General features: G+C 57.0%; 50 protein-coding genes (2 of these 50 only partly in view). 37 read left to right on the top strand and 13 right to left on the bottom strand.

Annotated elements, in window-relative coordinates; translation table 11 throughout:
• From rseB to acpS, 9 genes are all read left to right on the top strand, one after another.
• Positions 1 to 459: the final stretch of a sigma-E factor regulatory protein RseB gene (gene rseB, locus N5C09_RS10795; RefSeq protein ID WP_003860717.1), read on the top strand. Its footprint begins 495 nt before the window's first position; only the last 459 of its 954 coding nucleotides appear in the window; its start codon lies beyond the left edge, outside the window; its stop codon occupies positions 457 to 459.
• Complete coding sequence (gene rseC / locus N5C09_RS10790) at positions 456 to 932, top strand: SoxR-reducing system protein RseC (RefSeq protein ID WP_279749017.1); 477 nt, start codon at positions 456 to 458, stop codon at positions 930 to 932. Before rseB ends, rseC begins: the two co-directional genes overlap by 4 nt.
• 185 nt (positions 933 to 1,117) lie before the next feature.
• Positions 1,118 to 2,923 (top strand): translation elongation factor 4, encoded by a 1,806-nt coding sequence (gene lepA / locus N5C09_RS10785; protein ID WP_003860714.1) that lies wholly within the window; start codon positions 1,118 to 1,120, stop codon positions 2,921 to 2,923.
• A 15-nt stretch (positions 2,924 to 2,938) separates the two neighbouring features.
• The gene (gene lepB, locus N5C09_RS10780; RefSeq protein WP_063867958.1) at positions 2,939 to 3,913 is read left to right on the top strand and encodes a signal peptidase I; all 975 of its coding nucleotides are present in this window, start codon (positions 2,939 to 2,941) and stop codon (positions 3,911 to 3,913) included.
• A gap of 223 nt (positions 3,914 to 4,136) precedes the next feature.
• A complete protein-coding gene (rnc, locus tag N5C09_RS10775) occupies positions 4,137 to 4,817 on the top strand; it encodes a ribonuclease III (RefSeq protein ID WP_003860711.1) in 681 nt (226 codons plus the stop codon).
• A complete protein-coding gene (gene era, locus N5C09_RS10770; RefSeq protein ID WP_003860709.1) occupies positions 4,814 to 5,719 on the top strand; it encodes a GTPase Era in 906 nt (301 codons plus the stop codon). Before rnc ends, era begins: the two co-directional genes overlap by 4 nt.
• A 17-nt stretch (positions 5,720 to 5,736) precedes the next feature.
• A complete protein-coding gene (gene recO / locus N5C09_RS10765) occupies positions 5,737 to 6,444 on the top strand; it encodes a DNA repair protein RecO (protein ID WP_279749016.1) in 708 nt (235 codons plus the stop codon).
• Positions 6,445 to 6,477: 33 nt separating this feature from the next.
• Positions 6,478 to 7,209 (top strand): pyridoxine 5'-phosphate synthase, encoded by a 732-nt coding sequence (gene pdxJ, locus N5C09_RS10760; RefSeq protein WP_279749015.1) that lies wholly within the window; start codon positions 6,478 to 6,480, stop codon positions 7,207 to 7,209.
• Positions 7,209 to 7,589, top strand: a complete 381-nt coding sequence (gene acpS / locus N5C09_RS10755; RefSeq protein WP_063867967.1) for a holo-ACP synthase — start codon at positions 7,209 to 7,211, stop codon at positions 7,587 to 7,589. Before pdxJ ends, acpS begins: the two co-directional genes overlap by 1 nt.
• On the opposite strand, the gene N5C09_RS10750 is transcribed toward acpS, so the two are convergent.
• Positions 7,586 to 7,846, bottom strand: coding sequence for a YfhL family 4Fe-4S dicluster ferredoxin (locus N5C09_RS10750; protein ID WP_023300734.1), 261 nt, complete (start codon positions 7,844 to 7,846; stop codon positions 7,586 to 7,588). The two genes, acpS and N5C09_RS10750, sit on opposite strands and share 4 nt — an antisense overlap.
• Before the next feature lie 56 nt (positions 7,847 to 7,902).
• Positions 7,903 to 8,751, bottom strand: a complete 849-nt coding sequence (locus N5C09_RS10745; RefSeq protein WP_063450540.1) for a MurR/RpiR family transcriptional regulator — start codon at positions 8,749 to 8,751, stop codon at positions 7,903 to 7,905.
• Between the two features lie 118 nt (positions 8,752 to 8,869).
• On the opposite strand from N5C09_RS10745, the gene murQ reads away from it, so the two are divergent.
• The 4 genes from murQ to tadA are packed head-to-tail and all read left to right on the top strand — an operon-like array spanning position 8,870 to position 12,343.
• Positions 8,870 to 9,766, top strand: coding sequence for an N-acetylmuramic acid 6-phosphate etherase (gene murQ, locus N5C09_RS10740; RefSeq protein ID WP_279749014.1), 897 nt, complete (start codon positions 8,870 to 8,872; stop codon positions 9,764 to 9,766).
• Between the two features lie 9 nt (positions 9,767 to 9,775).
• Complete coding sequence (locus N5C09_RS10735; RefSeq protein ID WP_112791766.1) at positions 9,776 to 11,140, top strand: PTS transporter subunit EIIC; 1,365 nt, start codon at positions 9,776 to 9,778, stop codon at positions 11,138 to 11,140.
• Between the two features lie 3 nt (positions 11,141 to 11,143).
• Positions 11,144 to 11,779: a phosphatidylglycerophosphatase C gene (yfhb, locus tag N5C09_RS10730; RefSeq protein WP_063450537.1), complete on the top strand. Its 636-nt coding sequence runs from the start codon at positions 11,144 to 11,146 to the stop codon at positions 11,777 to 11,779.
• A gap of 24 nt (positions 11,780 to 11,803) precedes the next feature.
• Positions 11,804 to 12,343: a tRNA adenosine(34) deaminase TadA gene (tadA, locus tag N5C09_RS10725; RefSeq protein WP_022651606.1), complete on the top strand. Its 540-nt coding sequence runs from the start codon at positions 11,804 to 11,806 to the stop codon at positions 12,341 to 12,343.
• On the opposite strand, the gene mltF is transcribed toward tadA, so the two are convergent.
• Positions 12,231 to 13,781 carry a membrane-bound lytic murein transglycosylase MltF gene (gene mltF / locus N5C09_RS10720; RefSeq protein WP_279749013.1) on the bottom strand — a complete coding sequence of 517 codons (1,551 nt, stop codon included), beginning with the start codon at positions 13,779 to 13,781 and terminating at the stop codon, positions 12,231 to 12,233. The genes tadA and mltF overlap by 113 nt on opposite strands.
• A gap of 267 nt (positions 13,782 to 14,048) precedes the next feature.
• Here mltF and purL point away from each other — a divergent pair, with 267 nt between their 5' ends.
• The 5 genes from purL to glnB all read left to right on the top strand — a co-directional run bounded on the left by purL (position 14,049) and on the right by glnB (position 22,404).
• Positions 14,049 to 17,936, top strand: coding sequence for a phosphoribosylformylglycinamidine synthase (purL, locus tag N5C09_RS10715; protein WP_063867975.1), 3,888 nt, complete (start codon positions 14,049 to 14,051; stop codon positions 17,934 to 17,936).
• A 532-nt stretch (positions 17,937 to 18,468) separates the two neighbouring features.
• Positions 18,469 to 19,902 (top strand): two component system sensor histidine kinase QseE/GlrK, encoded by a 1,434-nt coding sequence (gene qseE / locus N5C09_RS10710; protein ID WP_279749027.1) that lies wholly within the window; start codon positions 18,469 to 18,471, stop codon positions 19,900 to 19,902.
• The gene (gene qseG / locus N5C09_RS10705; RefSeq protein ID WP_279749012.1) at positions 19,899 to 20,651 is read left to right on the top strand and encodes a two-component system QseEF-associated lipoprotein QseG; all 753 of its coding nucleotides are present in this window, start codon (positions 19,899 to 19,901) and stop codon (positions 20,649 to 20,651) included. The genes qseE and qseG overlap by 4 nt, the downstream gene beginning before the upstream one ends.
• Positions 20,648 to 21,985, top strand: a complete 1,338-nt coding sequence (glrR, locus tag N5C09_RS10700; protein ID WP_063450531.1) for a two-component system response regulator GlrR — start codon at positions 20,648 to 20,650, stop codon at positions 21,983 to 21,985. Before qseG ends, glrR begins: the two co-directional genes overlap by 4 nt.
• A gap of 80 nt (positions 21,986 to 22,065) precedes the next feature.
• The gene (gene glnB, locus N5C09_RS10695) at positions 22,066 to 22,404 is read left to right on the top strand and encodes a nitrogen regulatory protein P-II (protein ID WP_003860685.1); all 339 of its coding nucleotides are present in this window, start codon (positions 22,066 to 22,068) and stop codon (positions 22,402 to 22,404) included.
• A gap of 80 nt (positions 22,405 to 22,484) precedes the next feature.
• Here glnB and hmpA read toward each other — a convergent pair whose 3' ends face one another.
• Positions 22,485 to 23,675 carry an NO-inducible flavohemoprotein gene (gene hmpA / locus N5C09_RS10690; RefSeq protein ID WP_063867981.1) on the bottom strand — a complete coding sequence of 397 codons (1,191 nt, stop codon included), beginning with the start codon at positions 23,673 to 23,675 and terminating at the stop codon, positions 22,485 to 22,487.
• A gap of 304 nt (positions 23,676 to 23,979) precedes the next feature.
• Here hmpA and glyA point away from each other — a divergent pair, with 304 nt between their 5' ends.
• Entirely contained in the window at positions 23,980 to 25,233 is a 1,254-nt protein-coding gene (glyA, locus tag N5C09_RS10685; RefSeq protein ID WP_063867985.1) for a serine hydroxymethyltransferase, read from the top strand.
• A 52-nt stretch (positions 25,234 to 25,285) separates the two neighbouring features.
• Here the strand turns inward: glyA and N5C09_RS10680 are convergent, their stop codons facing one another.
• A complete protein-coding gene (locus N5C09_RS10680; RefSeq protein WP_279749011.1) occupies positions 25,286 to 25,708 on the bottom strand; it encodes a DoxX family protein in 423 nt (140 codons plus the stop codon).
• A 172-nt stretch (positions 25,709 to 25,880) separates the two neighbouring features.
• On the opposite strand from N5C09_RS10680, the gene N5C09_RS10675 reads away from it, so the two are divergent.
• Positions 25,881 to 27,020 (top strand): 3-phenylpropionate MFS transporter, encoded by a 1,140-nt coding sequence (locus N5C09_RS10675; protein ID WP_131636474.1) that lies wholly within the window; start codon positions 25,881 to 25,883, stop codon positions 27,018 to 27,020.
• On the opposite strand, the gene csiE is transcribed toward N5C09_RS10675, so the two are convergent.
• On the bottom strand, positions 27,021 to 28,298 hold the full coding sequence (gene csiE / locus N5C09_RS10670) for a stationary phase inducible protein CsiE (protein WP_063868352.1): 1,278 nt from the start codon (positions 28,296 to 28,298) through the stop codon (positions 27,021 to 27,023). It lies immediately after the preceding gene.
• Between the two features lie 128 nt (positions 28,299 to 28,426).
• Here csiE and N5C09_RS10665 point away from each other — a divergent pair, with 128 nt between their 5' ends.
• Positions 28,427 to 29,065 carry a DUF1007 family protein gene (locus tag N5C09_RS10665; RefSeq protein ID WP_279749010.1) on the top strand — a complete coding sequence of 213 codons (639 nt, stop codon included), beginning with the start codon at positions 28,427 to 28,429 and terminating at the stop codon, positions 29,063 to 29,065.
• Positions 29,056 to 30,036 (top strand): nickel/cobalt transporter, encoded by a 981-nt coding sequence (locus N5C09_RS10660; protein ID WP_279749009.1) that lies wholly within the window; start codon positions 29,056 to 29,058, stop codon positions 30,034 to 30,036. Before N5C09_RS10665 ends, N5C09_RS10660 begins: the two co-directional genes overlap by 10 nt.
• Before the next feature lie 46 nt (positions 30,037 to 30,082).
• Here N5C09_RS10660 and N5C09_RS10655 read toward each other — a convergent pair whose 3' ends face one another.
• The 3 genes from N5C09_RS10655 to suhB all read right to left on the bottom strand — a co-directional run bounded on the left by N5C09_RS10655 (position 30,083) and on the right by suhB (position 33,762).
• Positions 30,083 to 30,766, bottom strand: coding sequence for a DUF2931 family protein (locus N5C09_RS10655; protein ID WP_107533528.1), 684 nt, complete (start codon positions 30,764 to 30,766; stop codon positions 30,083 to 30,085).
• Positions 30,763 to 32,748 carry a type VI secretion system tube protein TssD gene (gene tssD / locus N5C09_RS10650; protein WP_279749008.1) on the bottom strand — a complete coding sequence of 662 codons (1,986 nt, stop codon included), beginning with the start codon at positions 32,746 to 32,748 and terminating at the stop codon, positions 30,763 to 30,765. Before tssD ends, N5C09_RS10655 begins: the two co-directional genes overlap by 4 nt.
• A gap of 210 nt (positions 32,749 to 32,958) precedes the next feature.
• On the bottom strand, positions 32,959 to 33,762 hold the full coding sequence (gene suhB / locus N5C09_RS10645; RefSeq protein ID WP_003860668.1) for an inositol-1-monophosphatase: 804 nt from the start codon (positions 33,760 to 33,762) through the stop codon (positions 32,959 to 32,961).
• Positions 33,763 to 33,894: 132 nt separating this feature from the next.
• Between suhB and trmJ the strand changes: the two genes are divergently transcribed.
• The 11 genes from trmJ (at position 33,895) to sseB (ending at position 42,645) form a co-directional block, all read left to right on the top strand.
• Positions 33,895 to 34,620: a tRNA (cytosine(32)/uridine(32)-2'-O)-methyltransferase TrmJ gene (gene trmJ, locus N5C09_RS10640; RefSeq protein WP_063450562.1), complete on the top strand. Its 726-nt coding sequence runs from the start codon at positions 33,895 to 33,897 to the stop codon at positions 34,618 to 34,620.
• A 236-nt stretch (positions 34,621 to 34,856) separates the two neighbouring features.
• On the top strand, positions 34,857 to 35,348 hold the full coding sequence (iscR, locus tag N5C09_RS10635) for a Fe-S cluster assembly transcriptional regulator IscR (protein ID WP_022649018.1): 492 nt from the start codon (positions 34,857 to 34,859) through the stop codon (positions 35,346 to 35,348).
• Positions 35,349 to 35,465: 117 nt separating this feature from the next.
• A complete protein-coding gene (gene iscS / locus N5C09_RS10630) occupies positions 35,466 to 36,680 on the top strand; it encodes a cysteine desulfurase (RefSeq protein ID WP_003860663.1) in 1,215 nt (404 codons plus the stop codon).
• A 24-nt stretch (positions 36,681 to 36,704) separates the two neighbouring features.
• The gene (gene iscU / locus N5C09_RS10625) at positions 36,705 to 37,091 is read left to right on the top strand and encodes a Fe-S cluster assembly scaffold IscU (RefSeq protein ID WP_015703172.1); all 387 of its coding nucleotides are present in this window, start codon (positions 36,705 to 36,707) and stop codon (positions 37,089 to 37,091) included.
• Between the two features lie 13 nt (positions 37,092 to 37,104).
• Complete coding sequence (gene iscA / locus N5C09_RS10620) at positions 37,105 to 37,428, top strand: iron-sulfur cluster assembly protein IscA (RefSeq protein WP_003860659.1); 324 nt, start codon at positions 37,105 to 37,107, stop codon at positions 37,426 to 37,428.
• Positions 37,429 to 37,504: 76 nt separating this feature from the next.
• Complete coding sequence (gene hscB, locus N5C09_RS10615; protein WP_063867992.1) at positions 37,505 to 38,020, top strand: co-chaperone HscB; 516 nt, start codon at positions 37,505 to 37,507, stop codon at positions 38,018 to 38,020.
• A gap of 14 nt (positions 38,021 to 38,034) precedes the next feature.
• Complete coding sequence (gene hscA, locus N5C09_RS10610) at positions 38,035 to 39,885, top strand: Fe-S protein assembly chaperone HscA (protein WP_279749007.1); 1,851 nt, start codon at positions 38,035 to 38,037, stop codon at positions 39,883 to 39,885.
• Position 39,886: 1 nt separating this feature from the next.
• The gene (fdx, locus tag N5C09_RS10605; RefSeq protein WP_003860652.1) at positions 39,887 to 40,222 is read left to right on the top strand and encodes an ISC system 2Fe-2S type ferredoxin; all 336 of its coding nucleotides are present in this window, start codon (positions 39,887 to 39,889) and stop codon (positions 40,220 to 40,222) included.
• A gap of 1 nt (position 40,223) precedes the next feature.
• On the top strand, positions 40,224 to 40,424 hold the full coding sequence (iscX, locus tag N5C09_RS10600; RefSeq protein ID WP_003860650.1) for a Fe-S cluster assembly protein IscX: 201 nt from the start codon (positions 40,224 to 40,226) through the stop codon (positions 40,422 to 40,424).
• A gap of 60 nt (positions 40,425 to 40,484) precedes the next feature.
• Positions 40,485 to 41,771 carry an aminopeptidase PepB gene (pepB, locus tag N5C09_RS10595; protein WP_279749006.1) on the top strand — a complete coding sequence of 429 codons (1,287 nt, stop codon included), beginning with the start codon at positions 40,485 to 40,487 and terminating at the stop codon, positions 41,769 to 41,771.
• Positions 41,772 to 41,868: 97 nt separating this feature from the next.
• Positions 41,869 to 42,645 (top strand): enhanced serine sensitivity protein SseB, encoded by a 777-nt coding sequence (gene sseB, locus N5C09_RS10590; RefSeq protein ID WP_107533522.1) that lies wholly within the window; start codon positions 41,869 to 41,871, stop codon positions 42,643 to 42,645.
• 17 nt (positions 42,646 to 42,662) lie between these two features.
• On the opposite strand, the gene N5C09_RS10585 is transcribed toward sseB, so the two are convergent.
• The 4 genes from N5C09_RS10585 to N5C09_RS10570 form a co-directional block, all read right to left on the bottom strand.
• Complete coding sequence (locus N5C09_RS10585) at positions 42,663 to 43,433, bottom strand: MurR/RpiR family transcriptional regulator (RefSeq protein WP_279749005.1); 771 nt, start codon at positions 43,431 to 43,433, stop codon at positions 42,663 to 42,665.
• The gene (sseA, locus tag N5C09_RS10580) at positions 43,433 to 44,278 is read right to left on the bottom strand and encodes a 3-mercaptopyruvate sulfurtransferase (protein WP_063868000.1); all 846 of its coding nucleotides are present in this window, start codon (positions 44,276 to 44,278) and stop codon (positions 43,433 to 43,435) included. The genes N5C09_RS10585 and sseA overlap by 1 nt, the downstream gene beginning before the upstream one ends.
• An 89-nt stretch (positions 44,279 to 44,367) precedes the next feature.
• A complete protein-coding gene (locus tag N5C09_RS10575; protein ID WP_279749003.1) occupies positions 44,368 to 45,735 on the bottom strand; it encodes a 6-phospho-alpha-glucosidase in 1,368 nt (455 codons plus the stop codon).
• Positions 45,736 to 45,747: 12 nt separating this feature from the next.
• Entirely contained in the window at positions 45,748 to 47,292 is a 1,545-nt protein-coding gene (locus N5C09_RS10570) for a PTS transporter subunit EIIC (protein WP_279749002.1), read from the bottom strand.
• A 288-nt stretch (positions 47,293 to 47,580) separates the two neighbouring features.
• On the opposite strand from N5C09_RS10570, the gene N5C09_RS10565 reads away from it, so the two are divergent.
• The 4 genes from N5C09_RS10565 to N5C09_RS10550 all read left to right on the top strand — a co-directional run.
• Complete coding sequence (locus N5C09_RS10565) at positions 47,581 to 52,536, top strand: alpha-2-macroglobulin (protein WP_279749001.1); 4,956 nt, start codon at positions 47,581 to 47,583, stop codon at positions 52,534 to 52,536.
• A 1-nt stretch (position 52,537) separates the two neighbouring features.
• Positions 52,538 to 54,865, top strand: a complete 2,328-nt coding sequence (gene pbpC / locus N5C09_RS10560; RefSeq protein ID WP_279749000.1) for a peptidoglycan glycosyltransferase PbpC — start codon at positions 52,538 to 52,540, stop codon at positions 54,863 to 54,865.
• Positions 54,866 to 54,953: 88 nt separating this feature from the next.
• On the top strand, positions 54,954 to 57,332 hold the full coding sequence (locus N5C09_RS10555) for a DMSO/selenate family reductase complex A subunit (protein ID WP_347881070.1): 2,379 nt from the start codon (positions 54,954 to 54,956) through the stop codon (positions 57,330 to 57,332).
• Positions 57,329 to 57,671, top strand: the 5' portion of a protein-coding gene (locus N5C09_RS10550) for a DMSO/selenate family reductase complex B subunit (RefSeq protein WP_022649006.1). The gene runs 287 nt beyond the window's last position; 343 of the gene's 630 nt are visible here — the first part of the coding sequence; the start codon lies at positions 57,329 to 57,331; the stop codon falls past the right edge of the window. Before N5C09_RS10555 ends, N5C09_RS10550 begins: the two co-directional genes overlap by 4 nt.

Raw genomic sequence — 57,671 nt, 5'->3', positions numbered from 1 at the left:
CTGCCGATGCGCGTTGATCTGCTCGATCGCGACGGTGAAACGCTTGAACAGTTCCGCGTGATCTCCTTCGACGTGAACAGCCAGGTTGGCAACAGCATGCAAAATCTGGCCAAAGCCAGTCTGCCGCCTTTGCTTTCCGTTCCTGCCGGCGATTCTGTTAATTTCAACTGGGTACCTTCCTGGATCCCGCAAGGGTTCAGCGAAGTTTCCAGCAGCCGTCGCCAGCTGCCTACTATCGAAACGCCGGTTGAGTCACGACTCTACTCCGATGGTTTGTTTAGCTTCTCGGTGAACATCAATCGCGCTACGGCGAACAGTTCCGAACAGATGCTCCGAACCGGCCGCCGGACGGTTAGTACCACGGTGCGCGATAACGCAGAAATCACCATTGTCGGTGAATTACCGCCGCCAACGGCAAAACGCATTTCAGACAGCATCAAATTCAGGGCGGCACAATGATTAAAGAGTGGGCCACGGTCGTTTCCTGGCAGGATGGCATAGCGCTCGTCAGCTGTGATGTTAAAGCATCATGCAGCAGCTGCGCCTCCCGAGCCGGCTGCGGCAGCCGCGTGTTGAATAAGCTGGGGCCGCAGACGTCGCATACTATTGCGGTGCCAAGTGACCAGCCGCTGGTGGCAGGGCAGAAAGTGGAGCTGGGCATCGCTGAAGGTAGCTTGCTCACCTCGGCCATGCTGGTTTACCTTTCTCCGCTGGCAGGTTTGTTCGTGATGGGCGGGGTTTTCCAGATGCTGTTTGGCACAGATATGGCCGCCATGTGCGGAGCCGCTTTAGGCGGCGTGGGCGGATTCTGGCTTGCTAAAGGCCTCTCCCCGAGACTTACCGCCCGGGAAGCCTGGCAGCCTGTTATCCTCAGCGTTGCGCTGGCACCCGACCAACTTCGTGTTGAGACGCTCTCTTCTGAGGCCCGGTGATCTGCCGGGCTTTATTATTATTTACACCGCAATAAAGAAAACGCCGACTCTTCGCGCTATACCTGGCTCTAAGTGCATTTCCAGCAGACGAGGATGTAGTGTAGAATGCTGCGTTTTCGCACTGAAAAACGTCAGGCTAAGAACAGCGGCCTCCAGGAATTCGTAAGGCATAATTATTTAACTATATGAAGAACATACGTAACTTTTCGATCATAGCTCACATTGACCACGGTAAGTCGACGCTGTCTGACCGTATTATCCAGATTTGCGGTGGCCTGTCTGATCGTGAAATGGCAGCCCAGGTTCTGGACTCCATGGACCTGGAACGCGAACGCGGTATTACCATCAAAGCGCAGAGCGTGACGCTCGACTATAAGGCTTCCGATGGTGAAACCTACCAGCTGAACTTTATCGACACCCCAGGGCACGTTGACTTCTCTTATGAAGTATCACGCTCGCTGGCGGCCTGCGAAGGCGCGCTGCTGGTGGTGGATGCCGGGCAGGGCGTAGAGGCCCAGACGCTGGCAAACTGCTACACCGCCATGGAAATGGATCTCGAAGTGGTGCCGGTACTGAATAAAATCGACCTGCCAGCCGCCGATCCTGAGCGCGTAGCGGAAGAGATTGAAGATATCGTCGGTATTGATGCGACCGATGCCGTACGTTGCTCGGCAAAAACCGGCGTCGGCGTTCCGGACGTACTGGAACGTCTGGTGCGTGACATTCCGCCGCCGGAAGGCGACCCGGATGCGCCGTTACAGGCGCTGATCATCGACTCCTGGTTTGATAACTACCTCGGCGTTGTCTCGCTGGTGCGTATTAAAAACGGCACCATGCGTAAAGGCGATAAAATCAAGGTCATGAGCACCGGGCAGGTCTACAACGCTGACCGTCTGGGCATCTTCACGCCAAAACAGGTTGACCGTACCGAGCTGAAATGCGGCGAAGTGGGTTGGCTGGTCTGTGCCATTAAAGACATCCTCGGCGCGCCGGTGGGGGATACCCTGACCGGTGCACGTAATCCGGCAGATAAAGCGCTGCCCGGCTTCAAGAAAGTGAAACCGCAGGTCTATGCGGGTCTGTTCCCGGTCAGCTCCGATGATTACGAAAACTTCCGCGATGCGCTCGGTAAGCTGAGCCTCAACGATGCCTCCCTGTTCTACGAGCCAGAAAGCTCAACGGCGCTGGGCTTCGGCTTCCGCTGTGGCTTCCTCGGCCTGCTGCACATGGAGATCATTCAGGAACGTCTGGAGCGTGAATACGATCTGGATCTGATCACCACCGCCCCGACGGTTGTTTACGAAGTAGAAACCACGTCGAAAGAGGTGATCTACGTCGATAGCCCGTCCAAGCTTCCGCCGCTGAATAACATTCAGGAACTGCGTGAGCCTATCGCAGAGTGTCACATGCTGCTGCCGCAGGAGTTCCTCGGCAACGTGATCACCCTGTGTATTGAGAAGCGTGGCGTGCAGACCAACATGGTTTACCACGGTAACCAGGTGGCCCTGACCTATGAAATTCCGATGGCGGAAGTGGTGCTCGACTTCTTCGACCGTCTGAAGTCCACCTCCCGCGGCTATGCGTCGCTGGACTACAACTTCAAACGCTTCCAGGCCTCGAACATGGTCCGCGTAGACGTGCTGATCAACGGCGAACGCGTTGATGCCCTGGCGCTCATCACCCACAACGATAACGCACCGTACCGCGGTCGCGAGCTGGTTGAGAAGATGAAAGATCTGATCCCGCGTCAGCAGTTTGACATTGCGATTCAGGCGGCCATCGGTAACCACATCATTGCCCGCTCAACCGTGAAGCAGCTGCGTAAAAACGTTCTGGCGAAATGCTATGGCGGTGACGTCAGCCGTAAGAAAAAGCTGTTGCAGAAGCAGAAAGAAGGTAAGAAGCGTATGAAGCAGGTCGGTAACGTTGAGCTGCCGCAGGAAGCATTCCTTGCCATCCTTCATGTTGGTAAAGACGGTAACGGTAAATAACCTTAAGGAGTTGGCATGGCGAACATGTTTGCCCTGATCCTGGTCATCGCTACCCTGGTGACAGGCCTGCTGTGGTGCCTGGATAAGTTTATCTTCGCCCCAAAACGCCGTGAACGTCAGGCTGCCGCGCAGGCAGCCACTGACGATGCGCTGGACGCGAAGACCCTGAAAAAAGTTGGCCCTAAACCGGGCTGGCTGGAAACAGGGGCATCGGTATTCCCGGTGCTGGCGATTGTGCTGGTGGTACGTTCATTTATCTATGAACCGTTCCAGATCCCGTCAGGATCGATGATGCCAACGCTGCTGATTGGTGATTTTATTCTGGTTGAGAAGTTTGCCTATGGCATTAAAGATCCGATCTACCAGAAAACGCTGATCGAAACGGGTCATCCGAAACGTGGCGATATCGTGGTGTTTAAATATCCCGACGATCCGCGCCTGGACTATATCAAGCGCGCGGTAGGTTTACCGGGCGATAAAGTGACCTACGATCCGGTGGCGAAAGAGGTGACCGTTCAGCCTGGCTGTCGCTCTGGTACTGCATGCGAAAATGCGCTGCCAATCACTTACTCCAACGTCGAGCCAAGTGATTTTGTGCAGACCTTCGCCCGTCGTAACGGCGGTGAAGCGACCAGCGGTTTCTTCCAGGTGCCAAAAGGTGAAACCAAAGAGAACGGCATTCGTCTGGTTGAGCGCAAAGAGACGCTGGGCGATGTTACTCACCGCATTCTGACCGTGCCAATTGCGCAGGACCAGCTGGCAATGTACTACCAGCAGCCGGGCCAGCAGCTGGCGACCTGGATTGTGCCGCCGGGACACTACTTCATGATGGGTGATAACCGCGATAACTCCGCGGACAGCCGTTACTGGGGCTTCGTGCCGGAAGCGAATCTGGTCGGTAAAGCAACCGCTATCTGGATGAGCTTCGAGAAGCAGGAAGGCGAGTGGCCGACCGGCGTTCGCCTGAATCGTATTGGCGGAATCCATTAATTTTCGTGAAAAATAACGCGTAGCGGCTTTTATTAGCCGCTACGTGAATTATTTCAGCGATAAATCTCTTTGAACTAACGACATCCCCTGTCGTTGTGTATAGAATATTCCCCCGAAGTTTAAGGTTGGCCCTGCAAGGGTGCCACGGCACACGAAACCGCGTTGGTTTTCTCAGGTCGGTTTCGTGTGCTGCATTTTTGACGCATTCATTTATTGGTATCGCATGAACCCCATCGTAATTAATCGGCTTCAACGGAAGCTGGGCTACACTTTTCATCATCAGGAGTTGTTGCAACAGGCATTAACCCATCGCAGTGCCAGCAGCAAACATAATGAGCGTCTCGAGTTTTTAGGCGACTCTATTTTAAGCTTCGTGATTGCGAATGCGCTTTATCATCGTTTTCCGCGTGTGGACGAAGGTGATATGAGTCGCATGCGCGCCACGCTGGTGCGCGGCAATACCCTCGCTGAAATCGCACGCGAGTTTGAGCTGGGTGAATGTCTGCGTCTGGGGCCGGGTGAGCTGAAAAGTGGTGGGTTCCGTCGTGAATCCATTCTTGCCGATACGGTCGAGGCCTTAATCGGTGGCGTGTTCCTGGACAGCGATATCCAGACCGTAGAAAAGCTGATCCTGAACTGGTATCAGACCCGTCTGGACGAAATCAGCCCGGGCGATAAGCAAAAAGATCCGAAAACGCGTCTGCAAGAATATTTGCAGGGTCGTCACCTCCCGCTGCCATCCTATCTGGTGGTGCAGGTGCGTGGCGAAGCGCACGATCAGGAATTTACCATCCATTGCCAGGTCAGTGGCCTGAGTGAACCGGTGGTCGGCACGGGTTCAAGCCGTCGTAAGGCTGAACAGGCTGCCGCCGAACAGGCGTTAAAAATGCTGGAGCTGGAATGAGCATCGACAAAACCTATTGCGGATTTATTGCCATCGTCGGACGTCCGAACGTTGGCAAATCCACCCTGCTGAATAATCTGCTTGGGCAGAAGATTTCTATTACCTCGCGTAAGGCGCAGACCACGCGTCACCGCATCGTCGGTATCCATACTGAAGGCGCGTATCAGGCGATTTACGTCGATACCCCGGGCCTGCACATGGAGGAGAAGCGCGCCATCAACCGTCTGATGAACAAGGCGGCGAGCAGCTCCATTGGCGACGTAGAGCTGGTGATTTTCGTTGTGGAAGGCACCCGCTGGACGCCGGACGACGAAATGGTCCTGAACAAGCTGCGCGACGGCAAAACGCCGGTGATCCTCGCGGTCAATAAAGTGGACAACGTGCAGGAAAAAGCCGATCTGCTGCCACACCTACAGTGGCTGGGCAGCCAGATGAACTTCCTGGACATCGTTCCACTGTCTGCGGAAACCGGTCTGAACGTTGATACCATTGCCGGCATCGTACGTAAGCACTTGCCAGAAGCGACTCATCACTTCCCGGAAGATTACATCACCGATCGCTCGCAGCGCTTTATGGCCTCTGAAATCATCCGCGAGAAGCTGATGCGTTTTCTGGGCGCAGAGCTGCCGTACTCGGTCACGGTTGAGATCGAGCGTTTCCAGTCGAACGAGCGCGGCGGTTACGATATCAATGGTCTGATCCTCGTTGAGCGTGAAGGTCAGAAGAAGATGGTGATCGGCAATAAAGGCGCCAAGATCAAAACTATCGGAATCGAAGCCCGTAAAGACATGCAGGACATGTTTGAAGCACCGGTTCACCTGGAACTGTGGGTGAAAGTGAAATCTGGCTGGGCCGATGATGAGCGTGCGCTGCGCAGCCTCGGTTACGGCGAAGACCAGTAAATAAAGACGGCGAGCATATGGATGGATGGCAGCGCGCCTTTGTCCTGCATAGTCGTCCCTGGAGCGAAACCAGCCTGATGCTGGACGTCTTCACGGAAGAGTCCGGTCGCGTGCGCCTTGTTGCCAAAGGCGCACGTTCCAAACGTTCTAATCTCAAAGGTGCCTTACAGCCTTTTACCCCGCTGCTGGTTCGCTTTGGCGGGCGAGGGGAAGTCAAAACCCTGCGCAGTGCTGAAGCCGTTTCCCTCGCGCTTCCTCTTTCTGGCATTACGCTCTACAGCGGTTTGTACGTCAACGAACTCATCTCACGGGTGCTCGAACATGAGACCTGCTTCTCTGAACTTTTCTTTGATTACCTGCACTGTATTCAGTCGCTCGCTGGCGCAACCGGCACCCCTGAGCCTACGCTGCGTCGTTTCGAGCTGGCGCTGCTCGGGCATCTTGGATACGGCGTCGATTTTCTGCACTGTGCGGGGAGTGGGGATGAGGTAGAAGATACCATGACCTATCGCTATCGTGAGGAAAAGGGCTTTATTGCCAGCGTCGTCGTTGATAACAGCACCTTTACCGGACGCCAGCTCAGAGCACTGTATGAACGCGAGTTCCCGGACGCCGACACCCTGCGCGCCGCAAAACGCTTTACCCGAATTGCTCTCAAGCCGTATCTTGGTGGCAAGCCCTTAAAGAGCCGCGAATTATTCAGGCAGTTTATGCCGAAACGTTAGACCACAGCATCAGAAAGAAAACCGAGGATTGTCATGGCTGAATTATTGTTAGGCGTCAACATCGACCACATTGCCACCCTGCGCAACGCGCGCGGCACGGCGTATCCGGATCCGGTTCAGGCGGCATTTATCGCTGAACAGGCTGGCGCCGACGGCATTACCGTCCACCTGCGTGAAGATCGTCGCCACATCACCGATCGCGACGTGCGCATCCTGCGCCAGACGCTGGATACCCGCATGAACCTGGAGATGGCGGTAACGGAAGAGATGCTGACGATTGCCTGCGATACGAAGCCGCACTTTTGCTGTCTGGTGCCGGAAAAGCGTCAGGAAGTGACGACCGAAGGCGGTCTGGACGTGGCGGGGCAGTTCGACAAAATGCGCGACGCCTGCAAACGCCTGGCGGATGCCGGTATCCTGGTTTCCCTGTTTATCGACGCCGATTTCACCCAGATTAAAGCCGCGGCCGACGCGGGCGCGCCGTACATTGAAATTCACACCGGCTGCTATGCTGATGCTGAAAATGACACTGAACAGGCTAAAGAGCTGGAGCGTATTGCCAAAGCGGCAACCTACGCGGCCAGTCTGGGCCTGAAGGTGAACGCCGGACACGGCCTGACCTATCACAACGTGAAGGCCATTGCCGCCCTGCCGGAAATGCACGAGCTGAATATCGGCCACGCGATTATTGGCCGGGCGGTAATGAGCGGCCTGAAAGAGGCGGTTTCAGAGATGAAGCGCCTGATGCTGGAAGCACGTCAGTAATGGCCATTCTGGGCTTAGGTACCGATATCGTTGAAATAGCCCGCATCGAAGCAGTGATCGCCCGCAGCGGCGATCGCCTGGCAAGACGCGTGCTGAGCGATAACGAATGGGCCATCTGGGAGGCGCATCAACAGCCGGTGCGCTTTCTGGCAAAGCGTTTTGCGGTAAAAGAGGCGGCGGCGAAAGCGTTCGGCACGGGCATTCGTAACGGCCTGGCGTTTAACCAGTTTGAAGTCTTTAACGATGAGCTGGGTAAGCCACGTCTGCGCTTATGGGGCGAGGCGCTTAAGCTGGCGGAAACGCTGGGCGTGGCGCACATGCACGTAACGCTGGCAGATGAACGTCACTATGCCTGTGCAACGGTAATTATCGAGAGTTAAATTTTGTCCGCATGGTGCATCAGGACAAACTTATCCCACAGCTGTTCTTCGTTCTCGACGTGTGCCGGATCTTTTAAGATCGTATTGGGGATTGGGCACACCTTCTGGCAGGTCGGCGTTTCATAGTGGCCGATGCACTCGGTGCAGCGGTCGCTGTTAATCTCATAAATGCTGTCGCCCATCGAAATCGCCTGGTTCGGGCATTCGGGTTCGCACATATCGCAGTTGATGCATTTTTTAGTGATTAACAGCGCCATCGGGAAATTCTCAGAAACATCACAAACAGGGCGGGCATTATACGCGCATTTTGTGCTCAGACCAGTTTTTTTACCAGCTCTTCGCTGTGACGAATTCGCTCTGGTGCACGCTCCAGATCCTGCTGAACCAGCGCCATAAACAGCAGATCCGTCAGCATCATTTGCGCACTCGTTGAGGAAATAGCCGCGCTGCGAGTGGCCTGTTCCTCGGCAATGGTATACAGACAGCGCGTTGCCCGTTGCTGGAGCGCATTGGGGCTAAAGCCGGTAATGGCCAAAATTTTCCCCCCCACGCGCAGGGCCTCGTCGGTGGCCATATTTATCTCGCGGCGCTCGCCGGAATAGGAGATGGCCAGCAGCACATCGTCAGGATCCATCGCCTGAACGGTTGCCAGCAGCGCGTGCATATCCTGCTCAACGATGGCGTTATAGCCGATTTTGGTCAGCTTCCAGCCAAAGTTACGCGCCACCAGCCCGGATGCCCCAATCCCGGTCAATACAATGCGCCGCGCGTCGCGAAGCATGGCGACGCTTTCCAGCAGCTTCTCTTCGGTGTTCACGTCCAGCGTGGCATGCATTGCCGCCACGTTCTCTTTGATCAGCTTTTCACCGACCAGACGCATCGGATCGTCGCCGCGGATCTGGTTATGCACCGGCATAGACTGCGGGTTAGGGTTGCTCACCAGCGCTTCGCTGATGGCCAGCTTCAGCGCCGGAAAGCCCTTAAACCCAATCTTCTGGGCAAACTTCACCACGCTTGACTGGCTCACCCCGGCTTCGCCTGCCAGCTGCTGCGAACTAAGGTGCCGCGCGCGATCGGGCTGAGAGAGTAAAAAATCCGCGAGCTTTTTGTCACTCTGGGCAAAGCCTGCGTAGCGCTGACGAATGCGAATTAAACAGTTCATACGATCTCCTGGCGAAAATGTGATTGCCTGCGCAAATACGGATTTTGCTCGCCTGAATGAATTTTATATTCCATTACAGTGCGTTTATTATGAATTAAAAATTCCAGAGGTACATAACATGAATCTAGGCTCTCTTGTTTCTGAAACGCGTAACCCGCAAACCATGGATCTTGACGCGCTCTCCACGCTTGAGCTGGTAAACCGCTTTAATCAACAGGATACCCTCGTCGCGCTGGCAGTCAAAGAGACATTGCCTGAGGTAGCAAAAGCCGTGGACGCCGCTGCCGACGCGCTGAAAGCCGGAGGACGCATTATTTATATGGGGGCGGGAACCAGCGGGCGCCTCGGCGTGCTGGATGCTTCCGAGTGTCCGCCGACCTTTGGCGTTCCGCACGGCCTGGTTGTGGGCCTGATTGCCGGCGGCCCTGGCGCGCTGCTGAAAGCGGTGGAAGGAGCAGAAGATAATCAACAGCTTGGGGAAGATGACCTCAGGACGCTGAACCTGACTGCGCAGGATCTGGTGGTCGGGCTGGCGGCATCCGGGCGTACGCCGTACGTCATTGGCGGGCTGGAATACGCCCGGAAGATCGGGTGCACCACGGTCGCCATCTCCTGCAACCCCGGCTCGCCGATAGCGCAGGTAGCGGACATTGCCATCTCGCCTGTCGTTGGGCCCGAGGCGTTAACCGGCTCGACGCGTCTGAAGTCGGGTACCGCGCAGAAGCTGGTGCTCAATATGATCTCCACCGGCGCGATGGTGAAATTCGGCAAGGTCTACCAAAACCTGATGGTGGACATGCAGGCGACCAACGTCAAGCTGGTGGACAGAGCGTGCCGCATGGTGATGGAAGCGACGGGCGCCGCGCGTGAAGAGGCGGAAAAGGTGCTTCAGCAGACCGATCACGACGTCAAACCGGCCATTCTGATGATATTAACCGGGCTGGATGCAGCCGCGGCCAGAGCCAGACTCGATGCCCATCACGGGTTTTTACGGGCGGCATTAGAACACGAATAAGAGGCGTGTATGGACAAAACAGCAGCGCTCGCCAGCGACATCCTGCTCGGGATCGGTGGGGAAAACAATATTCAGCGTCTGGAAAACTGCATGACGCGCGTGCGCGTCGAGGTGCATAACGACGACAAGCTCGATGTCACGCGCCTGAAGCAGCTTCCCGGCGTGAGCGGGTACGTTAAGCAGGGGCAACAGCATCAGCTGATTGTCGGCCCGGGCAAAGCGGCGCAGGTGGTTGACGCCATGCGCGCTCTGATGACGGGCGGGGAAACGGTTCACGCCGTTGACGACGCGGAACGCACCAAAGCGCAGGCGAAAGCCAGGTATAAAGCCCCTATGAGCGACGCGCTGCGCCAGCTGGCCAACGTCTTTATTCCTCTGATCCCGGCGTTTATCGCGTCGGGGTTGATCACCGGAATTATCAATATCCTTAAGCGTCCGGATATTGTCGGGGATTTTGCCACGCAGTATCCGAACCTGCTGGGCATTCTCGCCATTTTCGGCAGCGCGGTGTTTGCCATCATGAACATTCTGGTGGGGGTGAATACCGCCAAAGTGTTCGGCGGCTCGCTGGCGATGGGCGGCGTGATGGCCGGGATCCTCTCCAGCCCGCAGCTGGCGCAAATTACGCTGTTTGGCGAGGCGCTTCAGCCTGGCCGAGGTGGGGTGATTGCCGTGCTGCTGGTGGTGATCCTGATGTGCTGGATCGAGAAAAAGCTGCGCGCGGTACTGCCCGGCTCGATTGAGCTGATCCTTAACCCATTGCTGACCACGCTGATTACCGGGAGCGTGGCGATTGTGGCTCTGCAACCGCTGGGCGGCTGGATCTCGGAAGCCATCGCCCACGGCGCGTCTCTGGCTATCGATCGCGGCGGGTTGCTGGTAGGCGCCGTACTGTCCGGAACCTTCCTGCCGTTAGTCCTGACCGGTCTGCATCAGGGGATGGTGCCGATCCACGTCGAACTGGTGCAGGCGCACGGCTATAACGCGCTGCTGCCGATCCTGTCGATGGCGGGCGTTGGGCAGGTCGGTGCGGCCATCGCGATACTGATGAAAACCCGCAACGCACGTCTGAAAAAGGTCATTAAAGGGGCGCTGCCGGTCGGGTTACTCGGTATCGGCGAGCCGCTGATTTTCGGCGTTACGCTGCCGCTGGGTAAACCGTTCCTGGCCGCCTGCCTCGGCGGTGCGGTGGGCGGGGCGCTGATCAGCTACTGGAAAGTGGCGACCGTTATCACCTTTGGGATCTCCGGTTTACCGCTGGCATTAACCATCGTGACCGGAAAAGTCATGCTCTATCTGTTAGGCTATCTGGTAGCGGTGATCGCCGGGTTCCTGTTTACCTGGCTGTTAGGATTCAACGACCCAGAGGAGTAAGGTTTGGCCAATCACGAGCGTCGCGTTGTCTTTTTCGATCTGGATGGAACGCTGCACCAGCAGGATATGTTCGGCACGTTTATGCGCTACCTGCTGCGGCGCCAGCCCCTTAACGCGCTGCTGGTATTGCCCCTGTTACCCGTTATTGGCATCGCGCTGCTGGTGAAAGGCCGTGCAGCGCGCTGGCCGATGAGCCTGCTGCTTTGGGGATGTACGTTTGGTCATAGCGAAGCGCGTCTTAAGCAGCTTGAGCAGGATTTTGCCCACTGGTTTCGCGGGCACGTGGCCGCGTTTCCCGTGGTACAGGCGCGCCTCACCAGCTACCTCGACGCCAACGACGCCGATATCTGGCTGATTACCGGCTCCCCGCAGACGCTGGTGGAGCAGGTCTATTTTGATACCCCCTGGCTGCCGCGCGTAAATCTTATCGCCACGCAAATCTCACGCGGCTACGGCGGTTGGGTCCTGACGATGCGCTGCCTGGGGCATGAAAAAGTGGTCCAGCTGGAAAAACGCATCGGCACGCCGCTGCGTCTGTACAGCGGCTACAGCGACAGCAAGCAGGACAACCCGCTGCTCTATTTTTGCCAGCACCGCTGGCGCGTCACGCCTCTGGGTGAACTTCAGCAACTCGAATAGTCTTATCTATAACGGCTGTGTATAATGCCGCCCGCTTTTCGACTGGAGTATCAGCCCTTGTCCAACCCTGAACACAATCATGAATACTGGATGCGCCACGCGCTGGCGCTGGCTCAGCGCGCCTGGGAAGAGGGCGAAGTGCCCGTGGGCGCGGTGCTGGTCCATAACAATCAGGTGATTGGAGAAGGGTGGAACCGTCCTATTGGCCGCCACGATCCTACCGCGCATGCTGAAATCATGGCGCTTCGTCAGGGCGGACTGGTGCTGCAAAACTATCGTCTGCTTGATACCACACTCTACGTCACCCTTGAACCGTGCGTGATGTGCTCCGGGGCAATGGTGCACAGCCGAATCGGCACGCTGGTATTTGGCGCGCGAGATGAAAAGACGGGCGCTGCCGGCTCGCTGATGGACGTGCTTGGGCATCCGGGGATGAACCACCAGGTGAAAACTATCGGTGGGGTACTTGCACCAGAATGTTCTGGTCTGTTAAGTGACTTTTTTCGAATGCGTCGGCAGCAGAAAAAGCAACAAAAGGCAGAATTGAAGCCTCAGGGTGATTAAGCTCGTCCGGTGCAACCACCGGATAGCTTTCAGCCAGCTGTTGTGCCTCGGTTGCCTCTTTTTCTTTCTCCAGCAAATACCCCACCAGGCTTATCTGATATTTACGAATATTCTCCACGTAGGCATACGCTTCATGCCCGCGCGCATAGCCGTACGTCAGCTTTTTATACCACTGTTTCTGGCTAAGCAGCGGGAGGCGCTGTTTTACATCAGACCAGCTGTCCGGATTACCTTTTGTTTTCGCCGTCAGCGCGCGCGCGTCGAGCATATGCGCATAGCCCATGTTATAGGCGGCCAGCGCAAACCAGATCCGCTCCCCTTCCGGGACCGTCTCCGGCACTTTTGCCATCATATCCTGTAAATACTGCGCGCCGCCGCTGATGCTTTGTTCCGCATCGGTCCGATCGCTGATGCCGAGGCTCTGGGCGGTATTTTTGGTCAGCATCATCAACCCGCGCACGCCCGTCGGGGAGGTGGCCTGAGCATCCCAGTGTGATTCCTGGTAGGAAATCGCCGCCAGCAGCTTCCAGTCAATTTCCTGTGCGTATTTCTCAAACAGCGGTTGCAGCTCCGGCAGCACGCTGTCCACGGCGCGCAGGAAGGTGCGGGTGTCCACGTAATCAAAATCGTCACCGTGACCGAGATATTTCTCTTCCAGACGCGCCAGGGTGCCGTCTTCATTGATCGAATTAAAGAAATCGAGCATGGCCGCAGAAACGGTCTGATCGTCGTCTAGCGGGGTAAACCAGGTCACCGGCTGTTCGTCGGTCACATCCAGCGCCACGGCGATTTCAGGATGAACGCGCTGGAAGAGGCTGATCGCTACCGAATCAGCAATGGTATAGGCCAGCTTTTTATCCTTTACCTGCTCCAGCAATGCGTTGGTGCCCAGTTTCGGGTCAACCTTCCAGCTGAGGTTCGGGTATTTTTTCTCTTTTAATTCCCGCAGATCGTCAATCACCACGTGGCCGGGGGCGATGGTTAACTGCTGTTCGGTGATGTCGGCTAGCGAGCGCGGGCGCAGGCTACCCACACGATAAACCACCTGCTGCGACACGGAGTAATAGGTTGGGCCCGGCTGATAGTTTTTGCTCCGCTCGGTGTTGTACACCAGTCCGGCGGCAAGGATATCGGCGCGGTTATGATCCAGGTCGTCAAAGAGCTGGTTAATGTTTTGTCGCACGGTGACCTTCAGCTTTACGCCCAGATAGTCTGCAAATAGCTGTGCGAGTTCGTAATCAAGCCCAATGGTTTTACCGTTGATATCGTCATAAATAAGCGGGGAAGAGAGGGTACTGACGCGCAGCTCCCCCCGCTCCTGAATGGCGGCGATACGGTTCTCGGCTTTGCCGAACCAGGGGATAGAAGGCCAGAGGGCCACTGCCAGCAGCAACGTAACAATGCCGATGAGCAGATAATTAATCTTTAATTTTTTCAATTAGTTAATTCTCTGCGACGCCGGATGCCTCAGTGTGCTGTAGTCATGTTATGAATAGGGTTTGCCATTGATTGAGCGGCATTTTGCGCAAAGTAGCGCCAGTTGGCAACCAATTAGAGAGACAGGTCACATCTATTGTTAAACATAATGGATGATTTTATTTCGACGCAAACGGTTTCGTCGGCGCTCAGGATTCTCTATAATGACGCCCGTTTTCCCCCCTTGCGCACACTGTAAGCGCCCCGGCGCTTCGAAGACGAGAGACTTATGATGGAAATTCTGCGTGGTTCGCCTGCACTGTCTGCCTTCCGTATTAACAAACTGCTGGCACGTTTTCAGGCGGCCGACCTTCCGGTAAGCAATATTTACGCTGAGTATGTCCATTTTGCTGACCTGAATGCCCCTCTGAATGCAGAGGAGCGCGTACAGCTGGAACGCCTGCTTAAATATGGCCCAAGCCTGAGCAGCCATACGCCGACCGGCAAACTGATCCTTGCCACGCCACGTCCGGGCACCATCTCCCCCTGGTCTTCCAAAGCAACGGATATCGCCCACAACTGCGGCCTGAGCCAGATTAACCGTCTGGAGCGCGGCGTGGCGTACTATGTGGAAGCGTCCACCCTGAGCGACGCGCAGTGGCAGGCCGTCGCGGCGGAGCTGCACGACCGCATGATGGAGAGCGTGTTTGCCTCTCTGGATGAGGCGCAGAAGCTGTTCTCCCACCATCAGCCAGCGCCGGTACAGAGCGTAGACCTGCTGGGGCAGGGGCGTCAGGCGCTGATCGACGCAAACCTGCGTCTGGGTCTGGCACTCGCAGAAGATGAAATTGATTACCTTCAGGATGCATTCGTTAAGCTGAACCGCAACCCGAACGACATCGAACTGTATATGTTCGCGCAGGCCAACTCTGAGCACTGCCGCCACAAGATTTTCAACGCCGACTGGATTATCGACGGCGAACAGCAGCCGAAGTCACTGTTCAAAATGATCAAAAACACCATGGAGCAAACCCCTGACCACGTGCTGTCTGCCTATAAGGACAACGCCGCGGTAATGGAAGGTTCCGAGGTGGGCCGCTTCTTCGCCGACCGCGAAGCGGGGCGCTATGACTTCCATCAGGAGCCTGCGCATATCCTGATGAAAGTGGAAACCCACAACCACCCGACGGCAATCTCGCCGTGGCCGGGTGCGGCGACCGGTTCCGGCGGTGAAATCCGTGACGAAGGTGCAACGGGTCGCGGTGCTAAACCAAAAGCGGGTCTGGTCGGTTTCTCCGTTTCCAACCTGCGTATCCCGGGCTTTGAACAGCCGTGGGAAGAAGATTTCGGCAAGCCAGAGCGCATCGTGACCGCGCTGGATATCATGACCGAAGGCCCGCTGGGCGGCGCGGCGTTCAACAACGAATTTGGTCGTCCGGCGCTGAACGGCTACTTCCGTACCTATGAAGAGAAAGTGGACAGCCACAACGGTGAAGAGCTGCGGGGTTACCATAAACCGATCATGCTGGCGGGCGGGATCGGCAACATTCGCGCCGATCATGTGCAGAAAGGCGAGATCGTCGTCGGCGCGAAGCTGATCGTGCTCGGCGGTCCGGCCATGAACATCGGTCTGGGCGGTGGTGCAGCCTCGTCTATGGCTTCCGGCCAGTCTGATGCGGATCTTGATTTCGCCTCCGTGCAGCGCGACAACCCGGAGATGGAGCGTCGCTGTCAGGAAGTCATCGACCGCTGCTGGCAGCTCGGTGACGCCAACCCGATTCTGTTCATCCACGACGTGGGCGCGGGCGGCCTGTCCAACGCCATGCCGGAGCTGGTGAGCGACGGCGGTCGCGGTGGCCGTTTCAACCTGCGCGACATCCTGAGCGATGAGCCGGGCATGAGCCCGCTGGAAATCTGGTGTAACGAATCCCAGGAGCGCTACGTGCTGGCGGTGGCCGCCGATCAGCTGCCGCTGTTTGACGAGCTGTGCCGCCGCGAGCGCGCGCCGTATGCCGTCATCGGTGAAGCGACCGAAGAGCAGCACCTCTCCTTGAGCGATACCCACTTTGACAACCAGCCGATCGATCTGCCGCTGGACGTGCTGCTCGGTAAAACGCCGAAGATGACTCGCGACGTCACCACCCGCAAAGCGGCGGGCAAAGCGCTGGACCGCCAGGGCATTACCGTTGCGGACGCGGTGAATCGCGTACTGCACCTCCCGGCCGTGGCAGAGAAAACCTTCCTGGTCACCATCGGCGACCGTACCGTAACCGGTATGGTATCCCGCGATCAGATGGTTGGCCCGTGGCAGATCCCGGTCGCTAACTGCGCCGTGACCACCGCGAGCCTCGACAGCTACTACGGCGAAGCGATGGCGCTGGGCGAACGCACCCCGGTGGCGCTGCTGGACTTCGCCGCCTCTGCGCGACTGGCCGTTGGTGAAGCGCTGACCAACATTGCCGCCACGCAGATTGGCGACATCAAACGCATCAAGCTTTCCGCGAACTGGATGGCCGCTGCCGGTCACCCGGGTGAAGATGCAGGCCTGTACGAAGCGGTGAAAGCGGTGGGCGAAGAGCTGTGTCCTGCGCTCGGCCTGACCATTCCGGTGGGTAAAGACTCGATGTCGATGAAAACCCGCTGGCAGGAGGGTAACGAGCAGCGCGAGATGACCTCTCCGCTGTCGCTGGTGATCACCGCGTTTGCCCGCGTAGAAGACGTACGCCATACCGTTACGCCGCAGCTGGCGACCGAAGATAACGCCCTGCTGCTGATTGACCTCGGCAAAGGCCATAACGCACTGGGCGCAACCGCGCTGGCGCAGGTTTACCGTCAGCTCGGCGATAAGCCAGCCGACGTGCGTGACGTCGCCCAGCTTAAAGGCTTCTACGACGCGATCCAGGCGCTGGTGGCACAGCGCAAGCTGCTGGCCTACCACGACCGCTCCGACGGTGGCCTGCTGGTCACCCTGGCAGAGATGGCCTTCACCGGCCACTGCGGCGTGGAAGCGAACATTGGCGCTCTTGGCGAAGACCGCCTGGCAGCGCTGTTTAACGAAGAGCTGGGCGCGGTGATTCAGGTCCGCGCCGCAGACCGCGAGGCGGTGGAAGCTCTCCTTGCGAAGCACGGTCTGGCAGACTGCGTGCACTACCTGGGTAAAGCAGTGCAGGGTGACCGCTTCGTGATTGAAGCGGACGGCCACGCGGTGTTCAGCGAAAGCCGTACCACGCTGCGTATGTGGTGGGCGGAAACCACCTGGCAGATGCAACGCCTGCGCGACAACCCGGAATGCGCCGATCAGGAACATAACGCGAAGGCCAATGACCAGGATCCAGGCCTGAACGTGAAGCTCTCCTTCGACATCAACGAAGACATTGCCGCACCGTACATCGCGACCGGCGCGCGTCCGAAAGTGGCCGTGCTGCGCGAGCAGGGCGTTAACTCCCACGTTGAGATGGCCGCGGCCTTCCACCGGGCGGGCTTCGACGCCATTGATGTTCACATGAGCGACCTGCTGGCGGGACGTACCGGGCTGGATGATTTCCAGGCGCTGGTGGCCTGCGGCGGTTTCTCCTACGGCGACGTGCTGGGCGCGGGTGAAGGCTGGGCGAAGTCCATTCTGTTCAACAGCCGCGTGCGTGACGAGTTCGAGACCTTCTTCCATCGCCCGCAGACGCTGGCGCTGGGCGTCTGTAACGGCTGCCAGATGATGTCTAACCTGCGCGAGCTGATCCCGGGCAGTGAAGCCTGGCCGCGCTTTGTGCGCAACCAGTCTGACCGCTTCGAAGCGCGCTTCAGCCTGGTAGAGGTGACCCAAAGCCCGTCTCTGCTGTTGCAGGGGATGGTGGGGTCTCAGATGCCGATCGCGGTGTCGCACGGTGAAGGTCAGGTTGAAGTGCGCGATGCGGCGCATCTGGCTCAGCTTGAAAGCAAAGGGCTGGTGGCGCTGCGCTTCGTTGATAACTTCGGTAAGGTTACCGAAACCTATCCGGCTAACCCGAACGGTTCGGCAAATGGTATCACTGCGGTCACCAGCGAAAGCGGTCGCGTAACGATCATGATGCCGCACCCGGAGCGAGTCTTCCGTACCGTGAGCAACTCCTGGCACCCGGAAAACTGGGGCGAGGACAGCCCGTGGATGCGCATTTTCCGCAACGCGCGTAAACAGTTGGGTTAAGGTTTAGCGTACTACCTGTAGGCCCGGTGAGCGTGAGCGCCACCGGGCCTTTTTGTACCTGTCGCAAAATCGCGACAATCCTCCGGTTTGAGTGTCTCCAAAAGGAGACATTTAACTTATTGATTTATATATGGCATGACAGGTTCCCGTTAAGGTGTTGCTTAATAGCGACACTTAGCCTGGAAATCATTCACGCCGCTTTCAATACACTTATGTAATAAAATCTTTTGTAATCATAAAGATAATCGATTGTTTTGCATTCTGGCACGCGAGTTGCATTACAGTAGTCAGTGGCTCATTCACCTTCTTATGTCAGCCCCTTCGGGACGTGCTACATAAACTTCGAATGACGCACAAAAAGGTGCCTGCCGTCCAACTACTGATTATTGCAATGCTTTATCAGGCCAGGGCGAAACGTCGAGTTAGGCACCGCCTTATTCCATGACAAAGCCGGGTTTTTACCCGGCTTTGTTGTATCTGAAGGGCAGACTCAGTTACGCTCTCCTCAAACCCGGATGAAGAGAGTAATGTGTTGAAACGCTGGCCCGCTTTCCCTCGCTCCCTGCGACAGCTCGTTATGATGGCCTTCCTGCTGATCCTGCTACCTTTGCTGGTTCTGGCCTGGCAGGCCTGGCAAAGCCTGAACGCGTTAAGTGCCCAGGCGGCGCTGACTAACCGCACCACGCTTATTGATGCCCGCCGTAGCGAGGCGATGACCAACGCCGCGCTGGAGATGGAGCGTAGCTATCGCCAGTACTGCGTGCTGGACGACCGCACGCTGGAAAGGGTGTATCAGAATCAGCGTAAACGCTACAGCGAAATGCTGGACGCCCATGCCGGGGTGCTGCCGGATGACAAACTCTATCAGGCGCTGCGTCAGGATCTGAACGATCTAGCGCAGCTCCAGTGCAAAAACAGCGGTCCTGATGCCGCCGCCGCTGCACGGCTTGAAGCCTTCGCGAATGCCAACACGGAGATGGTTCAGTCCACCCGTACGGTAATCTTTTCCCGCGGGCAGCAGCTCCAGCAGGAGATTGCCGAGCGCGGCCAGTTCTTTGGCTGGCAGGCGCTGGTGCTGTTTCTGGTCAGCCTGGGGCTGGTGCTGCTCTTTACCCGCATGATCATCGGCCCCGTGAAGGGGATCCAGCGGATGATTAACCGCCTGGGAGAGGGCAAATCCCTCGGGGATACCGTCGTTTTTAAAGGCCCGCGCGAGCTGCGCTCGGTCGGCCAGCGCATTATCTGGCTCTCAGAGCGTCTGGCGTGGCTGGAATCCCAGCGTCACCAGTTTCTGCGCCATATCTCACACGAACTCAAAACACCCCTGGCCAGCATGCGTGAAGGCACGGAGCTGCTGGCCGACGAAGTGGCGGGGCCGTTAACGCCTGAGCAAAAAGAGATCGTGGCGATCCTGGATGCCAGCAGCCGCAATTTACAGAAACTTATCGAACAATTGCTGGACTATAACCGCAAGCTGGCGGATGGTGCTGTGGTGCTCGAGAGCGTTGAAATAGAACCGCTGGTGGATATGGTTATCTCCGCCCATAGCCTGCCAGCAAGAGCTAAAATGATGCATACCCAGGTGGATCTCAATGCGCCAGCCTGTCTTGCAGAACCGATGCTGTTAATGAGCGTGCTGGATAATCTTTATTCCAATGCGGTGCACTATGGTACTGAATCCGGTACCATTTATATCAGAAGCAATAACAACGGTTCGCGGGTATTTATTGACGTAGCGAATACGGGAAGCCCGATTCCGGATGATGAAAAAACGATGATCTTTGAACCCTTCTTCCAGGGGAGTCATCAGCGAAAAGGTGCGGTAAAAGGAAGTGGTCTGGGGCTGAGCATTGCCCGCGACTGCATACGACGCATGCAGGGTGAGCTTAACATCGTGAGTGATGAATGCGCCGATGTCTGTTTTCGTATCGAACTGCCTCTTGAGCCGGAAAAATCAATGAAATGAATAACAACCTGGTGAGTATGTCACACGTCCTTTATCGCGCACTGCGCGCGGTGTTTTCCAGCAAAAATGTGCGCCTGAGCCTGCCCTGCCTGCTGCTGGCAGGCTGTGTCACCCATGCACCAAAAAGTGCAATTAGCCACAAACAGGAAGATAAATGGCCGCAAAAACAGCTGGCCGACTTCCTTTCAACACGTTGCGATGATATCTGGAGCCTGTCGGGACACGATGTCGAATCCAACCCGCTGTTCTGGCTGCGGGGAATAGACTGCGCCCAGCGTCTGGCCCCCGCCGAGGCCCGTGCGCAGGCGGCGATGCTGGTGGACGACACCTGGCAGGACGCGTTTAAACGTGGGATCGTAATGGCCGATGCCAGGATCACCCCTGTCGAACGCCGCGCCAACGTGACGCGGCTCGATACTTACGTAATCAATATTCCCTCGCAGGTGCGCCCGGTCTATCAGCTCTGGCGGGACGGACAAACCCTGCAATTACAGCTGTCTGAAGAGCGTTTCCGCTACAGCAAATTGCAGCAGTCGAGCGACAGCGAGCTTGATGCGCTGCGCCAGCAGCAGGAGTCGCTGCGCGAGCAGCTTGATACCACCACGCGCAAGCTTGAAAATCTGACCGATATCGAGAGACAGCTCTCGACGCGTAAGCCGGCAGGCAGCTATCTGCCCGACGGGTCGAAAGGCAACTCTGCCACGACGCCAGACGGTGAGACGCCGAAACAAGAGGATGTGAAGCCATGACAAGCCGTAAACCTGCCCATCTGTTACTGGTGGATGACGATCCCGGTTTATTAAAGCTGTTGGGGATGCGTCTGGTCAGCGAAGGCTACAGCGTGGTCACCGCTGAAAGCGGGCAGGAGGGGCTGAAAGTGCTCAGCCGCGAGAAAATCGATCTGGTGATCAGCGATTTACGCATGGATGAAATGGACGGCCTGCAACTGTTCGCGGAGATCCAGAAGCAGCAGCCCGGGATGCCGGTGATTATCCTCACCGCACACGGATCCATTCCGGATGCGGTGGCCGCGACGCAGCAGGGCGTGTTCAGCTTCCTCACCAAACCGGTGGACAAAGACGCCCTCTACAAAGCGATCGACAGCGCCCTTGAGCACGCGGCGCCCTCCGGCGACGACGCCTGGCGTGAATCCATCGTAACGCGAAGCCCGGTTATGCTGCGCCTGCTGGAACAGGCGCGGATGGTGGCGCAATCAGACGTTAGCGTGCTAATCAACGGCCAGAGCGGGACCGGGAAAGAGATCCTCGCCCAGGCGATCCACAACGCCAGCCCGCGCAGTAAAAATGCTTTTATCGCCATCAACTGTGGCGCGTTGCCGGAACAGCTGCTTGAGTCTGAGCTCTTTGGTCACGCCCGCGGCGCCTTTACCGGCGCGGTGAGCAGCCGTGAAGGGCTATTCCAGGCGGCTGAGGGCGGCACGCTGTTTCTCGATGAAATTGGCGATATGCCCGCGCCGTTGCAGGTCAAACTGCTGCGCGTGTTGCAGGAGCGAAAAGTGCGTCCGCTCGGCAGCAACCGCGATATCGACATCAACGTGCGCATTATTTCCGCCACCCACCGTGATTTACCCAAGGCGATGGCGCGCAACGAGTTCCGCGAAGATCTCTACTATCGACTGAATGTCGTCAACCTGAAAATTCCGGCGCTGGCCGAGCGGGCGGAAGATATTCCGCTGCTGGCAAACCATCTTTTGCGCCAGGCCGCAGACCGCCACAAACCGTTTGTGCGCGCGTTCTCCACCGATGCGATGAAGCGCCTGATGACGGCAAGCTGGCCGGGCAACGTGCGTCAGCTGGTGAACGTGATTGAGCAGTGCGTGGCGCTGACCTCATCGCCCGTGATCAGCGATGCGCTGGTGGAGCAGGCGCTGGAAGGGGAAAACACGGCCTTACCGACGTTTGCGGAAGCGCGAAATCAGTTCGAGCTGAACTATCTGCGCAAGCTGCTGCAAATCACCAAAGGCAACGTGACCCACGCGGCGCGCATGGCCGGGCGTAACCGTACCGAGTTCTATAAACTCCTCTCACGCCACGAGCTGGAAGCGAACGATTTTAAAGAGTAGTACCGCAAAATCCGCCTGAATATGATACTGTGAGCAACCGATTACGAGGCAGCTTACAGGCAAGAGTTTAAGGACCGACCATGAAAAAAATTGATGCGATTATTAAACCTTTCAAACTGGATGATGTACGTGAAGCGCTGGCTGAAGTGGGCATCACCGGGATGACCGTAACTGAAGTGAAAGGTTTTGGTCGTCAGAAGGGCCACACCGAGCTGTACCGTGGCGCAGAGTACATGGTGGACTTTCTGCCGAAGGTGAAAATCGAGATCGTGGTGAGCGATGACATCGTCGATACCTGTGTGGATACCATTATCCGTACGGCACAGACCGGCAAAATTGGCGACGGGAAAATCTTCGTCTTTGACGTGGCGCGCGTGATCCGTATCCGTACCGGCGAAGAAGACGACGCGGCGATTTAACACGCTTGCCGGGTGGCGCTGCGCTTACCCGGCCTACAAAACCCTTCGTAGGCCCGTACAAGCGAAGCGCCGCCGGGCGATTACAGCACCTTATGCGGGCCGAAGCATTCGTAATGAATGTTGTCCTTGTCCACACCCAGGTCTACCAGCTGCTTCGCGGCATACTGCATAAACGCCACCGGTCCGCAAACGTAGAACTGCATTCCCGGTGCGCTGAACGCCCCTTCATGCTGCCCTAAATTCATCAGCCCTTCGCTGTCAAAACGTGCCGCTGCGCGGTCTGCTTCCGTTGGCAAACGGTACCAGGTATGCGCGGTAAAATGCGGCAGACTGGCCGCCAGCGTTTTCACTTCATCCGCGAAGGCGTGGACATCACCGTTTTCGGCCGCGTGGAACCAGTTGACCTGCGCGCTGTGGCTGGATTTTGCCAGCGTATCCAGCATCGCCAGCATTGGCGTTTGACCCACGCCCGCGGAGATCAGCGTCACCGGCGTGCCGGGTTCCACCGCCATAAAGAAGTCACCCGCCGGCGCGGCCAGATGAACGATATCGCCCACGTTAGCGACGTTATGCAGCCAGGTCGATACCTGACCGCCTTCCTCACGTTTAACCGCAATGCGATAGCCTTTGCCGTTTGGCTTGCGGGTCAGGGAGTACTGGCGGATCTCCTGATGCGGGAAACCTTCCGGCTTCAGCCAGACGCCCAGATACTGCCCAGGCTGATAATCCGCCACCGGCTGGCCGTCAACCGGCTCAAATTCAAAACTGGTGATAAGCGCGCTGCGCGGGGTTTTCTCAACGATACGGAAGGCACGAGTGCCTTCCCAGCCGCCGCTCTTGCTGGCGTTTTCGCTGTAGATCTGCGCTTCACGGTTGATAAACACGTTTGCCAGCACGCCGTAGGCTTTACCCCACGCGTCCAGCACCTCCTGGCCCGGGCTGAACATTTCGTCCAGCGTGGCCAGCAGGTGGCTGCCGACGATGTTGTACTGTTCAGGTTTGATCTGGAAGCTGGTGTGCTTCTGGGCAATTTTTTCCACCGCAGGCAGAAGAGCCGGCAGGTTTTCGATGTTGCTGGCATAGGCGGCGATAGCGTTAAACAGCGCTTCACGCTGATCGCCGTTACGCTGGTTGCTCATGTTAAAAATTTCTTTGAGTTCCGGGTTATGCGCGAACATGCGATCGTAGAAATGGGCGGTCAGCTTAGGACCCGTTTCAACCAGCAGGGGGATCGTCGCCTTCACGGTAGCGATGGTTTGAGCGTCGAGCATAGCAGCTTCCTTCTGATGTTACTTTAATGATGTATTTTAGATGCATCTTATAAAAATACCCATGCAATGTAAATGGTTCTTTGCATCGTGAAAAATATGCATCACAAAGCTGAAAAGAAATCCGTTGAAAATGGCGAGAGCTTTATCGCTCAAACCCTTGCGTGGCGTGAAGGTAAACGTTTGCGTAAAATCGTTTGTCAAGACCTGTTATCGCAGAACTATTCAGTTATACTGTTGCCCGTCGTCCAACAGGACTGCCTTTTCAGGCCAAAAATTTACTTGTTAGCTGAGTCAGGAGATGCGGATGTTAAAGCGTGAAATGAACATTGCCGATTATGATGCCGAACTGTGGCAGGCTATGGAGCAGGAAAAAGTACGTCAGGAAGAGCACATCGAACTGATCGCCTCCGAAAACTACACCAGTCCGCGCGTTATGCAGGCGCAGGGCTCTCAGCTGACCAACAAATATGCTGAAGGTTACCCGGGCAAGCGCTACTACGGCGGCTGCGAGTACGTTGATATCGTTGAGCAGCTGGCAATTGACCGTGCGAAAGCACTCTTTGGCGCTGACTACGCAAACGTCCAGCCGCACTCTGGCTCTCAGGCTAACTTCGCTGTTTACACCGCGCTGTTGCAGCCGGGCGATACCGTTCTGGGTATGAACCTGGCACAGGGCGGCCACCTGACTCACGGCTCCCCGGTTAACTTCTCCGGTAAACTGTACAACATCATTCCTTACGGTATTGATGAGTCCGGTAAAATTGACTACGAAGACATGGCGAAGCAGGCTAAAGAGCACAAGCCGAAGATGATCATCGGTGGTTTCTCTGCTTACTCCGGCATCGTTGACTGGGCCAAAATGCGTGAAATCGCAGACAGCATCGGCGCGTACCTGTTTGTCGACATGGCGCACGTTGCCGGCCTGATTGCCGCAGGCGTTTATCCGAACCCGGTTCCACACGCTCACGTTGTGACCACCACCACCCATAAAACCCTGGCGGGTCCACGCGGTGGCCTGATCCTGGCGAAAGGCGGTGACGAAGAGCTGTACAAAAAGCTGAACTCTGCCGTGTTCCCAAGCGCGCAGGGCGGCCCGCTGATGCACGTTATCGCGGCAAAAGCGGTGGCGCTGAAAGAAGCGATGGAGCCAGAGTTCAAGGTGTATCAGCAGCAGGTTGCTAAGAACGCTAAAGCGATGGTGGAAGTGTTCCTGAACCGTGGCTACAAAGTGGTTTCTGGCGGGACGGAAAACCACCTGTTCCTGCTGGACCTGGTTGATAAGAACCTGACCGGTAAAGAAGCTGACGCTGCCCTGGGCCGCGCCAACATCACCGTGAACAAAAACAGCGTGCCAAACGATCCGAAGAGCCCGTTCGTGACTTCCGGTATCCGTATCGGTTCTCCGGCCGTGACGCGTCGCGGCTTTAAAGAAGCGGAAGTGAAAGAGCTGGCGGGCTGGATGTGTGACGTTCTGGACAACATCAATGACGAGGCGGTTATCGAGCGCGTTAAGGGTAAAGTTCTGGAGATCTGCGCACGCTTCCCGGTGTACGCTTAATCCTCTGCGTTGCAGAACTGAAAAAGGCCGCTTATGCGGCCTTTTTTGTGGGCTAACGTCGGTCGAGGGAGATGGCCCCCGGCCCTGTAATCGCCAGCAAAATAAAGGCGCCCGCGATACTCACATTTTTGTAGAAGTTAATCATATTGGGCAGGACCGCATCCCCGGTCATATTCCAGTAGTGATGACCAATTACCGCCGTCCCCAGCGTATAGAAGACAAAGATGACCGCAAGAGGGCGGGTGAAAAAGCCAAGCACAATCAATATAGCGGCGGGAATCTCCATCACGACGGCAATAATGGCCGCCAGCATGGGCATGGGCGCACCGAGCGACGTCATATACTGAACGGTGCCGCTAAACCCCGTCAGCTTTGGATAACCGAAAATAATAAACAGAACCACGATGGCAATGCGGGCAATTAAAAGCAGGAGCGAACGGGAGGAGCCGAAATCAAAATAACGTAAGCTGTTCATGGCAAACGACCTCTTCAGGCGATGTCCTTTAAACGTAATACAGTTTTACCGCTCTCGCCATACGCCGACCGGCTGTTCATGATGTTAATTTTTCGTAAATTTATAGCGCGCTAACGACTTGCTAAAGTACAGGATAAACGCCAGACTATCGCCTCCATTTCGGGAGGGATTCATGGTCTTGCATTCCACGCGCTGGCTGGCGCTCAGCTATTTCACCTATTTCTTTAGCTACGGTATTTTTTTGCCTTTCTGGAGCGTCTGGCTCAAGGGAATTGGTCTGACGCCTGAAACCATCGGTATCCTGCTGGGCGCAGGGCTGGTGGCGCGTTTCCTCGGTAGCTTGCTGATTGCCCCCCGCGTCAGCGATCCCTCCTTACTGATTAAAGCGGTGCGCATTCTGGCCCTGCTGACGCTGGTCTTCGCGGCCTGTTTCTGGGTCAGCCACCAGTTTGCCTGGCTGATGGTGGTGATGGTTGGCTTTAACCTGTTTTTCTCCCCGCTGGTGCCGCTGACGGATGCGCTGGCGAACACCTGGCAAAAGCAGATCACCATGGACTATGGCCGCGTGCGCCTGTGGGGATCGATTGCCTTCGTCATCGGCTCTGCGCTGGTGGGCAAACTGGTCAGCCTCTACGATTACCGCGCGATCCTGGCGTTGCTGAGTATCGGGATCGCCTCCATGCTTCTGGGGATGCTGCTGCGCCCGTCGGTAATGCCGCAAGGGGAAAGCCGTCATCAGGAAAGCGCGGGCTGGCCCGCCTGGCGAAGCCTGGTGGCGCAAAGCTGGCGTTTTCTGGCCTGCGTCTGCCTGCTTCAGGGCGCGCATGCGGCCTATTACGGCTTCAGCGCCATCTACTGGCAGGGCGCGGGATATTCCGCCTCCGCCGTCGGCTATTTATGGTCGCTTGGCGTAGTGGCTGAAGTGATTATCTTTGCGCTCAGCAAAAAACTGTTCAGCCGTTTCGGTGCGCGGGATCTGCTGCTGCTTTCCGCCGTCTGCGGCGTGGCGCGCTGGGGCATCATGGGCTGGACGACGGAGCTGCCGTGGCTGATTGTGGCGCAAATTCTGCACTGCGGAACCTTCACCGTGTGCCATCTGGCGGCGATGCGCTACATCGCGGCGCGAGAGGGCGGGGACGTTATTCGTCTCCAGGCGGTCTATTCAGCGGTGGCGATGGGGGGCAGTATCGCCGTGATGACCGTCTTCGCCGGTTTCCTCTATCAGCATCTCGGGCACGGGGTGTTCTGGGTGATGGCGCTGGTGGCCTTACCGGCCATCGTCATCCGCCCGAAGGTGGCTGCTCGCGCGTGACTATGATTCGAGCATAACGCGAATATGTTCCTGCTGCTGCGAATTCAGGGTCTCAACGGCATGAATGAGCGGCGGCGAGAACAACGGCAGGGCGGTTGGATAGGGAGTAATGACCAGCGCTGCCTCGCGAGGAGCGCCCTCTTTCTTAAACGCTTCCAGGCTGAGATATCGAATATTGAGCGGCAGCAGCGTCAGTTCGCGAAGCTGCTGCTCAATCAGTTCCTCACAGGCTTTATCTTCCCCCGTTAACAGCACCACCTGTTTTTCATGCAGATCGGTTTCCTGCATCAGCCAGGCACCGAAAATCACCGCCACCAGAGCCCTCTCTTCACCGGAGAATCGCAGGCCAAATTCGGCTTCCAGCTCAGACAGCGCCTCTTTGGTGGTGCGCAGCAGCCGGGGGTAAAGGCGGTGGATCTCTTCCGGCAGGCTGTTGTCGATGCCAATGTCAAATAAGGAGCGGTCCAGCGCCTGAGCCAGATGAACATAAAGCTGATCGGTCAGCCCTTGCTCATCGCTGAAGTTCATGCCGGTTTGCGCCCGGAAACGGGCAATCATACGCACGATGGCGCGACGCAGGCGCTGATCCTGCTGATGTTTATCCAGCACCGGATCGGGTGTGCGGAGCATCATAAACAGCAGCGCCAGAAACAGCTGTTCATCGCCGTGCGTGCCCTGTGGAACGCGCCGTTTCCAGTGGCGGACAATTTCCTGCGCCGTAAAGTACTCCCCTCTCGACTGCGTCCAGCTGCGCTGAACGGGAGAAAACTGTGGCGTATTGCCCAGATGATGCTGAATCAGACAGTATTGCAGATAGAGCTGTAAAAACTGCACGTCGCGGGCCTCAAACTGGCGCTGAAGCTTGCGCGAACAAAAGCTGATAAGCGCCCGAAGATTCGCATCGTCATAAAGAGGACGCGCGATACCGTGCTGTTTAAGCGCGGTTTTTAAGGCCGGGGTAAACTGTTGCGAGACAAAATGCGGACACAGCCGGAGCGCCCTGCGCAGCCAGTGCAGCAGGCACAAGCGCTGGTTCAGGGCGGAACCCTCAATTCGGTAGCAGCCATCAAGGTGCGTGACGATATCAAGCCGATGATAGCGCTGGATTTCATCGCGCGTCTCGGCTATATCTTGCCGTGCCAGGGCGTCGTCCACGCCGTTGGCAGCGATTATGCTCTGTGCGGTGACGGCAGCATCGGGCAGGTAAAGCATCAAAAGCACCTGGCAGCGGCGCTGCGAACTGGAAAGCACAGATGGAATTTCAAGCGTCGTCATCATCATCTGTCGGGTATCCAGTGTGAATGTTTGATAAGAATAGCTAAAGGATGGGCGCTGAAAAGCGCGCCGGCAGGCCTTTCACTCAGGATTGCTGGCGAACATCACAGAATTTTTGACGTGAGGAACAGATGCAAATAGTTAAACAAAGCGCGGTAGCGTTATTTTTGGCGGTTTTCACTTTCGCCGCCGGCGCCCATCCTCACAGTTTTATCAGCCTGAAAACCGAGCTGGTGACGGACGGCACGCAGCTCAGCGGCCTGAAAATGCGCTGGACGATGGATGAAATCACCTCCGCCGATCTGCTGTACGATGCCGGAAACGCAAAGCCCGGCGACGAGATCTGGAAAAAGCTGGCGGCAGAAGTGATGGCCAACGTGCTGGGTCAGCACTACTTCACCGAGTTCTGGCACAACGGACAAAAGGTAAAGTTTCTTAATCGTCCCACGGAGTACGGCATGACCCGCGACGGTCATCAGGCGGTGCTGACGTTTATCCTTCCGCTGGCGCACCCTCAGCCGCTGGCAGGGCAGAAGTACACGTTCTCTACGTTTGATCCAACCTACTACGTCGATGTGCATTACGCCCAGGACAGCGACGTGCAGCTGCCGGAAAATTTGCAAAAAAACTGCAAAATTGCCGTGCACACGCCGACGCCCAGCGAAGAGACGCTGAATTTTGCCGTTTCCCTTGATAAAGAAGATGCGCCCCCAGAAGACATGGAATTAGGAAAACAGTTTGCGCAGGAGGTGACGTTGCAATGTCAGTGATCTCCTCTCCCGTCAGCAAGCCGCGTCGCTGGCTGCACCTCTGGCCTCTGGCGCTCTTTTTACTGTTAGCCGTCTGCGGCGCGCTCTGGCTGTGGCAGGCCTGGCCGCAGGTGATGATGAAAAGCATTATCTGGCAGCGTGAAGTCAACCAGCAGATGAGCGGGCTGCTGAAGGCGGTGGCGGAGAACCCGACCAAAGCGGGCGGTTCCCTGCTGGCGTTCAGCTTTATCTATGGCGTGCTGCACGCGCTGGGGCCGGGGCACGGCAAAATCGTCATCACCACCTGGCTTGCCACCCATCCGTCGAAGCTGAAATCGAGCATTGGCCTGACGCTGGCGTCCTCTTTACTTCAGGGCGTTGTGGCGATTGCGCTCGTGGTGATAGTCCTTTCGCTGTTGCAGCTGCCGGCCCGTCAGCTGCATATGAGCAGCTTCTGGCTGGAGAAGGGGAGTTACGCGCTGGTGGGCTTGCTGGGGCTGATCCTCTGCTGGCGGGCGCTGAAAAAGTTGCGCGCGTTGCTGCAAAAACCGAAATTCAAAGCCTTTACGCCGCATCACGTTCACCATGAAAACTGCGGATGTGGGCATCAGCATCTGCCGACGCAGGCGCAATTACAGAGCGGCGACGACTGGCGCGCGCGCCTGATGATTGTGCTCTCTATGGGGATGCGCCCGTGCTCGGGAGCGATCATGGTGCTGTTGTTCAGCAAAGTGATTGGGGTATTTGGCTGGGGTATGCTCTCGGCGCTGGCGATGGCGGCGGGAACGTCTCTGACTATCTCTTCGTTAGCGTTGCTGGTGCACAGCTTCCGTCAGCTGGCGGTAAAACTCAGCGGCAATAAAACGCCGGTGCTGTGGCGACAGGTTGGCTGGACGACGCTTGCGCTGGCGGGCGGGTTGATTCTGCTGGTGGCTGCGGTCACGATGTGGATGAGCGCGGTGCCGGTGGGAAGGGGGCTGCGGCCTTTTTAACAGCGTGCGGTCTGCTTCCCCTCTGCCACGGAGCTGTCTCTTATTGTTAATCCCAATTACCGTAGGGGTAAGTTTTGCCTTTAATGAAATCCTGCGTTGACTTGATGACGTTAAACGTACCGCCGGGAACAACATAGTCTTTGCAAAGAGTCAGGTCCTTGCCGGCGTGAGTCCACATCTTCAACGGTTTGAGGGGCAGGCTGGGGCGTCCGGCGACATCCGGAAGCCAGACCTTGACTTTGCCGCCGGGGGACAGGCCGAAGGTCATATTGTCGTACCAGACGGGAGCGCCAGATCGATAGGTATGATCGGCAGGGGTTTTCATGCGCAGCCAGGTGTCCGGTCCGAACACGGCGCTGGTTTCATAGGTTTGCTGGTCAATGTAGGACTCCCAGCAGAAGACAATGTACTGAGGGGGCTTTTTGACTTTGTTGAAATTGACACTACCTCCATAGGCCACATCAGTCCATTTGCCCACGGATTCGGAATCGCGAGAAGTGGAGTCAAGGGTATTAAAGGTATACAAGTAACCATCCGTGTCGATCACCCGGGCATGAAGCGCTTTTGCTGGCAGCTCGTAGGGCGTGATAAAAGAAAAACTCCATTCGCCATAAGGCAGAATCCAGTCACCACTGGCGGCCTGTTTTGATTGTAAAGGATGAGGCTTGTGCGGGTTGCAGCCCGTCATTGCCAGCAGCAGTAGAATTGTCAGTGCGTTATGTGTTTTCATCGTTTTTTTCCATCCATGTTGTAAATCGTTCTTATCCAGTTTTCATCTGGCCGATTAACAAAGCCGACGGTTTCGCACGCTGAAGCGCCACCCTGTATTTCACCGGACTGTTTAAGCTCCACTGCATTCCAGTGGGCTGAACAGTGGATATATTTCCGGGTAATTATATCCACCTCGTCGGGTGTGAAGCCGTTTACGCTTCTGTGCTGACGGGCTGCTTTACCCATTAATCGTGCGTAATCGCACAACGGCCTCAGTTCATCAGGTAAGGCGTGCGTTCTGATGCTGTCTACGTCAGTAAATAACGCTCCTGCCTCTACTGTCGCATCGACCATTACCCGCAGCGCCACCTTTGACCAGTCAAAAAGGACCGTCCGATGGCGTAGCGTCAGAGCGGAAAAGATCCGTTTCTGCGGCTGGCTGTAGCGGTCAGGCGGGGCGAAATCATCTTCCCATACGTCCGGGGTGATAGCATTGGTTCGAATGACGGGCATGACAACCGGTGAACGCTCCAGCACGCGCAGCTGCGCCATCGTCTGCTGGTAAACGTGCGACTGTGTGCCGGGCTGGTTGTGTGGCAGGGTTTCCACTAACGGTCTAGTAAGAAAGAGGTCTTCCCGCAACTGAGGCAGATAGCCGCCGCCTATATCGGAATGGGCGCCGGGAAGTGTAAGTTCCGGCCAGGCAGGGGCAACGCTATTAAGTGCGAAGTTAAAGCGACACTCGTGTTGGGCGATGATGTGAAATACTTTTCCCGCCACGCCGGGACGCAGGCGGATGTTGACATTTCCGGTGTCGGCGCTGTGTGGATTGAGGCCATTCATTACCGTACCGACGGCCGCCACGGTGTCCATGATACCGAGGAAGCGGGTTTTACCCGCTGGTGCGCCGCGATAATTATATTCTTTCATCCCAGCCGAGATTGTTTCGATTATGGCGCGGTCTTCCGCCTGGACACGGTTGGCGAAATGACGGGCCGCCGCCGCACCTCGGCTGAAACCGAAGATATCAAACAGCAGGGTATCGACAACAAACTTACCGTTTAATTGAGAAAGCGCTTTCTTTATCCCGACTTCCAGTTGTGTCACCGCATCGTCAGTTTTGGCAATAATTCCGGTCTCTGCTGTGCCCAGTCCCAGACCTATCGGGTTGTCGGGTTCACCTGCCCGGGTACCAATACCCTCGACATAGATAACATCTTGTATGTAGTGACTGTCTGGCGGAAATTTTTTCTCATACAACTCATTCAACCAATAAATGTTTGTATAATATCCCAGATAGCTCCCCGCCCCGATCCCACTTATCCCCATCTTCTCCGATGCATTTCTGGCGAGAATGGTTGCCGCATCCGGGCTGTTGATATCAAAGTGCTGCGCCGTCAGAGCCTCAAGCATGTTCCGGGTGTTCACCGCGTTATTGCCAGTGCCGTCAAAGAATATCCCCAGCACCAGCGTCACCTTACGTTCAGGTCGCTCTTCGGGGAGGACTGTCTTCTGCACCACCGGAAAGAGACGGTTATAATTTTCAGGCGTCAGCAGATAATCAAATTCGGTACCGGCAATAAGATGGCGACTCAGAATATAATCATAATCAACCGAGATGTATTCATAGTCCATATCATTCATCCTGTAATTCAGGTGAATGGACCGTATTGTTGCACCACGTAATTCGATAAGATAATACTTCTCCATTTGGCCGTACCGATTGGTGCGGTAAATATTAAACGTAAGCTTGAGACGTTCATTGTTATTAATGGCGTTACTCATTAACGGAGAGCTTTTATCCAGGAGCTTACAGAATTGCAGTCCGCGATGGTGAAGCCGGCCACCGATACCGCCCGCCTCCTGCTTCAGGCTGAAAACAAAGATTTCATCTTCATGCCCCAGCTGATATCGGTTGCCGACTGAAGCCTGAGAACCACAGTCAGCAGAAATCCTTCCCTGAATATCGCCCTCAAGCGTTAAATAAATAAGGTTGCTCATTTATTTTTCCTGAGTGAGGCGCTTAGTCAGGAAGTATCGTAATGATAAAATTGAAAAGGCAATCTGCTATAAATCAAATTACAGAGAAAATACTGACGTTTATTTAGGGGTAAAAGAACCACTAATAAAAAATCCCCGATGTTGAACGTCGGGGATTTATATACGCACAGACAGTACGGAAGAAATAACCGCTGGGGGCAGTTACCGGGCTTAACGCTTCAGCGCATCACTCAGTTCATCACGCATGTTTGCCAGCATGGCTTTAACGACGCGCGGGTTACCTGCAACGATGTTGCCGGTAGACATATAGTTATGGCCGCCGGTGAAGTCGCACACGATGGCGCCTGCTTCACGTGCGATCAATTCGCCCGCTGCAAAGTCCCACGGCTTCAGGGACAGCTCGAAGTAACCGTCAACGCGTCCGGTCGCCACGTAGGCCAGATCCAGTGCAGCAGAGCCGGTGCGACGGAAGTCCGCGCATTCGGTGAACAGTTTGCCCAGGATATTCATATAGGTGGTTGCGTGCTGCTTCGCCTTGAACGGGAAGCCGGTCGCCAGAATGGTGCCGTCCAGATCGCGTGCATTGCTGCAACGCAGACGGTAGCCGTTCAGCTGCGCGCCCTGGCCGCGGGTAGCGGTGAACAGTTCGTTACGCATTGGATCGTAGACAACGGCGACTTCAGTACGGCCTTTGATACGTACTGCGATAGAAACTGAGAAGTGTGGCAGGCGTTTAACGAAGTTGGTGGTGCCATCCAGTGGATCGATAACCCATTGAACATCCTGATCGGTACCTTCATGTTCACCGCTTTCTTCGGTGATGATGGTGTGCTGCGGGTAAGATTTGCGGATCGTTTCGATAATAATCGCTTCTGCGGCTTTATCGACGTTAGTCACGAAATCATTGCTGCCTTTCTGGCTGGTTTCTACGGAGTCTGGAGTTTCGTAGTGTTTGGCAATTACATTACCCGCCTTGCGCGCTGCGCGCACGGCGATGGTCAGCATCGGATGCATCGGTCTCTCTCACTGGATGTTAAAGAACAGGAAAATCGGCGCAGAGTATAGCAGCGGGATCGGATTATGTCTCTCGTTTATGATAATATGCCCGAATATTCTTCAGACACTGAACCCAGACATCTAAAAATTATGCTGCAAAACATTCGAATCGTGCTGGTCGAAACATCGCACACCGGCAACATGGGCTCTGTGGCCCGCGCTATGAAAACCATGGGCTTAACGAACCTGTGGCTGGTTAATCCGCTGGTGAAACCAGACTCTCAGGCTATTGCCCTGGCGGCCGGTGCCAGCGACGTGATCGGTAATGCGCAGATCGTGGACACGCTGGATGAAGCCCTGGCCGGTTGCAGCCTGGTGGTGGGCACCAGTGCGCGCTCCCGTACGCTGCCGTGGCCGATGCTGGACCCGCGCGAATGCGGCCTGAAAAGCGTCTCAGAAGCGGAGCAGGCACCGGTTGCGCTGGTGTTTGGTCGCGAACGCGTTGGCCTGACCAACGAGGAACTACAGAAGTGCCACTACCATGTGGCGATTGCCGCCAACCCGGAATACAGCTCGCTTAACCTGGCGATGGCGGTACAGGTAATCGCCTACGAAGTGCGCATGGCATGGCTGGCGACGCAGGAGAAACAGGTCGAACCTAAAGAAGAGACGGCCTACCCACTGGTGGACGACCTGGAGCGTTTCTACGGCCACCTGGAGCAGACGCTGCTCTCTACCGGCTTCATCCGTGAAGGCCACCCGGGCCAGGTAATGAACAAGCTGCGCCGTATGTTTACCCGCGCCCGTCCGGAAAGCCAGGAGCTTAACATCCTGCGCGGGATCCTGGCGTCGATTGAACAGAAGAATAAAGAGTAGTGCCGTGTGTTCGCCGGGGCGCGCTTCGCTTACCCGGCCTATAAAGCCCGTAGGCCCGTGCAAGCGCCGCGCCGCCGGGCAAAAAATACGGCACAGAAGGTTAAATACCTGACTAAAACAGTCAAGTAAATAGTTGACCAATTTAGTCAGGAATGTCAGACTTGGCCCTGCTATGCAATACCCCCATTTTACAATAAAAAACCCCGGGCAGGGGCGAGTTTGAGGTTAAGTAAGACATGAGACTGACATCTAAAGGGCGTTATGCCGTGACCGCGATGCTGGACGTTGCGCTCAACTCCGAAGCGGGCCCGGTTCCGTTGGCTGATATTTCTGAACGACAAGGGATCTCCCTCTCTTACCTGGAACAGCTGTTCTCCAGGCTGCGTAAAAATGGACTGGTGTCCAGCGTTCGTGGCCCGGGCGGCGGTTATCTGCTGGGTAAAGACGCGGGCAGTATTGCGGTTGGCGAAGTGATTAGCGCGGTGGATGAATCCGTTGACGCAACCCGTTGCCAGGGTAAAGGCGGCTGTCAGGGCGGCGATAAATGCCTGACCCACGCGCTGTGGCGCGATCTGAGCGACCGTCTGACCGGCTTCCTGAACAACATCACCCTGGGTGAACTAGTGAATAACCAGGAAGTTCTGGACGTTTCTGGTCGTCAGCACAGTCAGGATTCACAACGCAGCACCCGTTCGCAGGACGCCATCGACGTCAAACTGCGCGCGTAATTAAAAAGATAAGTATTCAGAATCAGGCCGGGGTGGTCACACCCCGCGTACTCGGTCGTACATCCAGCCGGTTGCCTGATTCCTTGCATTGAAGCGATGTACGGAGTTTATAGAGCAATGAAATTACCGATTTATCTCGACTACTCCGCAACCACGCCGGTGGACCCGCGTGTTGCCGAGAAAATGATGCAGTGTCTGACCCTGGACGGAAACTTTGGTAACCCAGCTTCCCGTTCACACCGTTTTGGCTGGCATGCTGAAGAGGCGGTAGATATCGCCCGTAATCAGATTGCTGACCTGGTTGGCGCCGACCCGCGTGAAATTGTTTTCACCTCCGGTGCGACCGAATCCGACAACCTGGCGATCAAAGGTGCGGCCAACTTCTATCAGAAAAAAGGCAAGCACATCATCACCAGCAAAACCGAACATAAAGCCGTGCTGGACACCTGCCGTCAGCTGGAGCGTGAAGGGTTCGAGGTGACTTACCTGGCGCCGCAGAGCAACGGGATCATCGACCTGAAAGAGCTCGAAGCGGCGATGCGTGACGACACCATTCTGGTTTCCATCATGCACGTTAACAACGAAATCGGCGTTGTGCAGGACATCGCGACCATCGGCGAAATGTGCCGTGCGCGCGGCATCATCTACCACGTGGATGCGACCCAGAGCGTGGGCAAACTGCCTATCGATCTGAGCCAGCTGAAAGTGGACCTGATGTCCTTCTCCGGCCACAAAATCTATGGCCCGAAAGGTATCGGCGCGCTGTACGTTCGTCGTAAGCCACGCATCCGCATCGAAGCACAGATGCACGGCGGCGGTCATGAGCGCGGCATGCGTTCCGGTACGCTGCCTGTTCACCAGATCGTGGGCATGGGCGAAGCGTACCGTATCGCGAAAGAAGAGATGGAAACCGAGATGGCACGCCTGCGTACGCTGCGTAACCGTCTGTGGGACGGCGTGAAAGATATGGAAGAAGTGTATCTGAACGGCGATCTCGAGCAGGGCGCGCCAAACATCCTCAACGTCAGCTTCAACTATGTTGAAGGTGAATCGCTGATCATGGCGCTGAAAGACCTGGCCGTTTCTTCCGGTTCTGCCTGTACGTCTGCAAGCCTGGAGCCATCCTACGTGCTGCGCGCGCTGGGCATGACTGACGAGCTGGCACACAGCTCAATCCGTTTCTCTTTAGGTCGTTTCACTACCGAAGAAGAGATTGACTACACCATCAAGCTGGTTCGTAACTCCATTGGCCGTCTGCGCGACCTTTCTCCTCTGTGGGAAATGTTCAAGCAGGGCGTGGACCTGAACAGCATTGAATGGTCACATCACTAATCGGTACATAAGGAGAATTCAATCATGGCATACAGCGAAAAAGTTATCGATCATTACGAGAACCCGCGCAACGTTGGCTCTTTTGACAACAGCGACGACTCTGTCGGCAGCGGCATGGTTGGTGCGCCAGCATGTGGCGACGTGATGAAGTTGCAGATTAAAGTCAACAATGAAGGTATCATTGAAGACGCGCGCTTCAAGACCTACGGCTGCGGTTCTGCTATTGCCTCCAGCTCCCTGGTCACCGAATGGGTGAAGGGCAAGTCTCTGGACGAAGCACAGGCAATCAAGAACACGGATATTGCTGAAGAACTCGAACTGCCACCGGTGAAAATTCACTGTTCTATTCTGGCAGAAGACGCGATCAAAGCCGCCATTGCGGATTACAAAAGCAAACGTGAAGCAAAATAATTGAGGTTTGAGTATGTCGATTACCCTTAGCGACAGCGCTGCCGCGCGAGTAAGCTCTTTTCTGGCGAACCGTGGTAAAGGCTTTGGCCTGCGACTGGGCGTACGTACCTCCGGCTGTTCTGGTATGGCTTACGTACTGGAGTTTGTTGACGAGCCGGCGTCTGATGACACCGTGTTTGAAGACAAGGGCGTGAAGGTGGTGGTCGATGGCAAAAGCCTGCAATTTCTCAACGGCACTCAGCTGGACTTCGTAAAAGAAGGCCTGAACGAAGGGTTCAAATTCACGAACCCGAACGTCAAAGACGAGTGTGGTTGCGGCGAAAGCTTCCACGTTTAACCGCGCGTCATCCGAAACCCCACCGTGGCTTTGCTGCGCGTGGGGTTTGTTCTAACAGGCTACCCCTGAGATTGTTATGGATTACTTCACTCTCTTCGGACTACCCGCTCAATACCCGATCGATCTTCAGGCACTGACGATCCGTTTCCAGGATCTACAGCGTCAGTACCATCCGGATAAATTCGCCAGCGGGACGCAGGCAGAGCAGCTGGCTGCGGTATCGCACTCCGCGACCATCAATCAGGCCTGGCAAACGCTGCGTCATCCGCTGACGCGTGCCGAATATCTGCTTTCGCTCCACGGCTTCGATCTGGCGAGCGAACAGCATACCGTGCGCGACACCGCCTTTCTGATGGAACAGCTTACGCTTCGCGAAGAGCTGGATGAGATTGAACAGGCCAAAGATGAAGCGCGTCTGGAACGTTTTATCACGCGCGTGAAGGGCATGTTCGATACCCGCCATCAGCAGATGGTGGAGCAACTGAACAACGAGACCTGGGACGTCGCGGCAGACACTGTGCGCAAACTCCGTTTTCTCGATAAACTGCGAAGCAGTGCTGAACAACTCGAAGAAAAGCTGCTCGATTTTTAATTTCGGAAGCAATTATGGCCTTATTACAAATTAGTGAGCCTGGCTTAAGCGCCGCACCGCACCAGCGTCGTCTGGCGGTCGGTATTGACCTGGGCACCACCAATTCCCTCGTGGCGACCGTGCGCAGCGGCCAGGCGGAAACGCTGGCTGACGAGCAGGGCCGCAATCTGCTGCCTTCCGTGGTCCACTATCAGCCGCAGGGGCACGCGGTTGGCTACGACGCCCGCGCCAACGCCGCGCGCGATCCGGCCAACACCATCAGCTCCGTAAAGCGCATGATGGGCCGCTCGCTGGCTGATATCCAGACCCGCTACCCGCACCTGCCGTATCAGCTTCAGGCCAGTGAAAACGGCCTGCCGATGATTGCCACGGTGGCCGGCCTGCTGAACCCAATTCGTGTTTCCGCTGACATCCTCAAAGCGCTGGCGGCGCGCGCGACGGCGACGCTTGGCGGCGATCTGGACGGCGTAGTGATCACCGTTCCGGCCTATTTTGACGACGCACAGCGTCAGGGCACCAAAGACGCCGCGCGTCTGGCGGGCCTGCACGTGCTGCGCCTGCTGAACGAACCGACGGCGGCGGCGATTGCCTACGGCCTCGACTCCGGTCAGGAAGGGGTGATTGCGGTCTACGATCTGGGCGGCGGCACCTTTGATATTTCTATCCTGCGCCTGAGCCGCGGCGTGTTCGAAGTGCTGGCGACCGGCGGGGATTCCGCGCTCGGCGGCGATGATTTCGACCATCTGCTGGCGGACTACATCCGCGAGCAGGCGGGCATCAGCGATCGCAGCGATGCGCGCGTTCAGCGCGAACTGCTGGATGCGGCAATCGACGCCAAAATTGCGCTGAGCGATGCGCAGTCGGTCAGCGTTAATGTCGCAGGCTGGCAGGGTGAAATCACCCGCGATCGGTTCAGCGAGCTGATTGCGCCTCTGGTTAAACGCACCCTGCTGGCCTGCCGTCGCGCATTGAAGGATGCGGGCGTGGAGGCTGACGAGGTGCTGGAAGTGGTCATGGTGGGCGGCTCAACGCGCGTGCCGCTGGTGCGCGAGCGCGTGGGCGAATTCTTTGGCCGCACGCCGCTGACCTCCATCGACCCGGACAAAGTGGTTGCCGTCGGCGCCGCTATCCAGGCCGATATTCTGGTTGGCAACAAGCCGGACAGCGAAATGCTGCTGCTGGACGTCATCCCGCTGTCTCTCGGTTTAGAAACCATGGGCGGCCTGGTGGAGAAAGTGATCCCGCGTAACACCACCATTCCGGTGGCGCGCGCGCAGGAGTTCACCACCTTCAAAGACGGCCAGACCGCGATGTCCATCCACGTGATGCAGGGCGAGCGCGAACTGGTGCAGGACTGCCGCTCTCTGGCGCGCTTTGCGCTGCGCGGTATCCCGGCGCTGCCGGCGGGCGGGGCGCATATTCGCGTGACCTTCCAGGTGGACGCCGACGGCCTGCTGAGCGTGACGGCGATGGAAAAATCCACCGGCGTGGAATCGTCCATCCAGGTGAAGCCGTCCTACGGCCTGACCGATGGCGAAATCGCCTCCATGATCCAGGATTCAATGAGCTACGCCGAGCAGGATGTGAAGGCGCGTATGCTGGCTGAACAGAAAGTTGAAGCCGCACGCGTGCTGGAAAGCCTGAACGGGGCGCTCGCTGCCGATGCCGCGCTGTTAAGCGCCGCCGAGCGCCAGGTGATTGACGAGGCTGCCGCGCGCTTACGCGCAGTCGCTGAAGGCAATGACGCTGACGCAATAGAAGAAGCCATTAAAAACGTTGATAAACAAACCCAGGACTTCGCCGCTCGCCGCATGGACAAATCTGTCCGCGTCGCGCTGAAAGGCCAGTCCGTGGACGAGGTTTAATATGCCAAAGATTGTTATTTTGCCTCATGCGGACCTCTGTCCGGATGGTGCTGTTCTGGAAGCGAAGACCGGTGAAACCATTCTCGATGTTGCCCTGCGTGCAGGTATCGAAGTGGAACACGCCTGTGAAAAATCCTGTGCCTGCACCACCTGCCACTGCATCGTGCGTGAAGGTTTCGACTCTCTCGCCGAGAGCACCGAAGACGAAGACGACATGCTGGATAAAGCATGGGGTCTGGAGCCAGACAGCCGCCTGAGCTGTCAGGCCGCGGTGACCGATGAAGATCTGGTCGTAGAATTCCCGCGCTACACCATCAACCACGCACGCGAGCATTAATATGGGACTGAAGTGGACAGACAGCCGTGAAATCGGCGAAGCGCTCTACGACGCGAACCCGGATCTCGATCCGAAAACCGTACGATTCACCGACATGCACCAGTGGATCTGCGATTTAGAGGATTTCGACGACGATCCTAACGCATCCAATGAAAAAATTCTGGAGGCGATTCTGTTAGTCTGGTTAGATGAAGCAGAATAAATAACAAAACGGGCTGCCTTCAGGCGGCCCGTTTGCTAGTTGCTAATAAGGATAAATAAAATGACCGAAGCGATGAAGATTACGCTCGCCACACAGCCTGCTGACGCGCGCTGGGGCGAAAAAGCCACCTACAGCATCAACAACGACGGTATTACCCTGCACCTGACGGGCAACGATAATTTGGGTCTGATCCAGCGCGCCGCGCGTAAAATTGACGGCCTGGGCATTAAGCATGTGTCGCTGGAAGGTGAAGGCTGGGATACTGACCGCAGCTGGGCGTTCTGGGCGGGATACAAAGGCCCGAAAGGCACCCGTAAAATTGAGTGGGCGAACCTCGACGAAGCTGGTCAGAAAGAGCTGGAAAGCCGCCTGAAAATTATCGACTGGGTGCGCGACACCATTAACGCCCCGGCGGAAGAGCTTGGCCCTGAGCAGCTGGCGCAGCGCGCCGTTGACCTGCTGTCCGGCGTGGCGGGGGATAACATGTCCTACCGCATCACCAAGGGCGAAGATCTGCGCGAGCAGAACTACATGGGCATTCATACCGTGGGCCGTGGTTCTGAGCGTCCTCCGGTCCTGCTGGCGCTGGATTACAACCCAACCGGCAATAAAGAAGCGCCGGTCTTTGCCTGCCTGGTCGGGAAAGGCATTACCTTCGACACCGGCGGCTACAGCCTGAAGCAGAGCGCATTCATGGACTCCATGAAGTCCGACATGGGCGGCGCGGCAACCATCACCGGCGCGCTGGCGTTCGCTATCACTCGTGGCCTGAACAAGCGCGTCAAGCTGTACCTGTGCTGCGCGGATAACATGGTGAGCGGTAACGCCTTCAAGCTGGGCGACATCATTCGCTACCGCAACGGTAAAAATGTCGAAGTGATGAACACCGATGCCGAAGGCCGTCTGGTGCTGGCCGATGGCCTGATCGACGCCTCTGCCCAGAAGCCAGAGCTCATTATCGACATGGCGACCCTGACCGGCGCGGCGAAAACGGCCCTGGGTAACGACTACCACGCGCTGTTCAGCTTCGACGACAAGCTGGCCGCTCGCCTGCTGGCAAGCGCTGCGGCGGAAAACGAGCCGTTCTGGCGCCTGCCGCTGGCCGAGTTCCACCGCAGCCAGTTGCCGTCTAACTTTGCCGAGCTGAACAACACCGCGAGCGCGGCGTATCCGGCGGGTGCAAGCACCGCAGCGGGCTTCCTGTCTCACTTCGTTGAGAACTATCATGAAGGCTGGCTGCACATCGACTGCTCTGCAACCTACCGTAAAGCGGCGGTTGAACAGTGGTCTGCGGGTGCGACCGGTCTGGGTGTGCGTACCGTAGCGAACCTGCTGACGGCTGAGTGATCTTTTTTGCCGGGTGGCGCCACGCTTGTGCGAGCCTACGGTTTTGTAGGTCGGGTAAGCAAAGCGCCACCCGGCGTTTTTTTGAAGTAGCGAAACTATGTCAGATACTAAAAACGAATTAGAGACCCTGCTGGAGCAGGCGGCGACCGAGCCCGCCCACCGTCCGGCCTTTTTCCGCACGCTGCTGGAATCTACCGTCTGGGTGCCGGGAACGGCGGCAGAAGGGGAGCAGGTAGTGGAAGACAGCGCGCTGGATCTGCTGCACTGGGAGAAAGATGACGGCACCTCGGTGATCCCGTTCTTTACCTCGCTGGAAGCCTTGCAGGAAGCGGTAGAAGACGAACAGGCGTTCGTGGTGATGCCGGTGCGCACGCTGTTCGAAATGACGCTGGGGCAGACGCTTTTCCTCAACGCCAAACTGCCAACAGGGAAAGAGTTCACCCCGCGCGAAATCAGCCACCTGATTGGTGAGGAGGGCAACCCGCTCAGCACCCAGGAGGTGCTGGAAGGGGGCGAAACGCTGCTGCTCTCTGAAGTGGCCGAGCCGCCCGCGCAGATGATTGACTCCCTGACCACGCTGTTTAGTACCATCAAGCCGGTGAAACGCGCTTTCCTCTGCTCCATCAAAGAGGGGGCTGATGAACAGCCCGTGCTGCTGATTGGTATTGAAGCGGACGGCGATATTGAAGACATCATTCAGGCGGCGGGAAGCGTAGCGACCGACACGCTGCCGGGCGATGAGCCGATCGATATCTGTCAGGTGAAGAAGGGCGAGAAAGGGATCAGCCACTTTATTACCGAGCACATCACCCCGTTCTACGAGCGTCGCTGGGGCGGCTTCCTGCGCGATCTTAAAACCAACCGCATTATTTAATTACGGCGGGGTGAGCCTCACCCCGTTGCCTCCAGCAGCAGTAAATCCATCAGCAGCACCAGATTCGACTCAAACGACGTCACGCCCGCGGCTTCGGCAGCGAAGTGCACCGCCTCGTCATACAGCGCGAAATGCAGATCCGCCATGCCCGCCAGCGTATTGGCGGAGGCTCGGGTAAAGGCGACGACCGTCATGCCGACGTTTTTGGCTATCCGCGCTTTATCCAGTACCTGCTCCGTTTCGCCGCTGCGGGAGACGGCAATAAACACCTGATAACGCGCGGCGTTACTGAGAAAAATATTCCGGCTGTCTCCCGGCCCGGAGATGAACGCCGTTTTACCCAGCACCTGCAACTTCTTGGTCAGGTACTCGGCAAAAAGATACGAAAACCCGGCGCCGTAAAGAAAGAAGCTCTCTTTCTGGCGCAGCAGGCCGGCAAACTGCTGGCGTTTGGCCTGGGTGACCCACTGAAAGGTATGCTGATAGTTGGCAATAAACTGAGCGAACAGCGCCGGTAATTCCGCATGCTGCTCAGGCTGCACGGTGATGTGCGGCGTGTCTGAAAGCAGCTGCTTGCAGTGCCAGTTAAACTCGCTAAAGCCGCTAAACCCGAGCTTCTGACACAGGCGCATAATCGTCGCGGTGGAGACAAATGTCGCCAGCGCCAGCTCGCGCACGGTGATGTTGCCCACCAGCAGCGGATGCTCCGTGAGGAGGGCGAGGACGCGATACTCCGCGCGGGTCAGTGAGGACCCGCGCGTTAACAGCGTTGCCAGGCGGTTATCCATTAGTTCGCCGGTTCAACCGGCAGATCGTCCCGCGCGCCCCATTCGCTCCAGGCGCCGTCATACAGAGTCACGTCATTCGCGCCAAGGGTTGCCAGCGCCAGAATCACCACGCAGGCCGTCACGCCGGAGCCGCAGCTGGCAATAATCGGACGATGCAGATCCACGCCCTGACGTTCAAAAACGGCACGCAGTTCATCGGTGGTTTTCAGCTCGCCTTCAAACACCAGATCACCCCACGGCACGTTCAGCGCACCCGGAATATGGCCTCGCCTCAGCCCCGGACGTGGTTCATCCGCTTCAGCGTTAAAGCGTGGTGCAGGGCGCGCATCGACGATTTGCGCCGTCTTTTCGTGGCTGACGACCAGCACATCGGTCAGACGCTTCACCACGTGTGCGTCAAACGACGCGTCGAAATCGCCTTCCGGCAGCGTGACGTCACCCTGCTGGAGCGGCAGCTCATCGCGTTTCCAGCCCGCAAGCCCACCCGCTAGAATCGACACTTTTTCCACGCCGAAGTTTTTCAGCATCCACCACGCGCGCGGCGCGGAGAACAGATTGCCTTCATCGTACACTACAAGATGTTTGTCTTTGCTGATGCCCAGCTCGCGCATCGCCACGGAAAACGCTTCCGGACGCGGCAGCATGTGCGGCAGGGGAGAGGTGTGATCGGAAAGCGCTTCGATATCAAAAAATACCGCGCCTGGCAGATGCCCTGCGCGGTATTCACCGGGAACGTCACGATGCTCTTGCCCCGGAGGGGCCATGCGCGCATCAATAATCTGAACTTCCGGGTCGTCACCGTGCTCAATCAGCCAGTCGGCAGCGACAAAATATGAGGTGGACATGGTTGCCTCCATTCTTTTCCGTAAAAAAGGATTGTCGGTGTTTTTTCTGACACCGACAAGCTAACCACGTTCAACTCGCGAGCAAGCCCCTATTTTTTCACCGCTTCGCCGTCCTGCCAGGCCTTTTGCAGTGCAGGCCAGTAGTCGCGGTTGGCTTCGATCATCTCATCCAGGATCGCTTTCGCGTGTTCCATGGTCGGCACGGTGCGGTTCAGGGTGAACGCCTGAAGTGCTTTCTCATAGCTGCCTTCGATGGTCGCCTCAACCAGCAGCTGTTCAGAGGCCAGCTGCTGCTGTAAAAGCGTCTGGTGGAACAGCGGCACCTGACCCACGCGGACGGGCTCTGGTCCTTCGGAGGTAATATAGGCAGGCACTTCCACTACCGCATCATAAGGCAGGTTGGTAATCGCCCCGCGGTTTTCGACCATCACCAGATGACGCTGGCGCAGGTTGAACGCCAGCGAGCAGGCGACATCGACGATAAACTCACCGTGGACACCTACGTGGAAGGCATCCGGTAAAATTCCGGTGCGCTGGTACTCTTCGGCAGCGGCGAAGAGTTTTTTCTCACGCCCGTTCATCACTTCGTTGGCCCGGGTATAGTCGGGGTTCTGATGCTCCACAATCTGGTTCGGCATCAGGTAGTACTGTAGATACGGGTTCGGCAGGTACTCTGGGAAGTTATCCATTATCGGCTTGATGTTGCGCCAGGTTTTCACCCACGACGGATCCGAGTGCTGCGGGTCGGTTTTTGCGGCATCTTCCGTCAGCAGGCCAAACTTCGCGATATGTTTACGCAGCTCCGGTAATTTGTCCTCGCCGTCCACCAGCACGCGGGTAAACCAGCCGAAGTGGTTGAGACCAAAATAGTCCACCTCCAGCCTGCGACGATCCACGCCCAGTATGGCCCCCATATTACGCATCGCCGCGACCGGCATATCGCAGATGTTCAGCACCCGTGCGTTGGGGCGCAGGCGACGCACGCCTTCCGCAACAATCGCCGCCGGGTTGGAGTAGTTCACGATCCACGCTTTCTCATGTGCGTAGCGTTCCACTTGATCGATAAGCTCCACCATCGGCAGGATCGTGCGCAGGCCATACGCCAGCCCTCCTGGGCCGCAGGTTTCCTGGCCGACCACGCCGTGGCGCAGCGGAATTTTTTCATCCTGCTCGCGCATTTTGTACTGCCCGACGCGCATCTGGGCAAAAACAAAGTGCGCGCCGCTGAAGGCCACTTCCGGGTCGCTTGTGACGGTGAATTTGATGCTCTGACTGTGGTCGCGAATGACCTTCTCCACCACGGGCGCAATGGTCTTCTGACGCGCCTCGTCGATGTCGTACAGGCGGATCTCTGCCAGAGGGAAATCGTCCAGGCGTACCATCAGGCTTTTCACAATACCCGGCGTGTAGGTGCTGCCGCCGCCGGCAATCGACAGAATAAAGGGGGGTGTAAACATTTTTAGCTCCTTTCAGAGAAACGTCTCAACGGCTTCTCGCATTTTTTTGACATGCAGCCCGTAGACCACCTGAACGTTGTTACCTTGTTTGATAACGCCTTTCGCGCCGGTCGCTTTCAGGCGCGGTTCGTCGATGATGTCGACGTCCTTCACCGTGACGCGTAAGCGGGTGTAGCAGTTATCAACGACTTCAATATTTGCCCGGCCGCCCAGACCCACCACGATGGATTCGCCCAGCCCGTCGTTATTCCCCTTCGCCTGGTACTCCTGCTTGCTGTAGAGGCGCGTCTCCCGATCCTCATCTTCACGGCCCGGCGTTTTCATGTTGAAACGCAGGATCAGGAAGCGGAACACCACGAAGTAGAGGGCAAACATGATCAGCCCCACCACGATGTACATTGGCCAGTTGGACTTCTCCGTGCCGAGCGGCAGGTTGTAGAGGATGAAATCGATAATTCCGTTGGCGCCGATAGCGTGAACGCCAAACAGCGAGAACAGCATCATGCCGATGCCGGTCAGCACCGCATGCACCACGAACAGCAGCGGGGCGACAAACAGGAAGGAGAATTCAATCGGCTCGGTTACGCCGACCAGCAGCGAGGTCAGCGCCGCCGGGATCAGAATGGCCTTCGCAATCGCCTTACGCTCTGGCTTCGCGGTCATGTACATCGCCAGCGCGGCGGCGGGCAGGCCAAACATCTTGCTGATGCCGCGCGCATCCCACACCACGGTGCTGCTGAGCTGTTTGACGTCCGGGCAGGCCATCTCGGCGAAGTAGATATTGCGCGCCCCCTGGTAAGCCGTGCCGCACACCTCCTGCGTGCCGCCCAGTTCGGTATACAGGAACGGCGTATAGACCAGATGATGTAGGCCCGTCGGTACCAGAATGCGCTCAAGGAAACCGTAGATCGCCACCCCGAACGGACCAGAGCCTTTAATAGCCAGCGCCAGGGCGCTAATCCCATGCTGCGCGTATGGCCAGAGTTCGCTCATGGCCACGCCGAGCAGCATAGAAACGGGCAGCATGACAATCGCCACAAAGCAGTGGCCGGAGTAAATCGCCATCGCACCGTTAAACTGCACGCCGGAATATTTGTTGTATAGATAACCGGAGAGCGCCCCGGTCAGGATCCCGGCGAAAACACCCATCTCCAGCACCTGGACGCCCAGCACCATGCTTTGTCCGGCGGCTTTCATCTGCTCAGCGGGAGCCAGTTCACCCTGAAGCTGTAGCGTCACGTTCATCGCGTTAATGAACACGATAAAGGTCACCAGCCCAATCAGCGCCGCGTAGCCTTTGTCTCGTGTTGCCAGTCCAATGGGGATCCCGACGGCAAACACCAGTGCCAGGTTGACCAGCACCGACACGGCAGATTTGGCGATCAGCTGGCCGACACTCTGGATCAGCGGATGGCCGAGAAACGGCAGGTACTCGGCCAGATTGCCGTTACCCAGTACATTGCCAAAGGCGATAAACAGGCCGACGATGGGTAAGATAAGTACAGGTCCGTAAAGTGATTTTCCGAAATTTTGTAGGGCGTTCACGGCTCGTTTCATGGCTTTCTCTCTTATTGAACCGCGCACTCGGGGTGCGTCATGGTCATAAAACTAGCAGGCTCAGCGCGAGTTTATCCAGCTATCCTCTTGTTTTAAAAACAAATGACGTGAAAGGTAACATGTTACGTTACGCCGTGTGATCGCGGTTCCAACCCGGTAGATCAGCGAGATGCAATTCTGCGAGGCGCTTTCCAGATTATAAAATTGGACTTTTTGTATTAACGAAACTTGCGGATAATACTTATCCGGACGACGACCAACAGGCCCCCCTCAGGCCAGGGACACAGGATGAAACCGTTTCGCTTAGCCGCGATCTCTCTCGCGCTGCTCACCACCTTTACGCTTGTCGGCTGTGATAACAGCGACGATAAACCTCAGGCCGCTGCGCCCGCAGCGTCTACGGCATCACAACAGAAAGCCCCGGAAAAAGCTGATCCTGAAAAGCTGGCTAAGCTGGCCGCGCAGAGTCAGGGCAAGGCGTTGACGCTGCTGGATGCTTCTGAAGTGCAACTCGACGGCGCCGCGACGCTGGTTCTGACCTTCTCTGTACCTCTGAAACCCGATCAGGATTTCGCCAAAACGGTGCATGTGGTGGATAAGAAAAGCGGGAAGGTGGACGGTGCCTGGGAATTGGCGCCCAATCTTAAGGAGCTGCGCCTGCGCCACCTGGAGCCGAATCGTAATCTGGTCGTCACCGTTGAGCATGGCCTACAGGCACTGAATAACGCAACCTTCGATAAGAGCTATGAAAAGGCGCTTACGACACGGGATATTGAGCCGACGGTCGGATTCGCCAGCCGCGGTTCGCTGCTGCCGGGCAAAGTGGTGGAAGGGTTGCCGGTGATGGCGCTTAACGTCAGCAACGTGGACGTCAACTTCTACCGCGTGAAGCCGGAGTCGCTGGCCTCGTTTGTCAGCCAGTGGGAGTACCGTAACTCGCTGACCAACTGGGAATCCGACAACCTGCTGAAGATGGCGGAACTGGTCTATACCGGCCGTTTCGACCTCAACCCGGCGCGCAACACGCGTGAAAAACTGCTTTTGCCGCTCAAAGAAATTAAGCCGCTCCAGCAGTCTGGCGTTTATATCGCCGTGATGAATCAGGCCGGTCACTATAACTACAGTAACGCCGCGACGCTCTTTACCTTAAGTGATATTGGGCTGTCCGCTCACCGTTATCATAACCGCCTGGACATCTTCACCCAGAGCCTTGAAAACGGTGCGGCGCAGTCAGGCGTGACCATTACCCTGCTGAACGATAAAGGGCAGACCCTTGCCGAGGCGAACAGCGACGCCGACGGCCATGCGAAACTGGAAACCGATAAAGAAGCCGCGCTGATCCTGGCCAGCAAAGATGGCCAGACCACGCTGCTTGACCTCAAGCTTCCGGCGCTGGATCTGGCGGAGTTTGATATCGCCGGCAAGCCCGGGTACAGCAAGCAGTTCTTTATGTTTGGCCCGCGCGATCTCTATCGTCCGGGTGAAACGGTGATCCTTAACGGCCTGCTGCGCGACAGCGACGGAAAACCGCTTCCCGATCAGCCGGTAAAACTTGACGTGCTGCGTCCGGACGGACAGGTAGCACGTACGGTCGTTGTGCAACCCGAGAACGGTCTCTATCGCTTCAATTATCCGCTTGATAGCGGCGCCCAGACCGGCATGTGGCATATGCGCGCAAATACGGGCGATAACCAGCAGCGCATGTGGGATTTCCACGTCGAAGATTTTATGCCTGAGCGTATGGCGCTGAATCTGACCGGGCAAAAAACACCGGTTTCCCCGCAGGATGATGTGGACTTTAACGTTGTGGGCTATTACCTGTATGGCGCACCGGCTAACGGCAATGCTCTGCAAGGACAGCTTTTCCTGCGCCCGCTACGCGACGCCGTTCCTGCACTGCCTGGCTTCCAGTTTGGTGATATTGCCGAGGAAAACCTGAGCCGCAGCCTGGATGAAGTGCAGCTTACGCTGGACGAAAAGGGACGCGGGCAGGTAACCACCGAAAGCCAGTGGAAAGATACGCACTCGCCGCTGCAACTGATTTTGCAGGCCAGCCTGCTGGAATCAGGCGGACGTCCGGTGACACGACGCGCTGAGCAGGCTATCTGGCCTGCGGCTGAACTCCCGGGGATCCGCCCACAGTTCGCCAGCAAGGCCGTTTATGACTACCGTACCGATACCACCGTCAACCAGCCGATCGTCGATGAGAACGGCAACGCCAGCTTTGACATCGTCTATGCCGATGCCAGCGGGGCGAAAAAAGCGGTATCCGGCTTGCAGGTGCGTCTTATCCGTGAGCGCCGTGACTACTTCTGGAACTGGTCCGAGAGTGAGGGCTGGCAGTCTCAGTTCGATCAAAAAGATCTGGTTGAGGGCGAGCAGGAGCTTAACCTCAAGGCAGATGAAACCGGTAAAGTCACCTTCCCGGTGGAGTGGGGCTCATACCGTCTGGAAGTGAAAGCGCCTGATGACATGGTCAGCAGCGTGCGCTTCTGGGCCGGTTACAGCTGGCAGGATAACAGCGATGGCACGGGGGCTGCACGTCCAGACCGCGTAACGCTGAAGCTGGATAAACCCGCTTATCAGCCGGGCGATACCATAAACCTGCACATTGCGGCCCCGGCAGCAGGCAAGGGCTATGCGATGATCGAATCCAGCGAAGGACCACTGTGGTGGAAAGAGATCGACGTGCCGGCAAACGGTCTGGATCTCTCTATTCCGGTGGATAAAGCCTGGAAGCGTCACGATCTCTATCTCAGCACGCTGGTGGTTCGTCCCGGCGATAAATCCAAATCCGCCACGCCGAAGCGCGCGGTTGGATTGCTGCACCTGCCGATGGGCGACGAAAATCGTCGTCTCAACATTGCCCTTGAGAACCCGCAAAAAATGCGCCCGAACCAGACGCTCTCAGTGAAGGTGAAGGCAAGCGTGAAAGCGGGGTCTGTGCCGCAGAAAGTCAATGTGCTGGTCTCGGCCGTTGATAGCGGCGTGCTGAACATCACCGACTACGTTACGCCGGATCCGTGGGAAGCCTTCTTCGGCCAGAAGCGCTATGGCGCGGATATCTATGATGTTTACGGCCAGGTTATTGAGGGCCAGGGCCGCATGGCCGCACTGCGCTTTGGGGGGGACGGCGATGAACTGAAACGCGGCGGTAAGCCACCGGTGAACCATGTCACCATTATTGCCCAGCAGGCGCAGCCGGTAACGCTTGATGCCAATGGCGAAGGCACTATCACGCTGCCGATTGGTGATTTCAACGGCGAACTGCGTCTGATGGCACAGGCCTGGACGGAAGACGATTTCGGCAGCAGCGAAAGCAAAGTCGTAGTGGCTGCGCCGATTATCACCGAGCTTAACACGCCGCGGTTCCTGGCGAGCGGGGATACCTCAAGGCTGACGCTGGATCTGACGAACCTGACTGACAAGCCACAAACGCTCAATGTCGTATTAACCTCTACGGGCAAGCTGGCGATTGAAAGTAGCGCGCCGCCGCGCCCGGTTCAGCTAGAGCCCGGCGCGCGCAGCACGCTGTACATTCCGGTGCGCGCGCAGGACGGTTACGGTGAAGGGGAAGTCATCGCGCTTGTTACCGGGCTTCAGCTGCCGGGTGAAACGTTTGTCCCTCAGCACAAGAGCTGGAAGATAGGCGTGCGTCCCGCATACCCGGCGCAAACGGTGAATACCGGCGCCATGCTCAACCCCGGCGAGTCCTGGACCGCGCCGGTGCAGCACAGCAGCGGCTTATCGACTGCCACTTTACAGGGGCAACTGCTGCTGAGCGGCAAACCGCCGCTGAACCTGGCGCGCTATATTCGTGAGCTACAGGCGTATCCGTACGGCTGTCTGGAACAAACCACCAGCGGCCTGTTCCCGTCGCTCTACACTAACGCCGCGCAGCTGGCGGCGCTGGGCATCAAGGGCGACACTGATGATAAACGCCGCGCCGCCATTGATATCGGGATCTCCCGCCTGCTGCAAATGCAGCGTGACGACGGTGGTTTTGCGCTGTGGGATAGAAATGGTCCGGAAGAGTACTGGCTGACCGCTTATGTGACGGATTTCCTGGTTCGTGCGGGAGAACAGGGCTACAGCGTTCCCGCTGACGCGGTCAATAAAGCCAATAACCGCCTGCTGCGCTATTTGCAGGATCCGGGCATGATGTCCATCCGCTACAGTGACGACACCCAGGCCAGCAAATTCGCCGTGCAGGCCTATGCTGCGCTGGTGCTGGCGCGCCAGCAAAAAGCGCCGCTTGGGGCATTGCGTGAAATCTGGGATCGTCAGGCCCAGGCTGCTTCCGGGCTCCCGCTGATGCAGCTGGGCGTGGCGCTGAAGCTGATGGGCGACGGGCCGCGCAGCCAGCAGGCGATGGATCAGGCGATGAAAACGCCGCGCAAAGAGAGCAAAACCTGGATTGCGGATTATGGCAGCCAGCTTCGCGATAACGCCCTGATGCTCGCCCTCCTTGAAGAGAATAAGCTACTGCCGGAGGCGCAAAATACGCTACTGAACGGCTTGTCTGAGCAGGCATTTAGCCAGCGCTGGCTCTCCACGCAGGAAAGTAACGCCCTGTTTCTTGCCGGACGTTCGCTGCAAAACCTCAGCGGCGCCTGGCAGGCCACCACCAGCCTCTCCGATCAGACGCTGAACAGTGAAAAATCGCAGGTACAAAACGTGAACGGTGCTCAGCTTGACGGTTTGCAGGTCACCAACATTGGCGCCGCGCCGCTGTGGGTGCGCCTCGACAGTACCGGTTATCCGGAATATGCCCCGCAGCCCTCTTCGAAGGTTCTGAGCATCCAGCGTCATATACTGTCCCTGGACGGCAGCACGAAATCGCTCTCATCGGTGAAGAGCGGGGAACTGGTTCTTGTGTGGCTTGAAGTGAAGGCCAGCCAGAACGTGCCGGATGCCCTGGTGGTGGATCTGCTCCCGGCAGGTCTGGAGCTGGAAAATCAGAATCTGGCGAGCAGCAGTGCCAGCCTGCCGGACAGCGGCAGTGAGGTGCAAAACCTGCTTAATCAGATGCAGCAGTCTGATATCCAGCACATGGAATTCCGCGACGATCGCTTTGTGGCCGCCGTGCCGGTCAACGAAGGTCAGCCGGTCACGCTGGTCTATCTGGCACGTGCCGTTACGCCGGGAACCTACCAGGTGCCTGTTCCGATGGTCGAGTCCATGTACGTTCCGCAGTGGCGAGCAACGGGGGCGGCCAGTGGCCCGCTGATCGTTGTACCGTAAAATGCGGATAACGCGCCTGATTCGCTCCCGCTGGCTGTGGCTGGCGGGAGCGCTTCTCGTTTTAGGGGGACTGATTGTCGTCGCTGACCGTGTCTGGCCGTTGCCCCTGAAAGAGGTCAACCCTGCGCGAGTGGTCGTGGATGAGCAGGGCGTCCCGCTGTGGCGTTTTGCCGACAGCGAAGGTATCTGGCGCTATCCGGTTACCATTGAAGACGTCTCACCACGCTATCTGGAAGCGCTGATCCAGTATGAAGACCGCTGGTTCTGGAACCACCCTGGCGTCAATCCGCTTTCTGTACTGCGTGCCGCCTGGCAGGATCTCACCTCCGGGAGAGTCGTGTCAGGCGGGAGCACGCTGACCATGCAGGTGGCGCGCCTGCTGGATCCGCATCCGCGCACCTTTGGCGGCAAAATTCGCCAGCTGTGGCGGGCGATGCAGCTGGAGTGGCATCTCTCCAAGCGTGACATTCTTACGCTGTATCTAAACCGTGCCCCGTTTGGCGGCACGTTGCAGGGCGTGGGCGCTGCAAGCTGGACTTATCTTGGAAAGCCGCCCTCACGGCTGAGCTATTCCGACGCGGCGCTGCTGGCGGTGCTGCCGCAGGCGCCAAGCCGTTTGCGTCCGGACCGCTGGCCGGCGCGTGCGGAAGCGGCGCGTAACAAAGTGCTCGACCGCATGTTGACTCAGGGCGTCTGGTCAGAGAAACAGGTGAAAGAGTCCCGTGAAGAACCGGTGTGGCTGGCTCCCCGGCAGATGCCGCAGCTGGCGCCGCTCTTTTCACGCATGATGCTCAGTAAAAGTCGTGACACAAAAATAGTCACCACGCTGGATGCAGCCCTGCAAAGACAGCTTGAAGAGCTGGCAATGAACTGGAAATCGCGCCTGCCCGCCCGCAGTTCGCTGGCGATGATCGTTGTGGATCATACGTCTATGAAAGTACGTGGCTGGGTTGGTTCGGTAGATATCAACGATGACAGCCGTTTTAGCCACGTAGATATGGTCAATGCGATCCGATCTCCGGGATCGGTTCTTAAGCCATTCATCTATGGCATGGCGCTGGACGAGGCTCTCATCCATCCCGCCTCGCTGCTTCAGGATGTCCCAAGAAAAACGGGAGATTATCGTCCCGGCAACTTTGACAGTGGCTTTCACGGGCCGGTCAGCATGAGCGAAGCCCTGGTGCGTTCCCTCAACCTGCCTGCTGTGCAGGTACTGGAAGCGTACGGTCCAAAACGCTTTGCAGGCATGCTGAGCAACGCGGGATTACCGCTCATTCTCCCTGCGGGTGCGCAGCCCAATCTCTCCCTGATTCTGGGAGGCGCCGGGGCGCGCCTGGCTGATATCGCTGCCGCCTACAGCGCTTTTGCGCGTCAGGGTAAGGCGGGCCGACTGCGTTTACAGCCTGGCGATCCGCTGATCGAACGTCCGCTGCTGTCGCAGGGCGCGGCGTGGATTATTCGTCGCATACTTGCCAACGAAGCGCAGCCCCTGCCGGACAGCGCGCTGCCCCAGGTTGCGCCGCTGGCCTGGAAAACGGGCACCAGCTACGGCTACCGGGATGCCTGGGCCATCGGGCTGAATGCCCGCTATGTCATCGGTATCTGGACTGGACGTCCGGACGGTACGCCCGTTGCGGGGCAGTTTGGTTTCGCCAGCGCGGTTCCGCTCCTTAATCAGGTGAATAACATGCTTCAGTCACGCTCAATGGTGGATGAAGCGCGTCTGCCGCACGATCCGCGTCCTGCCAGCGTTGGGCGGGGCGTGATTTGCTGGCCAGGCGGCCAGTCCCTGCCTGAAGGGAGCGAAAACTGTCGGCGTCGGCTGTCAACCTGGCTGCTTGAAGGCAGTGCACCGCCTACGCTGCTGTTGCCGGAACAGGAAGGGATTCGCGGGATCCGTTTCCCGGTCTGGCTGGATAAGGAAGGAAAACGCGTCGCGGCGGATTGTCCGGACGCCACAGAGAAAGTGCTGGATGTCTGGCCATTGCCGCTGGAGCCCTGGCTGCCAACTGCCGAAAAAAGGGCTGCTCGTCTCCCCGCCCGTTCCGGAGTTTGCCCCCCGCTGGATAACCACAATGCAGCACCGCTGATGCTGTCAGGCATCAGGGAAGGGGCGGTCATTAAACGTCTTCCGGGCGAGAAAAATATAACCCTCTTCGTTTCAACCAGCGGCGGGGAGGGGCAGCGATGGTGGTTTTTGAACGGCGAGCCGCTGGACGGCCATCAAAAGAATTATTCATTACAATTATATTTGCCGGGTAAATATCAATTAATTGTATTGGATGAAACAGGACAAACGGTGACGGTGAATTTTGAATTAGATCGCTAAGTGTTACTCCTGAAGAGTTAGCTTGATAATTATCAATATTCGTTCCTGAAAAAAAACGAGAATGCGTTTTTATTTTCAGGAACGAGCAATGAAAAAAAATAAACATCAGGGAGAGGGGATTATTCCCGCCATATCCCGGCGTCAGTTTATTCAGGCAGGATCGGCGCTCGCCGCCCTGCCGTTTGTCATCAAAACGGGCAAAGCACAGGTACAGGGCGCGGCGGTATCGGACGCTACGCCTGAAGAAAAAGTGGTGCAAACCTGTAGCACGTTTGACTGCGGCGGTAAGTGCGATATTCGTGCTCACGTCAGTGAAGGTGTTGTGACCCGAATTTCAACGCGTCCGGATAACGCGCTGGATCCGCAAATGCCGGTGATGCGCGCCTGCGTTCGTGGTCGGGCTTATCGGAAATTTGTTTATCATCCCGATCGGCTAAAATATCCAATGAAACGAGTGGGTAAACGTGGTGAAGGAAAATTCGAGCGTATTACCTGGGATGAAGCCACCACCCTAATTGCGAATCATTTAAAAACCATTACGCAAAAATACGGTGCGGCTTCACGCTATGTTCATGTGGGTACGGCGGTTTCCGGCGGGACGTTCTCCGGCGATAAAATGGTTCGTCGTCTGCTGAACTTAACCGGCGGTTATCTCGAAAGCTATCACTCGGTCAGTATGGGTAACACGGCGGCAGCCACGCCGTATACCTACGGCACCGCCGCCAGCGGCAGCTCTCTGGACACGCTGCTGGACACCAAACTGGTCATTCTCTGGGGGCATAACCCAACGGAAACGATCTTCGGGCACAGCAATCACTTCTATCAGAAGATGAAGCAAAACGGGACGCGCTTTATCGTTGTCGACCCACGCTATTCCGATACGGTTTCTTCCCTGGCCGACCAGTGGATCCCGCTGCTCCCCACAACAGATAACGCCCTGATGGAAGCGATGATGTACGTGATCGTCACGGAGAATCTGCACGATCGCGACTTTATTCAGCGCTATACCCTGGGCTTTGACGAAGACGCCATGCCAGAAGGCGTTCCGGCTAATGAATCCCTGATGGCTTATCTGAGCGGCGCAAAAGATGGCGTGGCGAAAACGCCCGAGTGGGCAGAGAAAATCACCCACGTGCCTGCGCAAACCATTCGTCAACTGGCGCGCGACTACGCAACCACCAAACCCGCCGCGCTGATCCAGGGCTGGGGGCCGCAGCGCCATAACTGCGGCGAGCGCACCGCACGCGGCTCGACGTTGCTGGCCACGCTGACGGGTAACGTCGGGGTGAAGGGCGGCTGGGCGGCAGGCTATGGCGGCTGCGCTAATCGTAAATTTGCTGCCGGGCCGGAGATGCCGGATAACCCGGTAAAAGCCAAAATATCGGTAATGAACTGGGTGCAGGCCGCCGATGATGCTTCTAAGGTAACGGCGGAAGACGGCCTGAAGGATGCAGAGAAGCTGGACAGCAATATCCGCATCCTGTTCTCGCTGGCGGGCAATTATCTGGCTAACCAGAACCCGGATCTGCATCAGGCAACCCGTGTTCTGGAAGACGAGTCGAAAATCGAGTTCATCGTCGCAAGCGATCTGTTTATGACGCCGAGCGCCAGATACGCCGACCTTCTTTTACCGGAAACCAGCTTCATGGAACGCTGGAATATCGGCGAAACCTGGGGCACCGCAAGCTATCTGATCCTGTCTGAGAAGCTGATTGAACCTGAGTTTGAGCGTCGCTCAGACTACGCCTGGCTGCGGGAAGTTGCTGCTAAGCTTGGCGTCGAACCTGCATTCAGCGAAGGCCGTGATGAAAAAGCGTGGATTGAGCACATCTGGGAACAGACGCGGCTCGCCATGCCGGACGAAAATCTGCCGGACTTCGCGACGCTTCAGAAGACGCGCCAGCACCTCTTCAAAAGCGCGCCATTTGTCGCCTTTGAAGACAACATTCGCGATCCGCAGAATCATCCGTTCCCGACGCCCTCCGGTAAAATTGAGATCTTCTCGAAGCGTCTGTACGACATGCATCATCCGGAAATTCCGGCGCTGTCGCACTACGTGCCTGCCCATGAAGGTCCGGAAGACGAGCTGGCGAAACGCTTCCCGCTCCAGCTGATCACCTGGAAGGGGAAAAACCGCGCTAACTCCACCCAGTACGCCAACCCGTGGCTGATTGAAGCCCAGCAGCAAAAGCTGTGGATCAACCCGCAGGACGCGCAAAAGCGCGGCATTGCGCAGGGGGATACCGTGCGTATTCATAACGCCCGCGGCATTTGCGAGATCCCGGCGGAGGTCACGCCGCGCATTATTCCGGGCGTTGTCGCCATGCAGGCTGGTGCCTGGTGGCAGCCGGACGCGCAGGGTATCGATAAGGGCGGCTGCGCGAACGTGCTCAGTTCTGCCCGTATTACCGCGCTTGCGAAAGGGAATTCCCATCAAACCATGCTGGTGGAGGTAGCTAAAGCATGAGTCAGTTTAAACACTACGCGCCGGTGAGCGACAAACAGCTGGGTTTTTATATCGACTCTTCTCGCTGCTCGGGCTGCAAGGCCTGCCAGGTGGCGTGCAAAGATAAAAACAACCTTGAGGTCGGACGTCGTTTCCGTCGTGTTTATGAAGTGAACGGCGGGAGCTTTATCCCGACCGGGCAGGGCGGCGTCAGCAATAACGTTTTTGCCTACACGCTCTCTATTTCCTGTAACCACTGTGCAGACCCAATCTGTACCAAAAACTGTCCGACCACCGCAATGCATAAGCGTCCGGGGGACGGCATTGTCCGCGTTGATACGGATAAGTGCGTGGGTTGCG

Origin of the sequence: Enterobacter sp. GD03975 (genome assembly GCF_029838645.1) — a bacterium.
GTDB lineage: Bacteria > Pseudomonadota > Gammaproteobacteria > Enterobacterales > Enterobacteriaceae > Enterobacter > Enterobacter quasihormaechei.
This window is presented reverse-complemented; position numbering and strand designations above follow the sequence as displayed.

Excerpts from the sequence above, each read along its gene's own strand:
- rseC (WP_279749017.1), top strand. The coding sequence starts at position 456 with ATGATTAAAGAGTGGGCCACGGTCGTTTCCTGGCAGGATGGCATAGCG.
- lepA (WP_003860714.1), top strand. The coding sequence starts at position 1,118 with ATGAAGAACATACGTAACTTTTCGATCATAGCTCACATTGACCACGGT.
- lepB (WP_063867958.1), top strand. The coding sequence starts at position 2,939 with ATGGCGAACATGTTTGCCCTGATCCTGGTCATCGCTACCCTGGTGACA.
- rnc (WP_003860711.1), top strand. The coding sequence starts at position 4,137 with ATGAACCCCATCGTAATTAATCGGCTTCAACGGAAGCTGGGCTACACT.
- era (WP_003860709.1), top strand. The coding sequence starts at position 4,814 with ATGAGCATCGACAAAACCTATTGCGGATTTATTGCCATCGTCGGACGT.
- recO (WP_279749016.1), top strand. The coding sequence starts at position 5,737 with ATGGATGGATGGCAGCGCGCCTTTGTCCTGCATAGTCGTCCCTGGAGC.
- pdxJ (WP_279749015.1), top strand. The coding sequence starts at position 6,478 with ATGGCTGAATTATTGTTAGGCGTCAACATCGACCACATTGCCACCCTG.
- acpS (WP_063867967.1), top strand. The coding sequence starts at position 7,209 with ATGGCCATTCTGGGCTTAGGTACCGATATCGTTGAAATAGCCCGCATC.
- N5C09_RS10750 (WP_023300734.1), bottom strand. The coding sequence starts at position 7,846 with ATGGCGCTGTTAATCACTAAAAAATGCATCAACTGCGATATGTGCGAA.
- N5C09_RS10745 (WP_063450540.1), bottom strand. The coding sequence starts at position 8,751 with ATGAACTGTTTAATTCGCATTCGTCAGCGCTACGCAGGCTTTGCCCAG.
- murQ (WP_279749014.1), top strand. The coding sequence starts at position 8,870 with ATGAATCTAGGCTCTCTTGTTTCTGAAACGCGTAACCCGCAAACCATG.
- N5C09_RS10735 (WP_112791766.1), top strand. The coding sequence starts at position 9,776 with ATGGACAAAACAGCAGCGCTCGCCAGCGACATCCTGCTCGGGATCGGT.
- tadA (WP_022651606.1), top strand. The coding sequence starts at position 11,804 with ATGCCGCCCGCTTTTCGACTGGAGTATCAGCCCTTGTCCAACCCTGAA.
- purL (WP_063867975.1), top strand. The coding sequence starts at position 14,049 with ATGATGGAAATTCTGCGTGGTTCGCCTGCACTGTCTGCCTTCCGTATT.
- qseG (WP_279749012.1), top strand. The coding sequence starts at position 19,899 with ATGAATAACAACCTGGTGAGTATGTCACACGTCCTTTATCGCGCACTG.
- glrR (WP_063450531.1), top strand. The coding sequence starts at position 20,648 with ATGACAAGCCGTAAACCTGCCCATCTGTTACTGGTGGATGACGATCCC.
- glnB (WP_003860685.1), top strand. The coding sequence starts at position 22,066 with ATGAAAAAAATTGATGCGATTATTAAACCTTTCAAACTGGATGATGTA.
- hmpA (WP_063867981.1), bottom strand. The coding sequence starts at position 23,675 with ATGCTCGACGCTCAAACCATCGCTACCGTGAAGGCGACGATCCCCCTG.
- glyA (WP_063867985.1), top strand. The coding sequence starts at position 23,980 with ATGTTAAAGCGTGAAATGAACATTGCCGATTATGATGCCGAACTGTGG.
- N5C09_RS10680 (WP_279749011.1), bottom strand. The coding sequence starts at position 25,708 with ATGAACAGCTTACGTTATTTTGATTTCGGCTCCTCCCGTTCGCTCCTG.
- N5C09_RS10675 (WP_131636474.1), top strand. The coding sequence starts at position 25,881 with ATGGTCTTGCATTCCACGCGCTGGCTGGCGCTCAGCTATTTCACCTAT.
- csiE (WP_063868352.1), bottom strand. The coding sequence starts at position 28,298 with ATGATGACGACGCTTGAAATTCCATCTGTGCTTTCCAGTTCGCAGCGC.
- N5C09_RS10665 (WP_279749010.1), top strand. The coding sequence starts at position 28,427 with ATGCAAATAGTTAAACAAAGCGCGGTAGCGTTATTTTTGGCGGTTTTC.
- N5C09_RS10660 (WP_279749009.1), top strand. The coding sequence starts at position 29,056 with ATGTCAGTGATCTCCTCTCCCGTCAGCAAGCCGCGTCGCTGGCTGCAC.
- N5C09_RS10655 (WP_107533528.1), bottom strand. The coding sequence starts at position 30,766 with ATGAAAACACATAACGCACTGACAATTCTACTGCTGCTGGCAATGACG.
- tssD (WP_279749008.1), bottom strand. The coding sequence starts at position 32,748 with ATGAGCAACCTTATTTATTTAACGCTTGAGGGCGATATTCAGGGAAGG.
- suhB (WP_003860668.1), bottom strand. The coding sequence starts at position 33,762 with ATGCATCCGATGCTGACCATCGCCGTGCGCGCAGCGCGCAAGGCGGGT.
- trmJ (WP_063450562.1), top strand. The coding sequence starts at position 33,895 with ATGCTGCAAAACATTCGAATCGTGCTGGTCGAAACATCGCACACCGGC.
- iscR (WP_022649018.1), top strand. The coding sequence starts at position 34,857 with ATGAGACTGACATCTAAAGGGCGTTATGCCGTGACCGCGATGCTGGAC.
- iscS (WP_003860663.1), top strand. The coding sequence starts at position 35,466 with ATGAAATTACCGATTTATCTCGACTACTCCGCAACCACGCCGGTGGAC.
- iscU (WP_015703172.1), top strand. The coding sequence starts at position 36,705 with ATGGCATACAGCGAAAAAGTTATCGATCATTACGAGAACCCGCGCAAC.
- iscA (WP_003860659.1), top strand. The coding sequence starts at position 37,105 with ATGTCGATTACCCTTAGCGACAGCGCTGCCGCGCGAGTAAGCTCTTTT.
- hscB (WP_063867992.1), top strand. The coding sequence starts at position 37,505 with ATGGATTACTTCACTCTCTTCGGACTACCCGCTCAATACCCGATCGAT.
- hscA (WP_279749007.1), top strand. The coding sequence starts at position 38,035 with ATGGCCTTATTACAAATTAGTGAGCCTGGCTTAAGCGCCGCACCGCAC.
- fdx (WP_003860652.1), top strand. The coding sequence starts at position 39,887 with ATGCCAAAGATTGTTATTTTGCCTCATGCGGACCTCTGTCCGGATGGT.
- iscX (WP_003860650.1), top strand. The coding sequence starts at position 40,224 with ATGGGACTGAAGTGGACAGACAGCCGTGAAATCGGCGAAGCGCTCTAC.
- pepB (WP_279749006.1), top strand. The coding sequence starts at position 40,485 with ATGACCGAAGCGATGAAGATTACGCTCGCCACACAGCCTGCTGACGCG.
- sseB (WP_107533522.1), top strand. The coding sequence starts at position 41,869 with ATGTCAGATACTAAAAACGAATTAGAGACCCTGCTGGAGCAGGCGGCG.
- N5C09_RS10585 (WP_279749005.1), bottom strand. The coding sequence starts at position 43,433 with ATGGATAACCGCCTGGCAACGCTGTTAACGCGCGGGTCCTCACTGACC.
- sseA (WP_063868000.1), bottom strand. The coding sequence starts at position 44,278 with ATGTCCACCTCATATTTTGTCGCTGCCGACTGGCTGATTGAGCACGGT.
- N5C09_RS10575 (WP_279749003.1), bottom strand. The coding sequence starts at position 45,735 with ATGTTTACACCCCCCTTTATTCTGTCGATTGCCGGCGGCGGCAGCACC.
- N5C09_RS10570 (WP_279749002.1), bottom strand. The coding sequence starts at position 47,292 with ATGAAACGAGCCGTGAACGCCCTACAAAATTTCGGAAAATCACTTTAC.
- N5C09_RS10565 (WP_279749001.1), top strand. The coding sequence starts at position 47,581 with ATGAAACCGTTTCGCTTAGCCGCGATCTCTCTCGCGCTGCTCACCACC.
- pbpC (WP_279749000.1), top strand. The coding sequence starts at position 52,538 with ATGCGGATAACGCGCCTGATTCGCTCCCGCTGGCTGTGGCTGGCGGGA.
- N5C09_RS10555 (WP_347881070.1), top strand. The coding sequence starts at position 54,954 with ATGAAAAAAAATAAACATCAGGGAGAGGGGATTATTCCCGCCATATCC.